Genomic DNA, 56767 nt, shown 5'->3' with positions numbered 1-56767 from the left:
CGCTGTAACCACGGCTAAGGTCTCGGCTGCTTCCCGTGAGGGCACGACGACGGCTGGCGAGAATCAGGGCCGGGGGTTCGAATTCCATGACCCCATGCTGGGATGGGTTGGACCTTCGCAGCTATGCGGGAGTGGCAGCATGTGGAAAACGAGCTCAACAATCCCCGCTGCATGGGCTATTCCCCCGAACATGCGGCGGGGAAATGTCCACCTGCTGGGGAGCGCGCGGGGTGAACACTCACACGGGGAAAAACCGGTGAGTATTTACCCGGTGTTCAGCTAACCTGTGGCGCGCGTCCTACCGGGTGTCAGGGGTGTCTGTTCTACTAGATGGATGACAACGCTGACTGAAGCCTCAGTCGCCGGCAACGATGACCGGCGAGACAACCAGAACAACATTGAGGGCCAGAACGGCCGGAAGCTCATGGTGGCCCTGGACGTGGACGGCACGCTCGTGGACCACGACGGCCACATGTCGCCGGGTGTCCGGGAAGCGGCACAGGCCGTGGTGGGTGTGGGACACGAGGTGATGATTGCCACCGGCCGGTCCCTGAACGCCGCCCTGCCCATCATCGAGAAGATTGGCATCGAGCACGGGTACGCGGTCTGCTGCAATGGCGGCGTGACCCTGCGCCTCCACCCCGACCTCGAGAACGGCTACGAGGTCATCCACAAGGCCACCTTCGACCCCGCCCCCGCGCTCCGCGCCCTCCGCGAACGCCTTCCGTCCGCCAAATACGCGCTTGAGGATGCTGACGGCAACTTCCTCTCCACCGAGCGGTTCCAGGATGCCAGCTTCGGGGTGGAAGCCGTTGGCGTGGATTTCCACACCATGCTCGAAGCCACGGCAGTGCGCGTCGTCGTCTTCAGCACGGAAAACACGCCGGAGGAGTTCAACGAGGCGATTGAGCACATCGGCTTGGCCGGGGTGACGTACTCCGTCGGCTGGACGGCGTGGCTGGACATCGCCGCGGCCGGCGTGACCAAGGCCAGCGCCCTGGAGAACCTCCGTCTCCAGCTCGGCATCGACCCGGACCTCACCGTTGCCATTGGCGACGGCCGGAACGACATCGAGATGCTTACATGGGCCGGCAGGGGCGTGGCCATGGGCCAGGCACCCGAGGAGGTCATCGCCGTCGCAGACGAGGTCACCAAGTCCGTGTTCGACGACGGCGCCGCCCACGTGCTGCGCAGCCTCCTGTAGGGCGCCCCAAGACGCCCTCCACTGCCGCGATTCCGGTCCCGGCCTGCAGCCAAGGCAGAATAGGAACCATGACCCTTACGACGTTCGCCCTCGTCCGCCACGGCCAGACTGACTGGAACGCCGAACGCCGGCTGCAGGGAGCCACTGACATCCCCCTGAACGACGTCGGCCGCGGCCAGGCGCGTGACGCCGTCGCCGTCCTCGCCCCCTACCAGTGGGACGCCATCGTCTCCTCGCCGCTGAGCCGTGCAGCGGAAACGGCGGACCTGATCGCCGAAGGCCTGGGCCTGGCCGTGGCCCGGCGCGTTCCGGAACTGACCGAGCGCAGCTTCGGCCCGGCCGAGGGCATGCAGGCAGGGCCCGAACTTGAGGCCCTGCGCGTTCCGGGCGGCTTCAAGGGCGCCGAGAGCGAGGACGAGGCCGCAACCCGCGGCCTGGCCGCGCTGGAAGCCCTCGCCGAAGAGTTCCGCGGCCAGCGCCTCCTGGTGGTCACGCACGGCACCCTGCTGCGCGTCACCCTGAGCCGCGCCACCGGGCAGACCCTGGCGAGCGTCAACAACGCCGTGCTCAACCTGGCGCACCACCACGCCATCGAGGGCTGGCAGCTTGAATACTTCAACGGCGAGCCTGTGCTGGCGGCCACCCCAAGCTAGAAACAAGTTCGACGGCGGACGGCGGCTTCGCCGGGTCAGCGCACCTCGAGGATCAGTCCCAGCAGCCTGGCCGCCGCGGGCCGGGCTGCGTGCTCCTCGTTCCACTGCGCCCGTGCCACCGCCTTGCTGACGGCCTGGGTGGTGATTCCCAGCTCCTGCGCCACGGCCTTCTGCTGGCCCCGTACGCCGGGCGTGAGCAGGTCGAGCACCCGCCACTCGGCGCCGGACCTGTCGCGAACAATATGGCCGAGCAGCCGGAGTACCGCCTCGGCGTCGTGCGCCACGTCCGCCCACGGCCCCTCTACCGCCACGGGAACCCGCTCCTTGCTGCTGCGCAGCCGGTCCACCGCCCGGCGCGCATAGACGAGGCCGTGTCCCGAGGCGTCCTTGATCTGGTTGGGCAGCGGCTCGCTCACCGGTCCCACGCCGATTCCCACGTACCATAAGCCGCTGCGCAGGGCGATCAGTGCTGCATCCACCGCCTGGTGCGGGCACTCGACGATGCCCTGCACTTCATCCTCCACGGAGCGGTCAAAGTCCAGGCGCGCCGGAATATGCCGCAGGTCCTTGAGGAGCTGCGGAACCCGGTCCCCATCGCGCCGGCTGTCCGTTTGATTTATAGTCAGCGTGAACATTCTGGGTACACACTACCCGGTGGTAGGAAGCCCGGAACTTCCGTGTTACGACTGGTCAAGCCGCACGACGGACCGGATCCTGCCACCAACAGTTGCCTCGGCCCGGCCCATCTGTTGCGATGGAGTGACGGCTGCCGGAAGGCGGCAGACGCGACGTGAGGATGGCTATGACCGGCAGCATGGGGCAGGAAGAGACAGGGCAGGAAGAACTCGAACTCGTGGACCGGTGGTGGCGGGCCGCCAACTACCTTTCCGTTGGCCAGATCTACCTCCGCTCCAACCCGCTGCTGCGTGAACCGCTCACAGCCGAGCACACCAAATCCAGGCTGCTGGGGCACTGGGGGACCACCCCGGGACTGAACTTCGTCTACGCTCACCTGAACCGCGTTATCCGCCGGGACTCCACCGAGATGCTCTTCGTGGCGGGACCCGGCCACGGCGGCCCCGCCGTCGTCGCCAATGCCTGGTTGGAAGGCACGTACTCCGAAATCTACGCCCACGTGGGCAACGACGCCGAGGGCATGGCGGAGCTCTTCCGCCAGTTCTCCTACCCGGGCGGCATCCCCAGCCACGCCGCCCCGGAGAGCCCCGGATCCATCAGCGAGGGTGGTGAACTGGGCTACTCGCTGGCCCACGCCTACGGCTCGGTGTTCGACAACCCCCAACTGGTCACCGCCGTCGTGATCGGCGACGGCGAGGCCGAAACCGGGCCGCTGGCCGCCAGCTGGCACTCCCACAACTTCCTGGACCCGGCAGCCGACGGCGCCGTGCTGCCCATCCTGCACCTCAACGGCTACAAGATCGCCAACCCCACCGTCCTGGCACGGATGCCGGAGCAGCAGCTGGAACAGCTGCTGCGCGGCTACGGTCACGAGCCGTACTTCGTCACTGTGGACCACCCCGATGCCTTTGAAAAAGCGCACCGCGACTTCGCCGAAGCGCTCGACCGGTGCATGGCGGACATCCGCGCAATCCAGGACGCCTACCGGGTCCCCGCCGAAAATTCCGAAAACCGGGATGCCGCGGACCAGGGAGCGCCGCGCTGGCCCATGATCGTGCTGCGCTCGCCCAAGGGCTGGACCGGGCCGCGCAGCGTTGACGGGAAGCAGGTGGAGGGCACGTGGCGCAGCCACCAGGTCCCGCTCTCGGAGGTGCGGACCAACGGGGACCACCTGAGGCAGCTCGAGGAGTGGCTGAAGTCCTACCGCCCCGAAGACCTGTTCGACGGCGACGGGCGGCTCCGGCCCGATGTCGCCGAGGGGGCGCCAACCGGAAACTTCCGGATGAGCGCGACGCCGCACGCCAACGGCGGCCTGCTCCGGCGTGCACTGAAGTTGCCCCAGTACCGGGACCACGCCGTGGAGGTCGCAGCCCCCGGCACGGAACGGGTCAGTCCGATGATCACCCTGGGCTCATGGATGCGGGACGTCATTTCCCTGAACATGGAAAACTTCCGGCTCTTTGGCCCGGACGAGACGGCGTCGAACCGGCTGCAGAACGTCTACGAGGTCACGGACAAGGTGTGGCAGTACCGGATCGACGACGCCGACGAGCACCTTGCGCGGTCCGGCCGGGTCATGGAGGTCCTGAGTGAGCACCTGTGCCAGGGCTGGCTCGAGGGCTATCTGCTGACCGGCCGGCATGGGGTTTTCAGCTGCTACGAGGCGTTCATCCACATTGTGGACTCCATGTTCAACCAGCACGCCAAGTGGTTGAAGGTGCACCGCAAGCTGCCGTGGCGCCAGCCGGTGGCGTCGCTGAACTACCTGCTGTCCTCGCACGTCTGGCAGCAGGACCACAACGGGTTCTCGCACCAGGATCCCGGGTTCATCGACCACGCGGTGAACAAGAAGGCCGAGGTCATCCGGGTCTACCTGCCGGCCGACGCCAACACCTTGCTGTCCGTCATGGAGCACTGCCTGGCGTCCACGGACTACGTGAATATCGTGGTCAGCGGCAAGCAGCCCTCGCCCACCTGGCTGGGGCCGGCAGATGCGGCCAACCACTGCCGCCGTGGCCTGGGAATCTGGCGGTTCGCGGGGTCGGAGGTGCCGGGCGAGGAGCCCGACGTCGTCCTTGCCTGCGCCGGCGACGTCCCCACCGTGGAAACCGTGGCAGCGGCGGAACTCCTCCGCGAAGGTGCCCCCGGACTGAAGGTCCGCGTGGTCAACGTGATGGACCTGATGCGCCTGCAGGACTCGAGCGAGCACCCGCACGGGCTCCCGGCCCGCGACTTTGACGGGATCTTCACCGCTGACAAGCCGATCATCTTCGCGTACCACGGCTATCCGGCGCTGATTCACCGGCTCACGTACCGCCGCGCCAACCAGGAAGGCCTGCACGTGCGCGGCTACAAGGAGGAGGGGACCACCACCACGCCGTTCGACATGGCCATGCTCAACGGCATCGACCGGTTCCAGCTCGCCATCGACGCGATCGACCGCGTTCCGGGGCTGGCGGAGAAGCACTCGCTCCTCCGGCAGGACCTGCAGGACCGGCGCATGAGGGCGTGGGAGTACACCCGCACCCACGGCGAGGACCCGGAGGAGATCAGGAACTGGAAGCTTGGGAGCTTGGGAGCTGACCAGATTTAGTCCACCAGCTCTTCCAGAGCGCACGATGGCAGGTGGATCCACCCCTCACTGCGTGCGGCTGCTGTGTCTTCGCGGCTGGGCAGGAGCGTACGACGGCGGGCCACGGCGCGGGCTGTGAGGGAGGCGACGACGGCGTCAAACAGGTCGTCCGATCCGGCAAGTCTGTCCGCGTGCCCGGCCAGGTCCAGCCAGGGCGCCTGGCTTCGCAAGGCGTCCAGCAACACGCCGAGCCGTTCCGATTCGGGAACGCCGCGTCCTTTGTAGCCGCGCCCGTTGAGTCCCCAGATCTTCAGCGAAGCTGCGGGGTAGACCTCCGCCAGCCGGCCGGAGCCGTCCCTTGCCTGCGGCCCGTGGAGCGCCGCGATCTTTGCCTGGATCACGGCGCAGCGCATGGCGGGATGGGCCAGCCGGTCCGCGGAGACGCTCAGCGGGATGAGCCCTGTGCGGGCGGTGACGAACCGGTCCGTATCGCGGTAGGCAAGGAGGCGCCGGCCCGCTATGCCGTCGTGCGCAAGGACCGGACCGGCGTCGAAGGCTGCGTGCCCGGTGAGGAACGGTACCAGCGCCTCCGGCCAGCCCACGGGACAGTCGATGCCGGCCATGTCGGAGCCGCCGAACAGGTCCACGATCCCCTGGTCGTCCACATCGAGCGCCAGGTGCACCAGCTTTGCTGCACCACCGACCCACTCGATGACTGCCACCGCAGTCTTCTTGGTGGCCGCAGCCAGGTCCACGCCGAGCGTCTTCACGTGAACTCCTGAGTCAGGCCGCGTGGTAGGTGAGGGCCCCCGGAATGCCGCCCGCTTCACCCAGCGCATCGCCGCGGGCGAAGCCTGCCCAGAGGGCCCGCAACTGCCTGCCCACCGCGTCCACCTCGTCCCAGCCAGCACCGGCGATCAGGCCCACGCCGTCCCACGTGGTGCGCGTGCCGAAAAGCAGCGGAAGGTCAATGGTGTGGGCAGCACCGAAGATGTTGCCCGGGGCGTGCCAGTGCAGGATGTAGCGGTGCGCCCGTCCGCCTGCGCGTGCATGGCGGCGGGCGAACTTGCGCGCCGCCCTGCCGTACACGGTTTCGGTGACCACCCGGTCCACAGCGCGCACCGCCGCAGCTCCCACCACGGGAACGCCTTCCACCCGCATCAGCAGCGGGTTCCGTGGCAGGAACAGCCGTGCTTCCTCCGAGGTATGTCCAATCAGCACGTCGATTCCCGGGGCTGAACGGTTCCACGCGGCCTCGATGTCCTTTTCTTCGGGCAGCGGCTCGTGCCCGTACTGGGTTCCGAAGGGCATCGCCGCCAGCATCCCGAACCTGCGGGCCACCTGGGCAACGTGCGCTTCCCGCTCCACCACTTCCATGGCTGAAGTGTCCTCAGTGACAGCGTCGGCCGCGATGCCCATGGCGTGGTTCATCTTCGCCCGGCCCCGGGCGATGCCCAGCGGTGCGCTCTGGATGATGGCCCGTTGAAAGAGGGACGGCGCTTCCGGCGTGGCCATGAGGTGGGCGATCGCATCACCGCCGGCGGACTGGCCGAACGCGGTCACCCGGCCGGGGTCGCCGCCGAAGGCGGCGATATTCCGCCGCACCCACCTGAGCGCTTCCAGCTGGTCCAGCAAACCAAGGTTTCCGGGCCGGCCGCTGTGCGTGGCCAGGAACCCGAACAGTCCCAGCCGGTAGGTCACGGAAACCACCACCACGCGGTTCTCGGCCACCAGCACGGCAGGATCGAAGATCGCCAGGTCGCCCGAACCGGTGGTGTAGGAGCCGCCGTGGATCCACACCATGACGGGCAGGCGCTCATCGGCGGCAACATTCCCGGGCATGGTGATGGACAGGTTCTGGCAGTCCTCGCTGCCGGGAAGTTCACCGTAGCGGGTGCCCAGTACGTCGTCGAGGAAGGGGACCGGGCCCTGCGGGCACGCCGGTGCCAGTGAGGTGGCGGAGAAGGTTTCCGTCCAGTCCGGGGCCGGGACGGGCGGCTGGAACCTGGCGGCGGTGGCATAGGGGATGCCGGTTGCGCGGAGGACGTTTCCATCCCGCCAACCGAGCACCGGGCCGCACGGGGGATGGAAGGTAGCCTCGGAAATCACAGGTCCACGATTCCACATGTTCAAGATGGCGGGGCAACAGAAATCCCCGCCTCCTGGACTATTCCCCCTTGCACGATGCGGGGATCTGTCCAGCAGACGGGGATTTGTGGGGATTAGTGGCCGGTGGGCACGTAGCGCTTGATGGAGGCTTCCAGCTCTGCCTCGGCGGCGGCGCGGTCGCCCCAGCCCTCGGCCTTGACCCACTTGCCCGGCTCCAGGTCCTTGTAGCGGGTGAAGAAGTGCTCGATTTCCTTGATCAGGAACTCGTTGACGTCGCTGACTTCCTGGATGTGGTCGAAGCGGGCGTCCACGGGGACGCACAGGATCTTGGCATCTCCGCCGCCGTCGTCGGTCATGTTGAAGACGCCGATGGGGCGGGACTCGACGATGACGCCCGGGTGCAGGTCGAAGTCCTGCAGGAGCACCAGTGCGTCCAGGGGATCGCCGTCCTCGCCGAGGGTGTTTTCGAAGTACCCGTAGTGGGTGGGGTACTGCATGGCGGTGAAGAGGACGCGGTCCAGGCGGACGCGGCCGGTCTCGTGGTCAACTTCGTACTTGACGCGCGATCCCTTGGGGATCTCGATGGTCACGTCGTGCTTCATGGAATGCTCCTCGGCGATTGCAGGGGGTGCGCGGCACACTTGACGGGCCCACAAAAAGGAGTGTCCGTGCCGCCGACTACAATTGAGGATATAGCGAGAGGCCCTGGAATCAGGAACTTGTGGGGAAATTTCAGGACTTGAGGACCAGCACCAGCATGACCAAAACAACCGGCACGGATCCGTGGCCTGACCGCATCCGCCGGAATGTCAAAAGCGGCGGGGAGGGTGTCCGCCGCACCTGGCCGCTGGCCGTGCTCACCGCGCTCCTGGCGGTCCTGGCCATCCCCGCCGTAATGCTCGTGGCCCCCGGATTCCTTGGCCCGGAACCGCCCGCCCCGGCGCCCGCCGCGCCGGAATGGCAGCAGGCCCCGTCAACTCTTTCCCCGCGCCAAGGACTTGCCGCTTTGGACGCATCCGCAGCGGTTCCGTCCCGGGAAGCGCTCACCGCCCAGGTGGATCCCCTGTTGAAGGCCGACGGCGGCGGCACTTTCACGGGCATCGTCCAGGATGCGCTCACGGGCCAGGTCCTCTTCGACAGGGGCGGCTCCGAAGGCCGCGTGCCGGCGTCGAACATGAAGCTCCTGACGGCGATGGCCGCGCTGCGCACCCTGGGCCCGGACCATCGATTCAGCACAACCGTTACTGCCGGTCCGGCCGCGGGCCAGGTAGTTCTCACGGGCGGCGGGGACGTCCTGCTGGGCCCGGGGGAATCCGACGTCGAAGGGGTGCTGGGCCATGCCGGCCTGGCCACCCTGGCGGCCCGGACGGTCGAAGGGCTGCAGGCACGTGGAACAATCGGCGAGGTCAAGGTCCTGGTGGACGATTCCCTCTTTACCGGGCCAGCCCTCAACCCTGCCTGGCAAGAGGGCGATGTTGCCGCCGGCGAGGTGGCGCCGCTCTACCCGCTGGCGCTCAATTCGGCACGCTTCGATCCTGCCGTCACCACCGGGCCGCGCCCGCAGGACTCGGCCATCACGGCCGCGGAGGTGTTTGCGGCCCGGCTGCGGGAAGCGGGTGCGGCCGCGGGACTCACTGTGGCGGCCGGCGTCGAACGTTCACCGGGGGCAGGCCAAGGTGGGGCTGGTGCGGACCCTGCGGTCCTGGCGGAAGTGGAATCAGCCACGGTGGCCCAGCAGGTTGACCTGATGCTGCAGGAATCGGACAACTACCTGGCGGAGGCACTGGGCCGGCTTGCTGCCCTTGCCGCCGGCCTGCCCGGCAGCAACGACGGCGCCACGGCGGCTGTCCGCGCGCAGGTGGCAGAGGCCGGAATCCCCGCGGAATCCATGAAGCTCGTTGATGTGTGCGGGCTCGCGATGGGCAACCAGGTCTCCGCCCGCCAGTTCGCCGAGGTGGTGCGCACCATGACGGCCGGCACTGACGGCAGGCTCCGGGAAGCGCTGGACGGGTTCCCCGTGGCGGGGCTGACCGGCACCCTGGACACGCGGTACGGGGAAGGCACCACGGCGGGCGGCGCGGGGCTGGTGCGGGCCAAGACCGGCACCCTGAACACGGTCCTGGCGCTGAGCGGCTATGTAGTGGATGCGGACGGCCGGCTGCTGGTGTTCTCCTTCATCGGCAACGGGCTCACCCCCGGAGCCGCCGGCAATAAAGTAGCGCTGGACAGGGCGGCCACGGCCCTCGCCGCCTGCGGCTGCCGCTAGGATTCGCGGCGCGCCCGTTCTGTGGCCGCAAGCCGTGGTAAGGCTGTGTAAGTTACCGGACCCCTCTGGTTCGCCGGTCAGCGAACTTAAGGACGATCCCCGGCCTGCTGTGTTCTGATGGGACCTATGGAGTCCATTGCACGCGAGTCCGCATCGACCTTGCCCTCATCGGACGGCTCAGAAGCCCTGTCCACGAACGGGCAGTCCACTAGTGCGCAGCCCAACGCTGCCCAGCCAGTCACTGCCCAATCCCTGATCAACTGGGATCTCGCGGCCTCGGCTGCGGCGCGGCTTGCTCCCGCCGGGCCGGTCCTGGACCAGGCGGAAATCGGGGAAGCCGTGGACAGCCTGCGCCGGCTTGCCGACGCTTCGGTGTCCCACGTCCACGAAATCACCGGGCTCGAAGCGGCCAGGGACCTGCGGGACTCCACGGTGCTGGTGGTGGACAGGGCATCCTGGGCGAAGGCAAACACCCAGAGCTTCGCGGTGATGCTGAAGCCCGCCATGGAGAAGATGCTTGAAAACCGCCGCGGCTCCCTGAGCCCTGCGGCCGCCAGCGTCAGCGGTGCCATCACCGGAAGCCAGTTGGGCGCCGTCCTGGCCTTCCTGTCCAGCAAGGTGCTGGGCCAGTACGATCCCTTCGCCGCCATGGCCGAAGGGTCGGTTGCGCCATCGGGCGGCAGGCTCCTGCTGGTTGCGCCCAATATCGTGTCCGTGGAGCGCGAACTTAATGTCACGCCGGAGGATTTCCGCCTGTGGGTGTGCCTGCACGAGCAGACCCACCGCGTGCAGTTCGCCGCTGCCCCGTGGCTGCGGCACCACATGCTGCAGCAGATCGACGAACTCAGCGGGCACCTGCTCGGCAACGTCGACTCGCTGATGGAGCGGGCCACCGCGGCCGCCCGGTCGCTGAAGGACCGCTCGGCCAACGGTAATACGCCGGGCCGCGGCGCCATCCTGGACCTGCTGCAGGACCCGGAGGAAAAGGCCGCCATCTCGCACCTCACTGCCGTGATGAGCCTGCTGGAGGGGCATGCGAATGTGGTGATGGACGCCGTCGACGCCAGCATCGTGCCGTCCGTGAAGACCATCCGGCAGCGGTTCAACGACCGCGGCAAGGACCGCGGCGTGATCGAGAAGTTCATCCGCAACCTCCTGGGCCTCGATGCCAAGATGCGCCAGTACTCCGACGGCGCCCGGTTTGTCCGCGCCGTGGTGGATGTTGCCGGGATGGAAGGGTTCAACCGGGTCTGGGAGTCTGTGGACCACCTGCCCACCGAGCCTGAAATCCACGACGCCAAGCTGTGGCTTGAGCGGATGGGACTGTAATTGCCTGACGCTGCGCCTGACGTTGTACCTGCAGCCGCCGCTGCTGCAAACGTCCCCAGCGGACGACGCCGGCCAGGCAGGCTCGCGCCCGTCGTCGGCACTGCGCGCAAAATGTTGGGCGACGCTCTTGCCCAGGCCGGCTACCCCGGGCACCTCCTGGTGGCCTGCAGCGGCGGGCCGGACTCCCTGGCGCTCGCCGCCGTCGCAGCCTATTTCGCCCGCCGCGGGCATGTTGACGGCCACCCCGTGACGGTGGGTGCGGTGGTGGTTGACCACCAGCTGCAGGAGGGTTCGGGCCACGTGGCCGCACGCACCGCGGCGGCGCTCAAGGACCTGGGGCTGTCCCCGGTGGAGATCCGCACCGTGACGGTGGCAGGCGCGGGCATGGGCCCGGAGGCTGCAGCCCGGGAAGCGCGGCACGAAGCTTTGGAAGCGGCGGCTGCCGGCCAGGGCGCGGACGCGATCCTGCTCGGGCACACGCTCGATGACCAGGCCGAACAGGTCCTGCTGGGGCTTGCCCGCGGCTCCGGAACCCGTTCCCTTGCAGGCATGCGGCCGGCCCGCCAGGGCCAGGGAAACAGCATCCTGCTCCGGCCTTTCCTGAACCTCCGGCGGGCGGACACCGAAGAAATCTGCGCCGTGGAGGAACTGGAGCCGTGGCACGATCCCACCAACACCGACCCGTCCTTTGCCAGGTCCCGCACCCGGGTTGAAGTCCTCCCGCACCTTGAGGAGAAGCTGGGCCCCGGCGTCGCCGAATCCCTCGCCCGTACGGCCGCCATCCTGCAGCTCGACGCCGACTACCTCGAGAACGTGGCGGAAAGCACTTACCTTTCCCTGGCGGAACGGAACGGACAGGACGTGGCTTTGCCGGAGGAGTCGTTGCGTGCTTTGGCCCCCGCCATCCGCTTCCGCGTGATCGCCAAGGCAGCGGCCGACGTCGGCGGGCAGCAGCCCAGCTACCAGCGGCTCGTTGCGGCGGAGGCGCTGCTGCGGCGGCAGGGTTCCGCGGGTCCCGTCCAGCTTCCGGGCGGGGTGGGCGTGTACCGGTTGTCGCTCGCTGAACTCGAAAGCGCAACGGATGCTGCACCTGCACTGCCGGACGGTCCGGAGCCCGGATCCGTTCCCCGTGGAGGGCCGCGCTGTGGGAAGCTAGTGTTCCGGCATCAAAAACCGCCCACAAAATAGTCGCACCCCGCATCTACACAGGAGCCATTGGTGGATTCAAACGACGTCCAGGCAGACCTCAAGCACGTTCTCTACACCAAGGAACAGATCCAGCAGCGGATCACCGAACTCGCAGCCCAGATCGACAAGGACTACGAGGGACGCGAAATCCTCATCGTGGGTGTGCTCAAGGGCGCCGTCATGGTCATGGCTGACCTGGCTCGGGCGCTGCACAGCCACATCTCCATGGACTGGATGGCTGTCTCCTCCTACGGCTCCGGCACGCAGTCCTCCGGCGTGGTGCGCATCCTCAAGGACCTCGATACGGACCTGATGGGCAAGGACGTGCTGATCGTCGAGGACATTATCGATTCAGGCCTAACCCTCTCCTGGCTGAAGACCAACCTGGAATCGCGCGGCACCGCGTCCGTGGAAATCTGCACCGCATTCCGCAAGCCCACCGCCGCCAAGGTGGAAATCGACGTCAAGTACGTGGGCTTCGACATCCCCAACGAGTTCGTGGTGGGCTACGGCCTGGACTATGCCGAGAAGTACCGCAACCTGGACTTCGTGGGCACGCTGGCCCCGCACGTTTACGAGTAAGCCATGGAACTCGGCGCGTTCTCGGTAGGCCTCGCCGTGGAGGACCTTGCGGCGTCCATGGAGTTCTACGCGAAACTGGGCTTTGCGCAATACGCCGGGGATCCGGCCCAGAACTGGGTGATCATGAAGAACGGCCACGCCAACATCGGGCTGTTCCAGGGGATGCTCGAGAAAAACGTGCTGATCTTCAACCCGGGCTGGAACCAGGACGCCGAAGCGCTCGGCTCGTTCACGGATGTCCGTGAACTCCAGCGGCAGCTGAAGGCCCAAGGCGTCAGGTTCGACGCCGAGGCGGACGAGGCAACGGCGGGCCCCGCAAGCGCGATCCTGGCAGACCCGGACGGCAACCCCGTTTACCTGGACCAGCAGGTGTAGGTGCCGGTGTGCACCCGGCAGTCCCCGGGCCGGCCCTTGTGCCCGTACGCCCATAGGGAACTTTTGCTTTTCACCATGCGTGATCTACTCCGGACGGTGTATAGCTAGAAGCTGACGCAGCACCATCACGCGCGCAGACTACTCGCCGTGCAGCACTACCAGAAGGGACGGGGCCAGCCCCCGAACAGATGAAAGCTAAGAACTTTTTCAAGGGCCCGGGCATCTGGATCGTCGTCGTGGTCGGTCTGCTCCTGGTGGCTTTTGCGACGCTGGCTCCCGGCGGTGCGGCACGGATCGACACCGACAAGGGCCTTGAACTGCTGGCCGGCGACCAGGTGGAGCAGGCAAAGATCTTCGACGGCGAAAACCGCGTTGACCTGACCCTCAGGGACAACCTGAACCTGGACGGCCAGGACAAGGGCAAGAGCGTCCAGTTCTTCTTCGTGGACGCCCGCGCCGAGGACGTAGTCAAGGCTGTCACCGATGCCCGTCCGGCCCAGGGCTACACGGACCAGCCCATCGAGAGCAACTGGTTCTCCGGCCTGCTGTCCCTCCTGATCCCCGTCATCCTCCTTGGCGCGCTCTTCTGGTTCCTTATGACCCGCATGCAGGGCGGCGGCTCCAAGATCATGCAGTTCGGCAAGTCCAAGGCCAAGATGGTCAGCAAGGACATGCCGCAGGTGACCTTCGCGGACGTCGCCGGCTCGGACGAGGCAGTCGAGGAACTGCAGGAAATCAAGGAATTCCTGCAGGAACCCGCCAAGTTCCAGGCCGTCGGCGCCAAGATCCCCAAGGGCGTGCTGCTGTACGGCCCTCCGGGTACCGGTAAGACCCTCCTGGCCCGCGCCGTCGCCGGCGAGGCAGGCGTTCCCTTCTTCTCCATCTCCGGTTCCGACTTCGTGGAAATGTTCGTCGGTGTTGGTGCCTCCCGCGTCCGCGACCTCTTCGAGCAGGCTAAGGCCAACTCCCCGGCGATCATCTTCGTCGACGAGATCGACGCCGTGGGCCGCCACCGCGGTGCCGGCATCGGCGGCGGCAACGATGAACGCGAACAGACCCTTAACCAGCTGCTGGTTGAGATGGACGGCTTCGACGTCAAGACCAACGTGATCCTGATCGCTGCCACCAACCGTCCCGACGTGCTGGACCCCGCCCTGCTCCGCCCGGGCCGCTTCGACCGCCAGATCGGCGTTGAGGCCCCGGACCTGATCGGCCGCGACCAGATCCTGCAGGTGCATTCCAAGGGCAAGCCGATGGCCCCTGGTGTCGACCTCAAGGCAGTTGCCAAGAAGACCCCCGGCTACACGGGTGCGGACCTGGCCAACGTGCTCAATGAGGCCGCCCTGCTCACGGCCCGCTCCAACGCCAACCTGATCGATGACCGTGCGCTGGACGAGGCTATCGACCGCGTCATGGCCGGTCCGCAGAAGCGCAGCCGCGTGATGAAGGAACACGAGCGCAAGATCACCGCCTACCACGAAGGCGGCCACGCGCTGGTGGCGGCCGCGCTGCGCAACTCCGCACCGGTCACCAAGATCACCATCCTTCCCCGCGGACGAGCATTGGGCTACACCATGGTGGTGCCGGAGAACGACAAGTACTCCATAACCCGCAACGAACTCCTGGACCAGATGGCCTACGCCATGGGCGGCCGTGTTGCCGAGGAGATCGTGTTCCACGATCCGTCCACCGGCGCATCGAACGACATTGAAAAAGCTACCGGCACTGCCCGCAAGATGGTCACCGAATACGGCATGAGCGAGCGCGTGGGTGCCGTCCGCCTGGGACAGGGCGGCGGCGAGCCGTTCCTGGGCCGCGACGCTGGGCACGAGCGCAATTACTCGGACCAGATTGCGTACGTGGTGGACGAGGAAGTGCGCCGCCTGATCGACCAGGCCCATGACGAGGCTTACGCCATCCTCACCGAGAACCGCGACGTCCTTGACCGCCTTGCCCTCGAGCTGCTGGAACGCGAAACGCTGAACCAGGCCGAGATCGCAGACATCTTCCGCGATGTCCGCAAGCGCGACTTCCGCGAGGTGTGGCTCTCCAAGGAGACGCGGCCGGTGCAGATGGCCGGTCCCGTGGAATCGCCACGTGAACGGGCCGAACGCGAGGCGCAGGAGGAAGCCAAGCAGGCCCGCCTGGATGAGCCGCTGGACGCCCAGCCCCCGCATCCGCAGGGCGTTCCGGAAGACGCTCCGTTTCGGGGCGGCGTCCCCGAATCGGGGCCTGACGCCCTTCGCGGCTAAGCTTTCTTCGTGACTTCCTTCGACGACGACGACGTTCCCACCTCCGCCGGCACCCTGGCGGAGGACCGTTCCTCCCATTCCAAGCACCAGAAAGTGGACCGGCCAAGGATTGAGGCGGCTGTCCGCGAAATCCTGCTGGCCATCGGCGAGGACCCCGACCGCGGCGGCCTGATTGACACCCCGAAACGGGTGGCCAAGGCCTACGCGGAAGTGTTCGCGGGGCTGCACCACGACCCCGCGGACGTCCTGTCCACCACCTTCGACCTGGACCACGAGGAACTGGTCCTGGTCAAGGACATCCCCTTCTACTCCACCTGCGAGCACCACCTGGTGCCGTTCCACGGGACGGCCCACGTGGGTTACATCCCCTCGCATGACGGAAAAGTCACCGGGTTGAGCAAGCTGGCCCGGCTCGTGGATATCTACGCCCGCCGCCCCCAGGTTCAGGAGCGGCTCACTACTGAGATCGTCGAAGCGCTGGTCCGCCACCTCAATCCGCGTGGTGCCATCGTTGTTGTCGAATGCGAACACATGTGCATGTCAATGCGCGGTATCCGCAAGCCCGGAGCGAAGACCGTCACCAGCGCGGTCCGCGGGCAGCTTCATGACCCGGCCACCCGTGCCGAGGCCATGAGCCTCATCCTCGGAAGGTAACCAAACAGACCATGGACTCACTAGCTGCAGCCCCGGGAACCGGGCCCGCAACATCACCGCTGCCCATCCTGCGTAAACCGCGCCCGGCAGCGCGCTTCGAAGACCTCCCCACCGGCCGCACCCTTGTCATGGGAATTCTGAATGTCACGCCCGATTCCTTCAGCGACGGCGGCAAGCATGCCAGCGCGGACAGTGCCATCGCAGCTGGCCTGCGCATGTTCTACGCCGGAGCGGACATCATCGACGTCGGGGGCGAATCCACCCGCCCGGGCGCTGAGGACGTCAGCCCGGACGAAGAGCAGCGCCGTGTCATTCCCGTCGTTGAGTCCCTGGTCAAGGCGGGGGCGCTGGTCAGCATCGACACCACCCACGCCTCCACTGCCGCTGCCGCAGTTGCCGCCGGAGCAGCGATCATCAACGACATCTCCGGCCTCAGCATTGAACCGGAAATGGCCGAACTCGTGGCCGCTTCCAAGGTCCCGTACATCCTCACGCACCGCCGCGGCGACGCCCGCACCATGAATTCCCTTGCGGAATATGCGGATGTGGCCGGTGAAGTGGTGGCCGAACTCGCCGGCGTTCGGGACAAGCTTTATGCCGCGGGTGTCAGCCAGGACCAGATCATCATCGATCCCGGCCTGGGCTTCGCGAAGAACGATGCCCAGAACTGGGAACTCCTGCAGAACCTGGACCAGCTGGACAGCCTGGGCCACAAGGTCCTGGTGGGTGCGTCCCGCAAGCGGTTCCTGGGAACCCTGCTGACCGTGGCCGGCAAGTCCGCTTCTCCCGAGGAGCGCGACGCCGCCACCGCCGCGATCACGGCGATCTGCGCCTACCGCGGTGCCTGGGCGGTCCGCGTGCACGACGTCGGCGCCAGCCTGGACGCCGTCAAGGTCGCCGCCCGCGTGGCGGCAGCATCCACAACGACGTAAGGGCCGGGGGACCCATGGACAGGATTACGCTGACCGGTGTGACCGCCGTCGGCCATCACGGCGTTTTCGATTTTGAACGCCGCGAGGGCCAGCCCTTTGTGGTGGACGCGGTGCTGTACCTGGACTTCGCGAAGGCGGCGGAATCCGACGACGTCAGCGACACCGCGCACTACGGCGAGGTTGCGCAGCGTATTACCGAATGGGTCTCAGGTGAACCGCTGAACCTGATCGAAGCCCTGGCTGTAAGGATTGCCGACAGCCTGCTGGAGGAATTCCCGCTCCGGGCGGTGGACATCACCGTGCACAAGCCGCAGGCGCCCATCGAGGTGCCCTTCGGCGATGTGGCAGTCTCTGTCCACCGCGAAAAGCCCGTGCACCGGGAACAGCCGGCCCGGAGGGAACGGCCCCTGCACGGGGAGAGGCCCGTGGAGGGGGATACGGCGTGAATGCCGGCTATGCCAAGGTGGTGCTGGCCCTTGGCAGCAACCTGGGGGAGCGGAACGACACCCTGTCAGAAGCGGTGGGTGACCTCGTTGACCCGCCGGAAGTGCGGCTCCTGGACGTGTCCCCGATCGTCCAGACCAAGGCAGTGGGCGGCCCGCCCGGCCAGCCCGACTTCCTGAACATGGTCATTACGGTGGAAACCAGCCTTTCCCCGCTCGAACTGCTGGCACACTGCCATGCCGTGGAGAACAAGCACCACCGGGTACGGGAGGTGCGCTGGGGGCCGCGGACGCTCGACGTCGACATCATCACCTACGGGGACCTCCGCAGCGACGACCCCGTGCTCACGCTGCCGCATCCCCGCGCCGCCAGCCGGGCCTTCGTCCTCTACCCCTGGTCCCTGATTGAACCCGCCGCAACACTGGAGGGTGAACGCATCAGTGCGTTGGCTGCCCGTGCCGACGACTTCGACGACCTGGCGCCGTTCGACGGCTTTGGGGATTTCGACGGGATGCCCACGGCCGGGGCGGTGGAGGAACGATGAAGCCCATCAGCCCGCTGCGCCTCCTGGTAATCGGCGTCATCCTGGCCGTTGCCGGATGGTCTGCCACGGTGGTCACCAGCCGGTACAGCTTGGCCACTCCGGTCCTGCCTGCCACCGCACTCGCCACCATGGGTGTGATCGTGGCCATCACCCTGATCCTGGGCATTCGAGTTTTGCGGTGGCGCAACAGTCTGAGGGACAGCACGAAGAAGAAGACTGTGCTGGATCCGCTCCTGGCCGCCCGCACCCTGGTCCTCGCCCAGGCCTGCGCCTACGCCGGCACCGTACTCCTGGGCTGGCACGTGGGTATTTTCCTGGACCAGCTGCGCATCTGGAGCCTCCGCAGCGACCAGGGCATCACCTGGCTGGCCCTGGCCATGGCCGGCGGCGGGCTGGTGATGATCGTGGTGGGCCTGCTGGTGGAGCGCTTCTGCCGGATCCCGCCGGAGGACGGCGACACCAAGGGCGTGGACGGCAAGCCCGGCCGCGCGGTCCGCGGGGAAGCCACGGGGGAAGGCGAATATGCATACCGAGGCAATTGATCCGCCGGGCATCGACTGGCAGCGGGTATCGCCCAAGTACGTCACAGTCCGCCTGGTGGAGTGGGCCCTGGGCAATGTGGTGGCGGTGCTGCTGCTGTCCCTGCCCCTGGTGTTGGTTCTCCAGGGCTGGTGGATCTGGCCACCGCTGTGGCTGGCCATTGCCGTTCCAGCCGTGATGCTGGTGGTGGCCATCTGGCGGCTGGTGCTGATTCCGCGCCAGGTCCGGGCCATTGGCTATGCCGAACGGGATGACGACCTCCTGATCCGCACCGGGATCTTCTTCCAGCGCACCCTGGCCGTTCCGTACGGCCGGATGCAGTACGTGGATATCGGGGTGGGGCCGGTGGAACGCGGGCTTGGCCTGTGCACGCTCAAGCTGCACACCGCTTCGCCCGGAACCAACGCCAGGATCCCGGGCCTGCCGGCAGCTGAAGGTGCCCGGCTCCGTGAACAGCTGGCAGCCCGGGGCGAAGCCAGGCTGGCAGGGCTGTGACCGCTGACGGGCGGATCCCCGGCCCGGGTGAGCCGGCAAACGCGCCCCTGCCTGCCGCGTTTCCGCCGCCCGCTCCAGGCCATCCGGCGTCCGACGGCGAGTGGCTGCGCGTGCACCCCGCCTCGCCGTTCGTCCGCGGCTGGGTGGCGCTGGCCGCGATAGGTTTCTTCTTCGGCCGCGACATTTTTGAGCGGTCCCTCCAGGGCCGGCCGGTGTTCGAGGAAGAGCTGGCGGGCCGGGCGCCCTTCCTGCTGGCCGGCGGCGGGACCTTGCTGCTGCTCACCGTGCTGGGTTTCGTCCTGACCTGGTACTTCACCAAGTACCAGATATCCGCCGGCTACGTCAGGGTCAACACCGGCTTCCTGTTCCGCCAGCAGCGGCAGGCGAGGCTGGACCGGGTGCAGGCCATTGATATCGTCCAGCCGCTGCTTGCCCGGATCTTCGGGCTGGCCGAACTCAGGTTCGAGGTGGCGGACGCCGGGGAGTCCGCGGTGCGCCTGGCCTACCTGAAGATCGACGATGCCCGGCAGCTCCGCGCCACCATCCTCGCCCGGGCTGCCGGTGTGGACCCCGGCCCGGAAGGGACTGGCGAGGCCGCGCCCGAGGCGCCGGAACTCCCGGTACTTGCGGTGCCGCCGTCGCGCCTTGCCGGTTCGCTGCTGCTCAGCGAGCAGAGCTTTTTCGTGGCCTTGGGCGCTGTGGCGTCCGTGGTCCTGTCCGCCGTGACGGACAACCAGGGGTTCTACCTGTACCTGATCCCGGCGGCTCTGGGCCTCGCGGCGAGCTACTGGAACCTGTTCAACAAGGGCTACAACTTCACTGCCGCCATCTCGCCGGACGGTATCCGGCTGCGGTACGGGCTGCTGGACACGCAGGCGCAGACGCTCCCGCCCGGCCGGATCCAAGCCCTCAAGATCACCCAGCCACCGCTGTGGCGCCCCTTCGGCTGGTACCGGATGCAGGTCAACGTTGCCGGCTACGGCCTGGTGGAGAACGCGGGGGAGGGCACTTCCCGCACCACGCTGCTGCCCGTGGGGAAGCTCGACGACGTCATGAGCATGCTCGCACTGGTGCTGCCCGATCCCGGAACGGACCAGCCGGCTGCAGTCTTTGGAGCCGGCCTCACCGGACTGGGTTCCGACGGCGGCTTCGTCACCACTCCGCGGCGCGCCCGGCTTCTTGCCCCTTTGGGCTGGCGCCGGAACGGGTTCAGGGCCACCGGCACTGCCCTGCTCATCCGGTCCGGACGGTGGTGGCGGGAACTTGTGGTGGTGCCGCACCAGCGAACCCAGTCCATGGCGCTGCACCAGGGACCGCTGGCCCGCCGGTTCCGTGTTGCCGACCTGGTCCTGCACACCACGGCCGGTCCGGTCACGCCCCGGCTTGCCCAGGCGGACAGCCACCAGGCGCTCGCGTTGTTCGACGCCCAGTCAGCCCGGGCCAGGCTCGCCAGGAAGCGGCAGACCACAGAACAATGGCTTCGGCAGGTGGCCCCGGCGGGGATGGAGCCGGCACCGGCTCTAGTTGATCCAGCACCGGCGGCAGTTGAGCCGTCGCCGCTGGTTCAGCCTGCGGAAGCCCCTGCCCACGATCAACAGGAAGGCCGCCAGCATGGCTAAGCCCGGACGCCTGGGCGTCGGAATTATTGGTGCAGGGAAAGTGGGGGCGGTCCTTGGCGCCGCCTTGCGCGCTGCCGAACACGCGGTCGTCGGGGTGTCTGCGGTGTCTGACGCAAGCCGTGAGCGGGCCGAATCGCTGCTTCCCGGTGTCCCGGTCCTGCAGGTGCAGGAAATAGTGGAGCGCGCCGAACTGGTCCTGCTCGCGGTGCCGGATGATGCCCTGCCGGATCTCGTGGACGGGCTGGCCACCCTGGGTGCATGGCAGCCGGGCCAACTGGTGGCACACACGTCGGGCCGGTTCGGCGTGGGCGTCCTGCATCCCGTGCGCGCCGCGGGTGCGGTTCCGCTGGCGCTCCATCCGGCCATGACCTTCACCGGGATGAGCCTTGACCTCACCCGGCTGCTTGACTGCACCTTCGGGGTCACGGCGGACGCCGCCATGCTACCGATCGCCCAGGCGCTGGTGGTGGAGATGGGGGCAGAGCCGGTGGCCATCGCCGAGGCAGACCGCACCCTCTACCATGCAGCCCTGGCGCACGGGTCAAACCACCTGGTTACCCTGGTGGCGCAGGCTTCCCAGCTACTGGGCGAGGTGGGCGTCGAGCAGCCTGAGCGCATGCTCGGCCCGCTGCTGCGCGCCACCCTGGAGAACGCACTGGCCTCGGGTGAGTCAGCCCTGACCGGACCGGTGGCGCGGGGCGACGTCGGAACGGTGCGGGCGCACGCGGAGGCTCTTCGGGAGTACGACGGCGGCGGGCAGGGAGATGTGCTGGAGGCCTACCTTTCGATGGCCCGGGCCACGGCGCGGCGGTCCGAAGGGCGTGGACTGTTGAAGCCTGATCAGCTGGAAGGGCTGCGACGCGCCCTGGAACAGGGGGAGGACTGACCTTGCCCATCAAGCTCGTGGCCACAGTGGCGGAACTGCACGCGGAAAGCGCCCGGCTCCTGGACGACAAGCAGGGAGTATCCCAGGCCCTGGTGCCCACCATGGGCGCGCTTCACGAGGGCCATGCCGCATTGGCGCGTGCCGCCGTCGCGCAGAACGACGTGGTGGTTGCCACTATCTTCGTCAACCCGCTGCAATTTGGCGATGCAGTGGACCTGGACCGTTACCCGCGGACGCTGGACGCTGATCTTGCACTGCTTGACGCCGAGGGTGTGGACCTGGCTTTCGCGCCTTCGGTGGAGGAGGTTTATCCCGGCGGGGAGCCGCTGGTGCGGATCACGTCCGGACGGCTGGGGGAGAAGTGGGAGGGCGCCTCCCGTCCCGGGCACTTCGACGGCGCCCTCACCGTGGTGGCCAAGCTGCTGCACTACGGCATCCCTGCCGCGGGGCTGCCCGCTTCCGGTCCGGCAGCAGCCGATGCTGCCGGGAACCGGCTGCCGGCCTACCGCGCCTACTTCGGGCAGAAGGATGCCCAGCAGCTGGCACTGGTGCGGCGCATGGTGTCTGACCTGAACTTCCCCGTGGAGATTGTGGGGGTTCCCACCGTCCGGTCCGCCGACGGACTCGCGCTGTCCAGCCGTAACCGTTTCCTGTCCGACGACGAGCGGGAGGCAGCGCTGGTGCTGTCCCGGGCGCTGCGGCTGCTGGAGGAAAGGGCCGCCGCACGGGAACCGCTGGACCTGGAGTCGGCCGTGGACCTGGTGAAGTCCCAGCCGCTGGTGGAGCTGGACTACTTCGACGTGGTGGATCCTGCCACCCTTGAGCCTCTTGCCGAGAACTGCCGCGAGACCCCGTTCCGTGGCGAGGGGCTGGCACTCATCGCCGCCAGGGTGGGTCCGGTACGGCTGATCGACAACGTGCCGCTGAATTCGTGACCGGCACCCCTGAACTCATGACCCGGCGCAGGGGCCATTCCGCCGGCTACAGTCCCGGGTGCTCGCGGTTGGTCATGAGCTGTTCGAGGAGTGCACGCTCAGGGCGGCCAGGGTTCCGGGCCACGCACCGTCGGAGCCTCGCGCGGGAGAGCTCTTCGCCGGGGTCCTTGCTGCAGAGCAGTTCATCAATGATTTCCTGTGCCTGCCACCGGAGGGATTCGATGGCGAACTGCCTGACCTCGGCAGGGGTATCACTGGCCATCCAGGGGTCGGGGTCCGAAGGCACGCTCTGGAACAACCGCTCTGCTGACATCGGGGCCTCCTTGCACCAATCCGAAGTGGCCGGTGTGGCTGGCCTCCACGGTGTCCTTAGCACTGCGTGTAGGAAAAACACTACAGCGGGAAAGACCGGTCTGTCTTCCCCGCGATAGACTGGAATTGCGATGAATCCCGAAGCAGAGTTCACACCGCCTGCCGCTCCTTTGGCGGCAGATGCGGCCATCACTCCTGCCGGTTCTGTGGAGAGGATCCTGGCCGTCGCGTATGAGCTCTTCTCCAGGCGGGGTGTCCGGGATGTGGGGGTCAACGAGCTGATCGACAAGTCCGGCGTGGCCAAGGCGACGTTTTACCGGCACTTCCCGTCAAAGGATTCCCTGGTCCTGGCCTTCCTTGAGCAGCGTGACAAACAGTGGACCGTCAACGCCATCGTTTCGGAGGCCCGCCGCCGCGGCAGCACTCCCGAAGAGCAGTTGCTGGCCATCTTCGACGTGTTTGGGGACTGGTTCCTCCGGGAAGATTTTGAGGCCTGCTCCTTCATCAACGTCCTGCTGGAGATGGGTCCCGCCCATCCGCTGGGCCAGGCCAGTATCGACTACCTGGCCAAGATCCGGGGCCATGTGCAGGTGCTCGCGGAGGAGGGCGGGCTGGTCCGTCCGGAGGAATTCGCCCGGTCCTGGCACATCCTCATGAAGGGCTCCATCATTTCCGCCACCGAGGGTGACATGAAAGCCAACAAGCGCGCGCAGCAGATGGCGGGCTGGCTGATTGAGCACCACCGGCCCGGTTCCTGATTCGCTGTCCGTCGTTCCGCAGGTTTGCGTGGCTTCAGCCGTAGCTGGGTTCTTCGGGCGCGGTCAGGTGTGAAGCAAGGTTGGGACGCCCGAAGCCCGACGGTTAGGGTCCAGCCGCTGAGGGTTAGGTCCTTTTCTGGGTCCGGTGGGAGGACGACGGGCATGGCGTAGAAGTCGTCCCACACGGGGTCGTAGGGTGCGATGTCGTCGGCATCGATGAGGTTGTCGTCATCTGGCTCTTCACATGGGGGATCCAGCTGGTGCGGCGCGGTGTTCAGTTCCTGAACCAGGACGTTGTCTGGCCAGATGGTTGGTTCCCGGTCGGGTTGTTCGGCGGCGTAGTGGCGGCCGGTGGGTGATTTCCAGCCGGGTGGTTCGGCTTCCGTTGCTTGGGTGGGTGTCCATCCGGTGTTGTGTTTGAGGCGGTGGTGTTTTGGGCAGAGTTGTGCCAGGTTGCTGATGCCGGTTTTGCCGCCGTGTTGCCAGGCGGTGAGGTGGTCGGCTTCGTTGTCCAGGGCGTTGTTGTTGCAGCCGGGGAAGGTGCATTTGCCGTCCCGGAGCCGGAGGGCGTGTCTCATTGCTTTGGTGATGCGGTAGCTGGTGCGGCCTATTTCCAGCGGGGCTCCGTCGCGCGGGTCGATGAGGACGCGGGTGAAGGAGTCAGCGCCGTCGGTGAGGAGTTTGCGGGCTATGGACGCGGGTATGGGGCCGTAGCCGTCGAGGATGGCCGGTTCGTCCGTTTGGCCGAACAGGGCGAACACGGGGACGGTGACCAGGACGTCGGCGCGGGGTGTGGGGACTTTCCCGGCTTCGGGGCTGGTTGCGCCAGGGACCGCGGTGTTGGTGCTGGTTCCCGCTTGGTCGGTGCTGTTGTCCTGGTCGCCGGGGTTATTGGTTGCGTCGATGTGATCGTTGGTTCCGAAGCGAGTGTCGTCGGGGATGCCGAGGTCCGCAGTGGGTTCGTCGGACCCGACGAGGGTGGCGAGCCCGAGAAATTCATCAGGGAACTGTTCCCCCGCAACGCGTTGAACCTCATCGCCGGTGTCGGGGTGGCCGCTGCCGTCGCCGGTTGCAGTGGTGCTGCTGCCGGGTTGGCTGCTGCGTTGTCCACCGGCGCCCTCCGTGTCCCCGCTGCGCGCGAGGGTGCTGCCGATGGGCGTGCTGCCGGCTACGGCGTCTGTGGTGGTAGTTATGGCTTGGGCGGGGGTGAGGAGGTGGCGAGTGAACTCGTCAGCTCTGATCTGGGTGAGGGTCCGGGTTTCGTTGGGGCCTTGCAGGCCGCGGGCGATGGCCGTGGTTTTGTTCCAGGCCGCCAACGCGGTGTCGGCGGGGAGGTAGGCGGAGATCCAGGCCATGCCGTCCCGGTCAGGGGTGAATTCGACCCGCCGGTCAACCGCGGATTTGGCGTGGCGTTTTTCGATGGAGTTGGGGTGGTGGCGTTCGCGCCAGGCCCGCACCTTCGACCTCAACCGTGAAGGAACCAGCTGCCCAGCCGGACAGCCCCGGGCAGGATTCGGCGCATCAGGGTCCAGGAAGTGGTCCGCTAACGCCACAGCGCTGGCGTGGTCCAGGTTCTCGGTTTCGTCGGCGATGATCCTGGCGCCCTGCCAAGACAACGCCCCGGAAGACAGATTGCCGTAGACCGAGGGGAGGGAGCAGACCCGCCGGGCCTGGGTGAGGAACGCCCCGGCGGCCCCGGAGCTGATGGTCAGGATCCCGGCGATTTCTTCCACTGCCGATATTTCCGTGTAGGTGCGGTCGTGGGTGGAGGCGTCGAGTGGGGTCGTGGCCTGCTGCAAGTCGAGGCACTGGGCGGCGTCGCGGGCCTTGAGCGCGGCAACCTGCGCCTCGAGCTTGGATTCCAGGCCCAGTCGTTCCAGGCGGAGCTCATAGGCGCGCTGCAAGACGTCTGTCTCTTCATCTACGGAATTTTGCAGCTGCGCGTCTTCAAGGAACAAGGCGTCGAGGGCTGTGACAGAGGCATGAATGGCCGCCATCACCGCTGCCGTGCCTGCGCCGTTTCCCATACCTGAATCATCGCGGGAGGGTACGACATTCTCTGTGCACGCCCGCCCCAGGAGGGAGGCCAAGCCCAGCCAGCCCACCGCCGTAGTTCCCGCTACCCCAGCTGAAGCGTAATAGTCAGCTTGCTTATTACTTTCGGGCTTCCTAGGCTGGTAGCTGTCAGGCAAACAACTCTCGTGGCGGAACTTGGCGCGCCAAAAGCGGGCCTGGGCCGCCTCAAATGAGGAGGAACAATGTCAGAACACAACATTGCAGGCAAGAAGGTTGCATTCCTGTTGACGGACGGCGTGGAGCAGGTTGAACTGACCAGCCCCTGGCAGGCCGTGAAGGACGCCGGCGGACAGCCCACACTCGTGGCCCTCAAGAGCGGCAAGCTGCAGGGCTTCAAGGGCACGGAAAAGGGCGACACCTTTGACGTGGACCTCACTGTTGCCGAGGCTAACGCCTCCGACTTCGACGCCCTGGTCCTGCCGGGCGGCGTGGTCAACGCGGACCACCTCCGCGTGGACAAGGATGCGCAGAGCTTTACCCGGAGCTTCTTTGAGCAACACAAGCCCGTTGCCTCCATCTGCCACGGGCCATGGATGCTCATCGACGCCGGCGTGGTGCGCGGCCGTAACGTCACGTCCTACCACACGCTGGAAACAGACCTGAAGAACGCCGGGGCCAACTGGACTGACCAGGAAGTGGTGGTTGACCAGGGCCTGGTGACGAGCCGCAACCCGGGCGACCTTCCGGCATTCAACAGCAAGCTGGTGGAGGAAGTCTCCGAAGGCCAGCACGCAGGCCAGACGGCCTGACACCTTCTGTTCCCTCAGGGTTTGAAAAAGATCCCGCGCGGAGGAATTACTCCAGCCGGTAGAGTGTTGGCATCTGCAGCGGCCAGGTCCGCGCATCACACTCATTAATCTCCCTGAGGGAACACTCATGTCTACCGAAGTCTCGCCGAACGCCAGCGGCCAGTCCGTCCAATCCGAAGGAATACAGCCCGCCGCGCCGGAGAAGATGTCCCGGGAGTCCGTGACCATCATCAGCACGCTGCTGGTGGCCACGTTCGTGGTCATCCTCAACGAGACCATCATGAACGTCGCCCTCCAGCGGCTCATGGTCGACCTGCAGGTGGATGCCCCCACCGTCCAATGGCTCTCCACTGGGTTCATGCTGACCATGGCAGTGGTCATTCCCACCACCGGCTTCATCCTCCAGAGCCTGTCCACCCGCAAGGTTTTCATGCTTGCCATGGGGCTCTTCGCCGGCGGCACCGCCCTCGCGGCCGTGGCACCCGGATTCGAGATCCTGCTGCTCGCCCGCATTATCCAGGCGGGCGGCACGGCGATCATGCTGCCGCTGCTGATGACCACCATCCTCACGCTGGTGCCGCTGGCGAAGCGCGGCGCAGTTATGGGCAACGTCAGCATCGCCATCTCGGTGGCGCCGGCCATGGGGCCCACTGTTTCAGGCCTGATCCTGGAGCACTTCACCTGGCGCTTCATGTTCGTGTTCGTCCTGCCCGTGGCCCTGGCCGCGCTGGCAATCGGTGCCAAATACCTCACCAACGTTGGCGAAGCCGAGCGGACCAAGCTGGACTTCCTTTCCGTCCTGCTGACCGTTCCCGCGTTCGGCGGACTGGTCTACGGCCTGAGCCAGATCGGCGGCGGCCACGGCGGGCAGGCCGGTCCGGGCGCGGGTGCCATCGCGGCACTGGTGATTGGCGTCGCCAGCCTGGCAGTCTTCGTCCTGCGGCAGGTTCGACTGCAAAAGGCCGAGGCCCCACTGCTGGACCTCCGTGCGTTCAACTTCCGGATGTTCACCGTCTCGGTGCTGCTGATGGTGGTGGCCATGATGGCGTTGTTCGGCGGCGTCATCCTGCTGCCGCTTTACCTTCAGGAAATCCGCGGCCTGGGATCCCTCGAAACGGGCCTCGCGCTGCTCCCGGGCGGCCTCGCGATGGGCCTGCTGGGCCCGGTCATCGGCCGGCTCTTCGACAAGGTGGGCCCGCTGCCGCTCACCGTCACCGGTTCCATCCTGATGGTTCTCACCTTGTGGCAGTTTTCAATGCTCGACGCCGGCACGGCAGTCTGGTGGATTGTCACCCTGCATGTGGGGCTGAGTTTCGGGCTGGCACTGCTGTTCACTCCCGCGTTCACCACCGGCCTGAACCCGCTCCCGCCGCACCTGTACTCGCACGGTTCTGCGATCATGAGCACCACGCAGCAGGTGGCCGGTGCGGCCGGGACGGCGCTGCTGGTATCCATCTTCGCGGTGGTGTCGGCGACGTCGGGCCTCGTCGCCGGGATGAGCGCCGCCTTCCTGACGGCAACCGTCATAGCCTTTGCCGCCGTCGTGCTTTCGGCGATGATGCGCAAGACGGAAGGCGTAACCGCAGGACACGGCGCAGGGCACTGACTGGCAAGCAAATGAAATAGCCCTTGCACCCCTCGGGGGTGCAAGGGCTTTTTTGCTTTGTTACCCGGCGTAGAACTCCGCCAGCTCCTTGACGAGGACGTCCGGTGCCTTGATGGCGCCGTCGTGTCCATACCCGGGAAGGATGGTGTAGCTGGAACCGGAGAGGACGTCGTGGATCTGGCCGCACGCCACTCCGAAGTAGGCCGGGCTCTTCTCGCCCACCACGATCAGGGTTTCCAGCGGCAACGCCAGGAAAGGTTCGGCCGGCATGTCCGCGGCGATGATCGCCTTGATTTCGCGGACGCCGGTGCGCATCAGTTCGCGCTGCTGCTTGCCCTCGGATGTGCCGGCGGTCAGTTTGTTGGCCAAGGTCAGCATGGACAGCGGCATCCTGGACGAGAACGGCCCGCCTTCTTCGAGCCCGCGCTGGATCACGGCGAGGGCGCGGTCGTCATCACCGGCGGCAGCCGCGGCCTCATATTCAGCGATCCACTCCGCCTTGACGGAATGGTTGACGGAGACGGCGGGGTCGTACACGGCGAGCCGCTCCACCGGCAGGGTCCGCGCCGCGTGAAGGGCCACGGCGCCGCCGAAGCTGTGGCCGAAGACATCCGTGCTGGACGTGTGTTTCATGACGGTGTCCAGGTCGCGGATGTCCACATCCAGCGTGTAATCCTCCGGCTGGGGCGACGACGATCCCCGGCCGCGGCGGTTGAATGTGTGCACCGGGCGGCCCAGGGCTGCGCTGAGCTTCTGTGCGAACTTGGTGTAGTCGGCCGCGGTGACCATGGAGGGCGGGATGACTACTACGCCCGAACCGGCGGAAGCAAGTTCCGCGCCGGTGGAGAAGAGCTCCAGAGTGCCGCCGTCGGGGGTCCTGATGTTCTCACGCGTCATGGTCCGAGCCTAGCCGAGCAAGCTGGGCGTCAGCATCACGCCGCCCGGATGCTGCTCAGGAGAAACGCGCGGTGCCTTGTGAGTTTTTGTCCAGATACGGTGAGTTCCAAGCCGTCGAAGTCGCCATATCTGGACAAAAACTACGGGGGTGGGCTCACCCTTTGAAGTACGCCGAGATGTCCGCCACCAGTTCGTTGACCGCCGCCGGGATCGAGCCGTGGAAACCTTTGGGGGAGAGCTCGTAGGTGCTCCCCGGAACGGCAGCGTGCAGCCGCTCCGCCGTGACCTTGTAGTAGCTGGGGCTCTTGCCGCCCGCCATGAAATGGGTATTGGCGGGCAGCACGCTGAAGTCCCTGGCATGGTCGGCCTCCTTGTAGGCGGCCCGCAGTTCGCCCACGCCGCTGGGCATCACCTCACGGAACATCCTGTTGACCTTGGTCCGTGAGAGCAACGCCATCAGCCCGGCAAGGACGGGTTCCGGGATACGGGCCAGGGCCGACCCCGGGGATGTCGCCTTCTTCATGTGCGCCAGGGCGTGGCCCACCCTGCCGTTGTTGACCGCGTCCTCAAACCCGTCCAGCCAGGCGGTATCGATGCTGCCGTCGATGTTCACGGCTGCGTCGTACACGGCGAGCTTGTCCGGGACATGCGGGCTTCCGGTGAACTCCTGGACCGCGTTCAAGGCCACGGAGCCACCCAGGCTGTGGCCCAGGATGTTCCTGGCACCCGTGGCCTCAAGGACCGAGCGGACGTCGGCGATCTCGGTGCCCATGCTGTAATCGGCCGGCTGTTCGGAGGAACGGCCGCGTCCCCGGCGGTCGTACACGTCCACTGCCCAGCCCTCACCCAGGCCCTTGGCGAGGGCGATGGAGAACGGCCGGTAGATCAGGGCCGTCAGGAACGCTCCACCGATCAGCACCACCCGGCGTTCCCCCGGGGCACCCACCGTGCCGTAGCTGTACAAGGCCAGGCGGCCGCCGTCGTGTGTTGGAAGGAACCGTTCTTTCACCCGCCCCATCCTAGGCGGGAGCGGGCGCGCGAAGTCCCGGTAAACTTGATGACTGTGACTTCCCAAAACACCCCCGCCCCCAAGAACGCCCCCGAGCCCCTCGACGCCAGCGAGCAGATGCGGATCCGCATGGAGAAGCGCGCCAAACTGATCGAGCGCGGCACGGAGGCCTATCCGGTGGGAGTGGAGCGGACGCATTCGCTCGCCGAGATCCGGGAAAAGTACGCCCACCTCGAGGCGGACGACACCACCGGAGACATCGTTGGCGTCACCGGCCGCGTGGTGTTCATCCGCAACACCGGCAAGCTTTGCTTCGCAACCCTCCAGGAGGGTGGCACCGACGGCAAGGGAACCCGCCTCCAGGCCATGCTCAGCCTGGCCAGCATCGGGGAGGAAGCGCTCGCCGACTGGAAGGCCCTGGTGGACCTTGGTGACCACGTGTTCATCAAGGGCGAGGTCATCTCCTCCCGCCGCGGCGAGCTCTCCATCATGGCCGACTCCTGGGCCATGGCCTCCAAGGCGCTGCGCCCGCTGCCGGTGCTGCACGCCGAACTGAATGAGGAAACCCGTGTCCGGCAGCGCTACGTGGACCTGATGGTCCGCGACGAAGCGCGCGAGATGGTGTACACCCGCGCTGCCATCACCCGCTCCATCCGCGAAACGCTGTTCCGCCACAACTACGTGGAAGTCGAAACCCCCATCCTTAACCTGGTCCACGGCGGCGCACTGGCCCGTCCGTTCGAGACGCACATGAACGCGTTCGACCAGAAGATGACCCTGCGAATCGCCACCGAACTGTACCTGAAGCGGGCCGTGGTGGGCGGCATCGACCGCGTCTACGACATGGGCCGCGTGTTCCGGAACGAGGGCGTGGACTCCACCCACAGCCCCGAATTCACCACCCTTGAGTGCTATGAGGCGTGGGCTGACCAGTTCGTCATGGCGGAGCGCATCAAGGAGATCATCCTGGACGCCGCTGACGCCGTGGGCGCCGGCCGCACCATCCAGACCGAGGCCGGCGAGATCAACCTCGACGGCGAGTGGGCCTGGCTTGCCGTTTACCCGGGGCTGTCCGACGCCGTCGGGCAGGAAGTCACTCCGGACACCCCGCTTGAGGTGCTTCGCGAAGTGGCGGAAAAGCACGAGGTCAAGGTGGACCCCAAGTGGGACGCCGAAAAGCTGGCCGTGGAGCTCTTCGGCGAAATCGTGGAACCCACCCTGCTGAACCCCACGTTTGTCTACGACTACCCGCCCTCCGCCCAGCCGCTGGCACGCCCGCACCGCAAGGACGGCCGGCTCATCGAAGCCTGGGACCTGATCATCGGCGGCATGGAACGCGGCACGGCCTTCTCCGAACTGATCGACCCCGTCATCCAGCGCGAGCGGCTCACGGAGCAGTCCCGCCACGCCGCCGCCGGCGATGACGAGGCCATGCAGCTGGACGAGGACTTCCTGCGGGCGCTGGAGTACGGCGCACCGCCCATGGGCGGCATCGGGCTGGGCATTGACCGCCTGGTGATGCTGTTCACCGGCGCAGGCATCCGGGAGACCATCCTCTTCCCCCTGCTAAAGCCCGAAGGCCAGTAGGAATGGAATATGTAGCCGTCCTCTTGCCCTCCGTAGTGGTGGGCCTCCTTTTCTGGTTTGCCATGAAGGCGATTTTCAATGCCGACAAATCAGAGCGGCAGGCGGAAGCCCGTGCCCAGGCCGAGGCCGACGCGCGGGCGGCAGAGTCCGCCGAACGCCGGCAGACCGACGAGCCGCCGTCCGGCCAGCCGAACCCCGAAGCCAAATAAAAACCCCTAATCTTCTGCGGTTATCCCCATGGAACCATTAGGCGCTTTGACGCGTTGCCATAAAGAGAGTCATACTTTTTAGGGAAACATCCTGCTTTTCTGAAAAACCACCCTTTCCAAGAGGAAGACGTTAAATGGCACAGAAAGTAAACATCATCCTCGTTGATGATCTGGATGGGGGATCCGCAGACGAGAATGTGAAGTTCGGCCTTGACGGGACGAACTACGAGATTGACCTTTCGGCGGCCAATGCCGCTGAACTCCGGTCTTCGCTGGAGCGCTTTATAGCTGCTGCACGGAAGGCATCGGGAGGCCGCACCGCCGCCCGCACGCCCAAGGCTCCGGCCGGCGGCCGCAGCAATGATTCAGCCCAGATTAGGCAGTGGGCCCGGGATAACGGGTACACCGTAAACAGCCGGGGCCGAATTCAGGCGGAAATCCAGGAAGCCTACCAAAAGGCAAATTCCTAGCAGCAGCCAGGATCTGGTTAAACCCTGCTTCCCCTCACCGGGAAGCAGGGTTTTTTCTGTTTCCGCGCACAAAAAAGAGGAGGGGTCCGGTGGCGCCCTCGGTGCAATTTACCGGTGCAGCCTGCATAGGGATGCTGCAGTACTTTTAAAAGTTCGGCGCCACCTTCGCCAACGGGCTCTTTAACAGGAGGCGGAGGCCCGTTTTCCGGCCTGTCCCCGGTGGCCGGGATGGGCCGGGAGGGAACGCCTGCGGGATATTCCCGAACTGTGCGGGTTTCCCCTGTGGCGAACACGCTCCACAAGTCCGGGCCCGCCACGTAGCATCAAAGTACGTCGTAGCTAGGAGTGTGGCGAAATGTTTGAGCGATTTACGGACCGTGCCCGTCGCGTAGTTGTGCTTGCCCAAGAAGAGGCACGCATGCTGAACCACAATTACATCGGTACCGAACACATCCTCTTGGGTCTGATCCATGAGGGTGAGGGCGTTGCCGCCAAAGCTCTTGAGTCCTTGAGCATTTCGCTCGACGGCGTCCGCGAGCAGGTGCAGGAGATCATCGGGCAGGGCCAGCAGGCGCCGTCCGGGCACATCCCCTTCACTCCCCGTGCCAAGAAGGTACTGGAGCTCTCGCTGCGCGAGGCACTCCAGCTGGGCCATAACTACATCGGCACCGAGCACATCCTGCTCGGCCTCATCCGCGAGGGTGAGGGCGTTGCCGCCCAGGTGCTGGTGAAGCTGGGTGCCGACCTCAACCGCGTGCGCCAGCAGGTCATCCAGCTCCTCTCCGGCTACCAGGGCAAGGAAAGCACCGGCGCCGGCGTCGGGTCGGGCCAGCCCGAAGGTGCTCCCGCCGGTTCCGTTGTCCTGGACCAGTTCGGCCGCAACCTGACCCAGGCTGCCCGCGAGAACAAGCTGGACCCGGTAATCGGTCGCGAGCAGGAGATGGAACGCGTCATGCAGGTCCTCTCCCGCCGCACCAAGAACAACCCCGTGCTCATCGGCGAACCCGGGGTCGGCAAGACCGCCGTCGTCGAAGGCCTTGCCCAGGCGATTGTCCGCGGCGACGTCCCGGAGACCATCAAGGACAAGCAGCTGTACACCCTGGACCTCGGTTCCCTGGTGGCAGGCTCCCGTTACCGTGGTGACTTCGAAGAGCGCCTGAAGAAGGTCCTCAAGGAGATCCGCACCCGCGGCGACATCATCCTGTTCATCGACGAAATCCACACCCTGGTTGGTGCCGGTGCCGCCGAAGGCGCCATCGATGCTGCGTCCATCCTGAAGCCCATGCTGGCCCGCGGTGAGCTGCAGACCATCGGTGCCACCACGCTGGACGAGTACCGCAAGCACATCGAGAAGGACGCCGCGCTGGAGCGCCGCTTCCAGCCGATCCAGGTCAAGGAACCCTCCGTGGCGCACGCCATCGAGATCCTCAAGGGCCTGCGTGACCGCTACGAGGCACACCACCGCGTCACCATCACCGACGGCGCCCTGGCCTCTGCCGCCAGCCTCGCCGAACGCTACATCTCGGACCGCTTCCTCCCGGACAAGGCGATCGACCTGATCGACGAGGCAGGCGCACGGCTGCGCATCCGCCGCATGACCGCTCCGCCGGAGCTTAAGGCCATGGACGAGCGCATCGCCAAGCTGAAGATGGAGAAGGAATCCGCCATCGACGCGCAGGACTTCGAAGGCGCAGCTTCGCTCCGCGACAAGGAGCAAAAGATGATCGCCGAGCGTTCCGAGAAGGAACGCCACTGGAAGTCCGGCGGCATGGATGACATCTCCGAGGTGGACGAGGACCTCATCGCAGAGGTGCTGGCCAACTCCACGGGCATCCCCGTCTTCAAGCTGACCGAGGAAGAGTCCTCGCGCCTGCTGAAGATGGAAGAGGAACTGCACAAGCGCGTCGTCGGCCAGGACGAGGCCATCAAGGCACTGTCCCAGGCCATCCGCCGCACCCGTGCAGGGCTCAAGGACCCCAAGCGCCCCGGTGGCTCGTTCATCTTCGCCGGCCCCACCGGCGTCGGCAAGACCGAGCTGGCCAAGGCACTCGCGGAGTTCCTGTTCGGTGAAGAGGACGCCCTCATCACGCTGGATATGTCCGAGTACTCGGAGAAGCACACCGTCTCGCGGCTGTTCGGTGCCCCTCCGGGCTACGTCGGCTACGAAGAGGGCGGGCAGCTGACCGAGAAGGTCCGCCGCCGTCCGTTCTCCGTGGTGCTGTTCGACGAAGTTGAGAAGGCCCACGCTGACCTCTTCAACTCGCTCCTGCAGATCCTGGAAGACGGCCGCCTGACCGACTCCCAGGGCCGGGTGGTGGACTTCAAGAACACCGTGATCATCATGACCACCAACCTGGGTACCCGGGACATCTCCAAGAGCGTTGCCACCGGCTTCCAGTCCGGCACCGACACGCAGACCGGCTACAACCGGATGCGTGCCCGCGTGACCGAGGAACTCAAGCAGCACTTCCGCCCCGAGTTCCTGAACCGCGTGGATGACGTAGTGGTGTTCCCGCAGCTCACCCAGGACGAGATCATCGAGATCGTGGACATGTTCGTCACCCGCCTGGAGAAGCGCCTCAAGGACAAGGACATGGGCATCGAGCTCACCAAGGCCGCCAAGGTGCTCCTGGCAACCCGTGGCTACGACCCCGCAATGGGTGCCCGGCCGCTGCGCCGCACCATCCAGCGCGAGATCGAGGACCAGCTCTCCGAGAAGATCCTCTTCGGCGACATCCACGCCGGCGACATCGTGGTGGTGGACGTGGAAGGCGAAGGCGACGACGCCAAGTTCACGTTCGCCGGCAACGCCAAGCCGCGCATCCCGGAGATCGCTCCGAGCGTCTAACTCCATCTCCACAAAAGCCCCGCCGCTCCGAAAGGAGCCGGCGGGGCTTTTGCATCCCTCCCGCACGGCATGGCGAAACGGCCCCCGGTACTGTGATGCGGGGCACAAAACGTGTTGAATCTGAGGCATGGCTATTTTGAACCCGGCGATCCCGGGCGATCAACCACAGACCCCTTTCCACGACCTCGACCACTACCTGTCCATCCCCCGGGTCAGCGGGCTTACCCTGAGCCCCGACGGATCCCGCCTTGTCACAACCGTCAGCACCCTGAACGGCAAAGGCACCGAGTTCGCCACTGCGCTGTGGGAGCTGGATCCGGCCGGTCACCGGCACGCGCGGCGCATCACCCGCAGCGCCAAGGGCGAGGCCGGCGCCGCCTTCGCCGCGAACGGCGACGTCTACTTCACCTCCGCGCGGCCCGACCCGGACAGCCCGGATGAGGATCCTGTCAATGCCCTCTGGCTGCTTCCTGCCGACGGCGGTGAAGCGCGGGTGGTCCTCAACCGGCCCGGCGGCGTCGCCGGGGTGTTGACGGCCAGGGACGCGGACGCCGCCTTCGTGACCGCCGAGGTCCTGGCCGGCTCCGCCGACGAGGAAGACGACGCCCGGCGCCGCAAAGCCCGCAAGGACAACAAGGTCTCGGCCATCCTGCACAGTGAATATCCCGTGAGGTTCTGGGATGCCGACCTTGGGCCCGGGCAGCCGCGGATCTTCGCCGTCGAACCGGGAGAGGACAGCGGGCCGGGCAAGCCGACTACGGTGGATGCGTCCGCACCGCTGGCCCTGCGGAACCTGACACCCGGCGCCGGGAACCGGCTGCGGGAGGCGGAGACGGTTGCCAGCCCGGACGGCAGGACAATCTACACGAGCATGACCAAGCCACTCGCCCGCGCGGACAGCCGGTCCGTCCTGGTGGCCGTGGACGTGGCGTCCGGCGGCATGACTGTGGTTCTGGATCATGAAGGCATGAGCTACTTTCCCGGCCCCGTCAGCCCCGACGGCAGGACGCTGGTGGTGGTCAGCGAGAGCGACTCCACGCCGCGCCGGGCGCCGGAGGTCAAGCTTCACCTGCTGGACGTCTCGAACCCCGCCGATGGGGCCGCGGACCTGCGGCCCTTGGCCCACGACTGGGACCGCTGGGCCAAGCCGGCTGCCTGGCTGCCGGACGGTTCAGCCATCCTGGCCACGGCAGACGACGACGGCGCGTCGCCCCTTTTCCGGATCAGCCTTCCGGCGTCTGCCGCTGAAGTGAGCGTCTCCCGGGTGACGCAGGACGCGGCGGCCTATACCGACGTCGTGGTTTCACCGGACGGGCGCGCTGCCTACGCGTTGCGCAGCTCCTATGCCTTTCCTCCCGAAGCGGTACGCATCGAGCTGGCAACAGGGGAAACCACGCGGCTGCCGGCACCCGCGGAAAGGCCCGCGTGTCCGGGAAGCCTGCAGCGCATCGCGGCCACGGCCCGGGACGGGTCGCGGGTCCCCGCCTACCTTGCCCTGCCGGAGGAAGCCTCGGCCGGCAGCCCGGCCCCGCTGCTCCTCTGGATCCACGGCGGGCCGCTGGCATCGTGGAACGCGTGGACGTGGCGCTGGAACCCGTGGCTCCTAACCGCCCGCGGCTATGCGGTGCTGCTGCCGGACCCCGCCCTGTCCACCGGCTACGGCCAGGCCTACATCCAGCGGGGATGGGGCGCCTGGGGGAAAGCACCCTTTACTGATCTCATGGTCGTGACGGACGCCGCCGTCGAGCGGCCGGACATTGACGCCTCACGGACGGCTGCCATGGGCGGCTCCTTCGGCGGCTACATGGCCAACTGGGTGGCCGGCCAAACGGACAGGTTCGACGCCATCGTCACCCATGCCAGCCTGTGGGCCCTGGACCAGTTCGGCCCCACCACGGACGCCTCCCAGTACTGGCTGAAGGAAATGACGGAAGAGATGGCATTGGAGAACTCTCCGCACCTCCATGTAGAGAAAATCAGCACGCCCATGCTGGTCATCCACGGGGACAAGGACTACCGGGTGCCCATCGGGGAAGGCCTGAGGCTTTGGTACGAGCTGCTCTCCAAATCCCAGCTGGCCGCCGACGCCGACGGCCAGACCGCCCACCGGTTCCTGTATTTCCCTGATGAGAACCACTGGGTCCTCCAGCCGCAGCACGCCAAAGTCTGGTACCAGGTTGTGGAATCGTTCCTGGCCAAAAACGTCCTGGGCAAGGAGGTTGCGCTCCCGCCGGAGCTGGGACTTTAGCCACAGTGTGCCGCGCGTTCCTCTGGCCAGGGCGCGCGGCCGCCGGCGTCATTTGCCGCTTGCTGCTCCTTCGTCGCTTTGACGCAAGCTACACAAATGGCCCCGGCGCGCGCTTGTACTTCATGTCCCGTTGGCAACGCCCCGGGACACCTAGGTCGTCGTGAGCATCTATTTACCGACGGGACGCTTTCGGCCGTATTTGACGTGGAAGTAGGCGTAGCAGGCCGCTACGAATGGGACTCCGAAGTAGAGGGCCGTGGCTTGGGTGGGGTCGAAGCCGATGCCGATCAGCGAGATCACACACAGCAGGAACGCGGTGATGGGCAGCAGCGGGAACAGCGGCGCCCTGTACCCGAGGTCAGCGTGCCGGCCTCCTGCGCGCAGGAATGCCCGGCGGTGGAAAAAGTGTGACGCCGTGATGGACATCCACACGCCCACTGTCGCGAAACCGGCAATGGACACCAGGACCAGGTACACCGTGGTGGGTGCCATCACGCTGCTGACCAGCGAGGCAAGGCCGCCCAGCATGCTGACGCACAGGGCGAGCATCGGGATGCCCCTCTTGGTCAGCCTGCCCAGCGCTTTCGGTGCATGTCCCTCGTCAGCGAGTGAGAAGAGCATGCGGGCGCAGGAGAACAGGCCGCAGTTGCCCGCCGACAGAAGCGCCGTGATGATGACGAAGTTCATGATGTCGGCGGCGTAGGGGATGCCCAGCTGCGAGAAGACGACGACGAAGGGGCTGACCTCGAGCGACGTCTCCTCGTACGGGACGGTGCAGGCGATCACGGTGATCGCGCCAACGAAGAAGATCAGGAGCCGGATCACGGTGGTCCGCATCGCCTTTGGGATGTTGACGGCGGGATTGGCTGTTTCTCCGGCGGCCACGCCAATAAGCTCCGACCCGGAAAAAGCGTAGAAGACCGCAAGCGTGGTTATCAATACGCCGGTAATTCCGTTGGGGAACAGGCCCTGGGGTGTGTTGAGGTTCTCGCCCAGCAACGGGTAGCCGTCCTCGGCCAGCGGATGGAAGCCGAGCAGAGCCGCGCCGCCCAGGACGATCAGTCCGATTACTGCGGCGACCTTGATCAGGGCAAACCAGAACTCAGATTCGCCAAAGACGCGGGAGGAAACGGCGTTCAACGTGAACAGGACGGCGGCGAAAACCAGGCACCAGACCCACACATCAACCTGCGGAAACCAGCGCTGCATCAACAACCCGGCGGCGGTGAACTCCGAGCCAAGCGCTACCGCCCAGCACAACCAGTAAAGCCACGCCGTAGCAAACCCGGTGGCCGGGCCGATGGCCCTGGCGGCGTAGATATGGAAGGCGCCGGACACCGGGTAGGCCACGGCCAGTTCACCCAGGCACGCCATCACCATGTAAACGACGGCGGCCCCGATGAGATAAGCGATAATCGCGCCGAGCGGGCCGGCCTGGGCGATGGTGTAGCCGGAGCTGAGGAAAAGCCCGGAGCCGATGACACCTCCCATCGCAATCATCACGAGGTGCCGGGCCTCCATGGAGCGCCGAAGTCCCCGCTGTCCTTCTTCCTCGGTAATGCTGTCTGACAGGGTTGGGGAGCCTAAAGCCATTTTTCCTCCGGGACGGGCGACGTTGCCCATAGGGTGACGGGGGTAACAGTCGAAACACTGCTGGGTGGCGCTTCACCTGCGCAAACGCAGCCGGCCCGCATCTTGGAAGTCTGCGGAGTCGCCCCGGTTTTGCGCGTCCGAGCATAAGCATTGCTGTTACTACCCCTGATTATGAAGCTCCTGATCTGTGGCTCTGGCGTGAGGGCAGGTTCCAGGCTGCGGGACTGACTTAGCGCCGCCCTTGAGCGCGGGCGAACTAGGATTGGCCTGTGACCGACTCCTTCCATATCCGCCCTGCCCGTACGAGTGATGTGTCCGCCATCAAGAAGCTGGTGGCGCCGCTGGCAGACCAGCGGATCCTGATGGCAAAGGAAACGGTGGCCTACTACGAAAGCCTCCAGGAGTTCAGGATCGCGGAGTCCAGCGAAGGCGAGGTCATCGGCTGCGGGGCGTTGCATGTCATGTGGGAGGACCTGGCTGAAGTGCGCACGCTGGCCGCCTCCGAGGACTGGCGCGGCAGGGGAGTGGGTCACGTGCTCGTGGAGAGCCTGCTCGACGAAGCCCGCGCCCTGGGCGTGGCCCGGGTCTTCTGCCTCACCTTTGAGGTGGACTTCTTCAAGCGGCACGGTTTCGAAGTCATGGCGGACCAGTCCGCCGTGGATCCCGAGGTCTACTCGGAGCTCCTGCGATCCCACGACGAGGGCGTCGCCGAGTTCCTGGACCTGGCGCGGGTCAAGCCCAACACCCTCGGTAACACCCGCATGATCCGCTTCCTTTAGGAGGCATGTCCCGGCCGTTTCCATACGGCCAAAACCGAACTGCAGCTCCTTGTCCGCGGGCTGGTTTATGCCCCCGGCGACGCTTCCTTTGAATCGGAAACCGCCGCCTTCAATCTGGCCACCCGGCATACGCCGGACCTGGTCCTGGCCGCAGTCGACGCCGACGACGTCGCGGCTGCGGTCAAGTGGGCTTCCGCCCGTGACATGTCCCTTTCCGTGCAGTCCACCGGACATGGCGCCGCCACTGCCATCACCGGAGGGCTCCTGATCAGCATCCGCCACATGCTTGAGTTGTCCATCGACCCCGATGAGCACACGGCCCGAGTCGGTGCAGGCGTGCGCTGGCGCGATGTCCTCCGTGCTGCCGCCCCGTTCGGCCTACGGGCCTGCACGGCTCCACCACCGACGTCGGGGTGGTGGGCTACACCCTCGGCGGCGGACTGCCGCTTCTGGGCCGAAAGTACGGCTTTGCGTCCGACCATGCCATCGCCTTCGACCTGGTCACCCCTGACGGCAGGCTGCGGCGCGTTGATGCCCGCAGCGAGCCGCGGCTGTTCTCGCTTCTCCGGGGCGGCAAGGGCAACTTCGGCATAGTGACCGCCATGGAGTTCACCCTATTCCCGGCCGGAGAACTTTATGCGGGCGGCATTTTCTACGCTGGCGCCCACGCCAGGGAAGTCCTGGCCGGTTTCCGCGGCAGGACGCAGGGCCTGCCTCCGGAGGCGTCCGCCTCGCTGGCATTCCTGCGGTTGCCCGAGCTGGAAGAAGTGCCGGGCTTCCTGCGCGGACAGTTCGTCATGCACCTGCGGTTCGCGTGGCAGGGGGAAGAGGAAGAGGGAGCGGCCGTCCTTGCCAATGACCGCCGCTCGATGTACTGCCGCCCCCGGCCTTGGTTTTACTCGATTTGATGGATAAACTGAGCGGGCCGGGATGGGCGCCCGGCAAAGGGACAGTCATTGGGGGCTGTCCCTTTGCCGCATTCGCCTCCCACCAGCGGAAACCTACCGTTCCGGCGTGCCCCGGTAGTAGGGTCGAAAAGACACCCTTCAGCAGCACAGCCGGGAGCCGCCGTGAAGAAACTCATCAACGACCCCAAGTCTGTGGTTGACGAATCCGTCCAGGGCTTTGGCCTGGCCCACGCAGACCTTGTCGCGGTTAGCACGGATCCCACGTTCATCAGGCGCCTGGACGCTCCGGTCAGCGGAAAAGTGGCCATCGTGTCCGGCGGGGGAAGCGGCCACGAGCCCCTGCATGCCGGGTTCGTGGGGAAAGGGATGCTCGACGCCGCCGTACCGGGAGCGGTGTTCACCTCGCCCACGCCGGACCAGATCCTGCCCGCAACCCTCGCTGTGGACTCGGGCGCCGGCGTCGTGCATATCGTAAAGAACTACACCGGGGACGTCCTCAACTTCGAGACGGCGGCGGAACTTGCGGAGGCGGAAGGCATCAGCATCCGCACCGTCCTGGTCAACGACGACGTTGCTGTTGAGGACTCCCTGTACACCGCAGGACGACGCGGTGTGGGCGGGACTGTGCTGGTGGAAAAAATCGCCGGTGCGGCCGCCGAACGCGGCTACGGCCTGGACGCGGTGGCAGCGATAGCCTCGCGCGTCAATGCCAATGTCCGCAGCATGGGGGTTGCCCTCTCCGCCTGCACTGTCCCCCACGCCGGTACGTCCAGCTTCAACCTGGGCGAGGACGAGGTGGAAATCGGCATTGGAATCCATGGCGAGCCGGGCCGCCACCGCATCCCGCTGGAAAGCGCGGACGGCATTACGGACAGGCTGCTGGAACCAATCCTTTCGGACCTCGGTATCAGCGGGGGCGACAGGGTACTGCTCTTTGTCAACGGAATGGGCGGCACCCCGCTGAGTGAGCTGTACATCGTCTACCGCCGTGCCGCGCAGGTCCTCGCGGACAGGGGTGCCGGGGTTGAGCGCTCGCTGGTGGGCAACTACATCACGGCCCTGGAGATGCAGGGCTGTTCCATCTCCGTCCTCCGACTGGACGACGAACTGACGGAACTGTGGGATGCGCCCGTCCATACCGCAGCCCTCCGGTGGGGTGCGTAGCCGTGGTGCTGGACGTCAACTGGGCAGTGAAATGGCTGACCTTGTGCGCGCAGGCGATGGCCGAACACCGGGTTGAGCTGATCGAACTGGACCGGGCGATCGGTGATTCCGATCATGGCGAGAACATGGACCGTGGCTTCCAGGCGGTCCTGGACAAGCTGGCGGAAGCACCGCCGGAGACCCCGGGTGCGGCGCTGAAGCTCGCGGCAATGACGCTCATGTCCAAGGTGGGCGGGGCCGCCGGACCGCTTTACGGCACCGCTTTCCTTAGGGCCGCCGGAACCATGGGGGATGCCGCGGAAATCGATCCCGCCGGCTGGGCCGCGGCGGTCAGCGCCGCTCGGGACGGGATCGTGGTCCGCGGGAAGGCGGAGCCCGGGGACAAGACCATGGTGGATGCCTGGGCGCCCGCCGCCGCGGCCGCGAAGGCTGCCGCGGACACCGGCAGCCCGGACGTCCTGAGCGTGCTGGTTGCCGCCGCCGAGGCAGCCGAGGCCGGGGCCGTGGCTACTGATCCGCTGGTGGCGCGCAAGGGCCGCGCCAGTTACCTGGGTGAGCGGAGCGCGGGCCACCGGGACCCCGGGGCGGCATCCACCGCGTTGATCCTCCGGGCTGCGGTGGGGGCTGCTGCGTGACGGTCAGCATTGTGGTGGTGTCCCATAGCGAAAAGATTGCCGACGGCGCCGCGGAGCTGGCCGCCCAGATGGCACCCGACGTGCTGGTTTTGACAGCCGGGGGCACCGCCGACGGCAGGATCGGCACCAGCCTGGAAAAAGTGCTTGCCGCCCTGGACAACGCCGCCGGAGGTGACGGTACCGTGATCCTCACGGATCTTGGTTCGGCGGTGATGACAGCGGAGTCCGCCCTGGAGTTCGCCGAGGATCCGGCCGGCGTGTTGCTGGCCGATGCCCCGCTGGTGGAGGGCCTGGTGGCCGCGTCCGTGGCCGCGCAGGGCGGGGCGGACGTGCAGGCGGTGAAGCGTGCGGCGGAAGCTGTCCGTGGACCCTCGCAAAATTCCGGACCGCCGCCCCAGCGGGAGATCTTGGAGGGGCCTGTCACCGGGCAGGGCCCGGACTTCACCGGTGACTTCGAGCTCATCAACCAGGCAGGCATGCATGCCCGGCCCGCCGCAAAGATCGCCGGCGGGCTGTCCGCCCTGGACGCCGAAGTCACCGTCAACGGCGTAGACGGCGCATCCATGACGGCGCTCATGACGCTGGCAGCAGGCAAGGGATCCGTCCTGCATGTGGAGGCCCGCGGAGTGGATGCCGAACGGGCGGTGAACTACGTGGGCGGGCTGGTGCAGGCGGGCTTTGGCGAGCCGTAAGGCCCTTCCGGCCGAAATCCCTGCCACGCGGTGTGTTCCGAAAGGCTACACCTGCCCGTGCGAATAAGCTCGATGGCATGGAACGGCAGGATCCCGAAGGCAGCTACCCGGCAATCGAAGTGCTGGACGGGCAGACGTCAGTGGAGGAACTGCTCGCGGACCTGGGTTTCGAATGGCGCGTCGAGCCTTCGGATCCGGGAAGGGCAGGGGAGCCCTTCAGCCAGCCGGCGCTTTTCTAGTCAAGGGCACGCTACCTCAGCTGCGCTCGCGAAGGCCTGTCCCGTCCAGGATCACGGAGGCGGAAATGAATTTTCCGCACTGCACTCCGAACGGATAGTCGGCCTTCGGCCGGAACTCCAGGGTATGCACGGGCAGCGGTGCCCCGTCAGCCGCGTGGCCGGAGGACGTCACTGTCATCAATGCTTCCGTCAGGGTGTCCAGCATGAGCATCCCCACCTTGGTCCCGTCCGGGGAGGCAGTGGCCGAACAGACGCCTTCCGGAGTGCAGCCCTGGTCGATAGAGGCGCTGCCAGGCTGGAGTTCGACGTCGGCCTCCTTGCAGCTGCCGTCCTGGCAGGCTTTCACATGGAGGGCATCGACGTGGCGTGCGTAGTCCGCGGCGACCGTAACCGAGACCACCGTGGCCTGGGCTATTGCCGGGCACGCAACTGCGCCGGGTCCGCAGCCGGAGGCGAGCCCCGCCGTCGTCACCAAAACCAAAAGCAGTCCCTGCCTGCGCATACTTCAGGGTAGGACGGCGCGGGGCCGGATGGGCCCGGAGGCGGCGAGTAGTACCGGCATTGTTATGGCCCGGATGCTGCTGACACCCAAAAGGAGACTGAGGAAGGCGTCAGTCGAGCGGGAAGATGCCGATGAACCAGAACAGTGCCAGTGCAAAGACGGCGAAAAACGGGATAAGGCAGCCGAGCGTGGTCCAGGGCGCCGAGGAGACCTGCAAGGATTCATTGGGATTGTCCGGGTTGTAGGCCACTTCGATAAGGGATCCGGGCACGGGCTCCGCCGCCCGGGAAATCTCTGACTTGCCCATGTACAGCGTGCCGGAGGAATCGCTGAACTGGTAGGTGGGGAAGAACCGCCGGCTGCGGCTTGAGCCGCCCCCGCCGCTGGTCCAGCCGGGAACGCTGCCGGTAACAGTTGCCTGGGCCTTGGGCCAGCGTGCCATGAGCTGTTCCTGCCGACGGGTTTTCCGTGCGGCGTGGACCATGGCAAAGACAGCTGCGGCGACGAAGAGCGCCCAGACAACGTACAAGATGATTCGCAAGGCATCCCCCGGTTCCGGTCACCAGAAAGTATGCCATCCCGTGCATAGTTCGGCCGAGCGCCGCCGGCGGGCGTCAGGCAGGCAACCGGTATCCGCCGTCATGCAGTTCAGCCAGCCCGTCCGCCAGCAGCCCCGCCAGTGACCGCTCCAGCTGTTCCGGGGGCGGGTTCAGCCGGTGCAGCGCGGCCAGCGGCACGCCGATACCCTCCGGTGCGTAGCCCAGGTCCGCAGGGGCATGGTGGAACATCTCGGCCGGCACGGGCGCATCGGCCAGGCGCAGCACCGCCACCACGGCTCCCCGGACCTGGCGGTCGGTGCCGTGCCATGCCTGGCCCTTGGGAACATACGACGGCGGGGGCTCGCCGGCCGCGAGCCAGGCACAGGAGTCCTTCACCGGGCACACTGGACATTTGGGCACCCGGGCAGTGCAGACCAGGGCGCCCAGTTCCATGACTGCCGCGTTCCAGCGCACGGACGTGGCTTCGTCGTCGGGCAGGAGCTCGGCGGCCAGGCGCATCTCCGCAGCGGTCAGGGCGGGGGCAGGCAGCGCGGACCCCGTCACCAGGCGTGCGTGTACCCGGCGGATGTTGGTGTCCACCACGGTTTCGCGGCGGCCGTAGGCGAAAGCCGCGACGGCGGCGGCCGTGTAGCTTCCCACCCCGGGGAGTGCGAGCAGTTCCGGGTAGGTGTCCGGGACCTTGCCGGCATGCTCCCGGACTATCGCCGCGGCGGCGGCGTGCAGCCGCAGCGCACGGCGGGGATATCCGAGCCTGCCCCACGCGCGTACGGCTTCACCGGCCGGTTCGCCCGCCAGTCCGGCGGGAGTGGGCCAGCGTTCAAGCCACTCGTGCCAGACAGGCAAAACCCGGACCACTGGCGTTTGCTGCAGCATGATTTCACTGACCAGGATGCCCCAGGGGGAGCAGGAGTGGCTGCGCCAGGGAAGGTCGCGTGCGGTTTCGGCGAACCAGCCGGTGATGCTGGCGTGAAGCTGCTGGAGCCCGCCCGCGGTGCCTGGCACGGCGTCGGGGGCTGCTGGAGCGGAAGTCTTGGTGTCGATTCCAACACTGTAGTGGATGCGTTTTGCAGGCCCGAAACCGGATGTGACCGACAGCGTTGGCTGCCCGGCGGCGTGGTGGCGGGGCAGAACCCGGGCGGTTCCCTAGCCTAGAAGAATGGGCAAGCAGGGCACTTCATCAGCACGCGGCAAGGCTTCGGCATCCGGATCCAGCAGCGTCCGGAAGCCCAGCCCTGCCGTGTACCGCCGGCGGCGGCTGGTGGTTGGCGGTGCGCTGCTGATGGTCCTGGCTCTCGTGGTGGGCGGGTTAGCCCTGGCCGGGGCCTTAGGTGGGGCTTCCGAGCAGGCCTCGTCCACGGATCCGGCAAGCGGTTCCGCTTCCGCCGCTCCCTCCGCCTCCCCGTCCGTGTCTGCGTCAGCCTCCGCCGCCCCCACGCCGACCGCCTCCGCAACGCCAACGTGCAACCAGAACCTCGTAACGGTCTCCGCGTCCACGGACAAGGCTGCCTACGGGCCCGACGAAAACCCGCTGCTGACCCTAAAGGTGACGAACGGGGGAGAGGTGCCGTGCCAGGTGAACATCGGAACCTCGCAGATGGAGTTCCTGGTGACCAGCGGCCCGGACAGGGTCTTCTCTTCCAGGGACTGCCAGGCGGCCAGCGAGGACCTGGTGAAGGTGATCGCTCCGGGAGCCAGCGAAACCGCCAACTTCCCATGGCCCCGGAACCGGAGCGTTGAGGGGTGCCAGACGGTGGACGCCAAGCCAGGTGCCGGCGGGGCGTACTACATCTTCACCGCCAAGCTGGGTTCCAAGGCAAGCCCGAAAGCCGTCTTCCAGCTGAACTGACTTTCCGCGGGGTCTTTACAGGAAGCGGTCCAGCAGGCTGGCCTCTGCCATCCGGCTGAGGCCTTCCCGGACCGTGCGTGCGCGCTGGTCGCCGATGCCGTCGACGGTCATGAGGTCGTCAATGGTGGCCGCCATCAGGAACTGCAGCCCGCCGAAGTGGTCCACCAGGCGGTCGGCAACAGCCTTGGGAACCGCCTTCAGGCCGGACAACAGCCGGTAGCCGCGGGGCTGGACCACGGCGTCGAGGTTCGCCTCCCCGCCGGCGAACCCCACGATGCCCGAAATCTTGCCGAGGTCAATCAGTTCGGTGGGACCGAGATTAACCAGCGCGCTGACGGCCTTTTCGATGTCCTCGGGCGAGGCGTCCGGGCTGGCGTAGTCGCGGATGATGACGTCGCTGCCCGGGCCCCGGCCCACTGTCAGCTCATCGAGCTGGAGTGACAGGAGCCGGCCGTCTTCGCCCAGCTCCAGGACGTACTGGGAGATTTCCTCGGAGATCCGGCGGACCATTTCCTGCCGTTGCAGGGTAACCGCCACGTCCCTGACAGTTACCATCGCCTCAATCTCCAGAGCCGACAGCGAACTGGTCACCTGGTCAAGGCGGGACCGGTAGCGTTCAAGGGTTGCAAGGGCCTGGTTGGCGCGGGCCAGGACCTTCTCCGAGCCCTCGAGCACATGCCGCAGGCCGTTTACGTACAGCGCGATGATCTGCATGGACTGGCTGACGGAGATGACCGGGACTCCGGTCTGGATGGCAACACGTTCGGCGGTGCGGTGCCGGGTGCCGGACTCCTGGGTCTCAATGCTGGAATCGGGCACCAGCTGGACGGCCGCACGCAGGATGTTCCCGGCGTCCCGGTCACAGATGATGGCGCCGTCCATCTTGGCGAGCTCACGGAGCCGGGTGGGCGAAAACTCGATGCCAATATCGAATCCGCCGGAGCAAATGGAGTCGACCGTCCGGTCCGAGCCCAGGACGATCAGCGCGCCGGTCCGGCCGCGGAGGATGCGCTCCAGTCCGTCACGAAGGGGAGTTCCGGGTGCCACTCTGCCCAGAGTCGCCCTAAGTGATTCCTCGGGGCTCCGCGCCATAGATATTCCCTTCAAAGGTGCGGACCGCCGCCCGCAAGATGCCGGCTTTTTACACTTGCCGGCAGGATAAAAAGTGCTCATTTTCCCGCAAGCTCAATGATAGGGGCAAGAACTCCAACTTCCGCACGGGCAAGCCCCAAAGTGCCCCATTAAGGGGGTTCCTGAAAGTACCGCCGAACCGGCCTGTCCTGCAGCCCGGTGATGGCCACTTTGCCCCTGGTTAGCCCGGGACCCGGGGAAGCGCCTGGCCGCCAGGTCCCAGGGAAGTGATGGTCCTGGTGGTGCTGTCCCAGTGCCTGGCGGCGGTGCACTGGGCCTCCATTCGCAGCTCAAGCAGGTCCAGCGCCGTCGCTACGAGATGCCCGGGAACCTGGCGGGCGAGGGTGACATGCGGCGTCCAGGCATCTGGCCGGGTGAGCGGCAATGCGCCTGCCGCCCGATCATGGAGGGCCCGGTGCAGGTCAAGGAGTGCCGCCGTTACCACAACCGAGCGGGCAAGGACATACCTGCCGGCCCCCGAAGCGAAAACCTGGACTCAGGAGAACCCGATGCCCAGCGGCAGTCCCTGCCAGAGGTCATCGGCGTTGTCCGGCACCGTCAGGTCCTGGCCGGCGGCAAGGGTGATATGCGGGCTGTTGCTGGCGGACGTATGGCCCGCCTGGCTGGGAACGCCGGCAGCGGCGAGCCTTGCCCAGTCGGCCCTGATGAGGGAATCGGAAGAGGCGTCCAGGACCAGCTCGATGCTGCGCATGAACAAATCATGCCGTTACCGCAGCTTCATCCGGGAAAGGGCTGGCGTGCGCGCTCCCGGAGCATGCGCTCCAGATCCCTGCTGACGGCGGCCAGCGACGCCGCCCGCAGCGCCTTCAGCTCCACCGCCGTCTGGGTGCCGCGGCCCGCAGAGCTTGCATTACGGTCCTGGTCCCGCGCGGAGTCCGGACCGGTGGTGATGGGATCGAAAAACAGCTTGCCCTGCGTCGTCATGGTGCCAACCTAACCGCCTGCCGTTTCCCGGTTTTGAACGGTTGGTTTCACGGGCGTTAAGCGGGCACGGAGCCGGTTTGCGGTGCTGCGATAAACTTGTACCTTGGCTGTCCGCCGGCCCGCCTACCGGCCCCGCGGCCCGCCGTTCCGTTAAGTGCAGTGCCTGGAGCGCAGTGCTTCGAAAGGCGCCGCCAGCGCCTGGGCAATCCCAACCGCAGCGAAAGTAGCACCGTGTCCCAAGATGTCCTGACCCCCGCCCGGATCTCCGCGATTCACAAAGAGGCCGGCCGCCGCAGGACCTTTGCTGTCATCTCGCACCCCGACGCCGGCAAGTCCACGCTCACGGAAGCGCTCGCCCTGCACGCCAAGGTCATCGGGACCGCCGGCGCCTCCAGCGGCAAGGCGAACCGCAAGGAAACGGTCTCCGACTGGATGCAGATGGAAAAGGACCGCGGCATCTCCATCAGTTCCGCCGCCCTACAGTTCTCCTACCGGGACACGGTCATCAACCTGCTGGACACCCCCGGCCACGCCGACTTCTCGGAGGACACCTACCGCGTGCTCGCCGCCGTCGACTGCGCCGTGATGCTCGTGGACGCAGCCAAGGGCCTGGAAACCCAGACCATGAAGCTGTTCGAAGTCTGCAAGCAGCGCAACCTGCCCATCATCACGGTCATCAACAAGTGGGACAGGCCCGGCCTGGATGCGCTGGCCTTGATGGACGAGATCACCGAACGCACCGGCCTGCAGCCCATGCCCCTGACCTGGGCTGTCGGCATCTCTGGCGACTTCCGCGGTGTCTGGGATCTCCGCAACGACCGCTTTGCCCGCTTCCAGCGCAACAACGCCGGCGCGCAGATCGCCATCACCGAATACTTCACCCCGGAGGAAGCCGCGGAAAGCCAGGGCAGCAACTGGTCCGACGCCGTGGACGAGGCCGGCCTGGTGATCGAATCGAACCTGGAATTCGACGTCGACGCCTTCCACGCCGGCAAGGCAACCCCCATCCTGTTCAGCTCCGCCGCCCTCAACTTCGGCGTCAAGGAACTGCTGGACGCACTGGTGGACTTCGCCCCGCCGGCGGCGCCGCGCCCCGATGTGGACGGCAGCCCCCGCCCCGTCGAATCGCCGTTCTCCGGGTTTGTGTTCAAGGTGCAGGCCGGCATGAACAAGGCCCACCGCGACCACGTTGCCTTCATCCGCGTCTGCTCCGGTGTCTTCGAGCGCGGCATGGTGGTCACCCAGACCCGCACCGGCAAGTCCTTTGCCACCAAGTACGCCCAGCAGGTGTTCGGGCGGGAACGCGAAGTCATTGACGAGGCGTACCCGGGCGACGTGGTGGGACTGGTAAACGCTTCATCCCTGCGCGTTGGCGACAGCTTGTACCTCGAGGAGCCGGTGGAGTATCCGGCCATCCCGCTGTTCGCCCCGGAACACTTCCAGGTGGCGCGTTCGAAGGACCCCAGCAAGTTCAAGCAGTTCCGCCGCGGCATCGAGCAGCTCGAGCACGAGGGCGTCATCCAGGTGCTCCGTTCCGACGTCCGTGGCGACCAGGCGCCGGTGCTTGCCGCCGTCGGACCCATGCAGTTCGAGGTGGTGGAGGACCGCATGGCGCACGACTTCAGCGCCCCCATGCGCCTGGAACGCCTGCCCTACTCGCTGGCCAGGATTTCGACGGCGGAGGCCATGCCGGCGCTGGCCAACGTGCCGGGCGCCGAGGTGCTGCTGCGGTCCGACGGCGAATACCTCGCCCTGTTCAACGACGTCTGGGCGCTGCGGCGGATCGAAAAGAACCACCCGGACCTCATCCTGGTGCCCATCGGCACGCACAACCCCGCGAAGTAAGGCACCATGACATTGAATCCATCACCTGTCCGCGCCGTTGTGACCGGCGCCGGTACCGTCAACCCGCTCGGATCCTCGGTTGCCGAAACCTGGGCCGCCCTGGTAGCCGGAAAATCAGGCATTGCCGCGCTGGACGCAGAGTGGGCGGAGCAGCTTCCGGTGAAGATCGCCGGCCAGGCCCCAGCTGACCTTTCCGGCCACCTCAGCACCCGCGAGATCAAACGGATGGACCGTTGCGGCCAGCTGGCGCTCATCGCAGCGCGCGAAGCGTGGGCCCAGGCCGGCGCCCCTGAAGTGGACCCCGAACGCTTCGCCGTGGTGATCGGCTCCGCTTACGGCGGCCTGGGGTCCACCCTTGAACAGGACCGGACCCTGGCCGAGTCCGGCCCCCGCAAGGTGTCGCCCCACACACTGACCCGGCTCATGGTGAACGGCCCGGCGGCCTGGGTGTCCATCGACCTCGGCGCCCGCGGCGGCGCCCGCACGCCGGTCAGCGCCTGTGCCTCCGGGGCTGAGGCGATTGTGCAGGCGGCGGAGATGATCCGCTCCGGTGCGGCCGACGTCGTGATTGCCGGCGGCGTGGACGCGTCCGTCAACGACCTCGTGATCACCGGTTTTTCGCAGATCCGCGCTTTGTCCACCCGCTCCGATGAGCCGGCGCGCGCCTCCCGCCCGTTCGACGGCGGCCGGGACGGTTTTGTGCTGGCCGAGGGCGCCGGTGTGGTGGTGCTGGAGAGCGAGGACCACGCGCGAGCCCGCGGAGCGGCGGTGCTGGGTGCGGTGGCCGGCGGAGCCGTCACCTCCGACGCCAACGACATTGTGGCAGCGGACCCTGCCATGCAGCGGCGCGTGATGCAGAAGGCCCTGGAATCGGCCGGAATGCAGCCCGCGGACATCGGCTTCGTCCACGCCCACGCAACATCCACGCCCGTGGGGGACCGGCTGGAAGGCCAGGCCATCAACGCGATCTTTGGCGCGGACGTGCCGGTGACCTCCACCAAGGGGCACACCGGCCACCTGCTGGGCGGCGCCGGCGCGCTGGCCGCCGTCGTGGTCCTGGAGGCGCTGCGCACGGGCCAGCTTCCGGGGACCCTCAACGTCGAAGAGCTGGACCCGGAAGTGGACCTTAACGTCGTCACCGACGACGTCCACACCCTCCGGGCAGGATATTCCCCGGCCGGGCTGGTGAACGCCTTCGGCTTTGGCGGGCACAGCGTCGCCCTGGTCATCACCGGCCGGTAGGCGCCGCCCGGAAACCTCCGCTGGAAATGCTGGAGCGGTGCCGGGAACGCCGTATCGCTACAACGCTCCGGCACCGCTCGGGCAATCCGGATGTAAAGGGGCGTCAGGCCCGACTGGGAACCGGAGCCGCCAGCACGGGCTCCTCGTCCGGGGCAACCTCCCCGCCGTCAGTGCGCCTTTCCTTGAGGAAGTAGACCATGCCGGCAGCGATGGTGGATGCGGCGGCCAGGGCGAACAGGCCGGGGATGACGCTGCCGGTCTGTTCCTTGATGATGCCGAAGCCGAAGGGGGCAACGAAGCCGCCCAGGTTGCCCAGCGAGTTGATGATGGCGATCGCGGGGGCAAGCACCAGCGGGTGCAGCCCGGACTGTGGGATGGTCCAGAACAGGGGCGAAGCGCTCTTGAAGCCCATGGCCGCGATGGCGAGGAACACCAGGGCCATGACCGGCGAAGCCACGGCGGCCGCGAAGGTGCCAACGGCGGCCACCAGGAGCGCCACCACCAGCAGAGGACGCTTGGACTTTGCCTTGTCCTGCAGCTTGGCGGCAAAGTACATCGCAAACACGGCGCAGACCCACGGGATGGAGGAAAGGAATCCGACGGTGAGGTCCGTGGTCCCGGGAATCTGCTTGATGATGCTGGGAAGCCAGAAAGTGTTGGCGTAGATGGAAAGCTGCACCGAGAAGTAGATGCCGCACAGCAGCAGGATCTGCGGGTTCAGGAGCATCTTCCAGCGGTTGGCCTTGCCGGCGTGGGCCTGGGAGTGCTGTGCATCCTCAGCGGCGATTGCCTCTGACAGTGCATCCTTCTCGGCTGTGGACAGCCACTTGGCGTCCTTGATTTTGGCATCCAGGACAAAGAACACTGCGAAGCCCACCACGACGGACAGTGCGCCTTCGAAGCCGAAAAGCCACTGCCAGCCCCGCAGGCCAAGAGCCCCGTGGAGGCTCAGCAGCATCCCGGCGATGGGGCCCGAAATTGCCGCGGCGATGGAGGACCCGGCGATGAAGATGGCCGTGGCCTTGCCACGCTGGCCGGCCGGGACCCAGCGGGCGAAGTAGAAGATGACGGCGGGGAAGAACCCGGCCTCGGCGGCGCCCAGCAGGAAGCGCAGGACGTAGAACATGGTTTCGTTCTGCACGAAAGCCATGAGGAAAGAAACAGTGCCCCAGCTGATCATGATCCGGGTCAGCCACACTTTGGCGCCGTACTTTTCCATCATGACGTTGCTGGGGAGTTCGAAGATGGCATAGGCGATGAAGAACAGCCCGGCGCCGAAACCGTAGGCGGCAGCGCCGATTCCAACATCAGCCTGGAGGTGGTCCTGGGCGTAGCCGATGTTGGAGCGGTTCAGCTGGTTGCAGACCAGCATGACCAGCATGATGGGCAGCACGCGCTTGAAGAATTTTTTCGTGGCCGAGGCCACGTCCGTGACGGCATTGTCCACAGACATCATCGAATGTTTCCTTTGGGGGTTGGGTAACGCAGGGCGGCTGCGGGGCGATGGGATGTGGGGCCCGCCACAGCGACTCCACTACTTTAGGTTCCCGATGTGATGCGCGTCCAACACGCAATCCGCATCGCTTCATGCCCTGTCGGCATGGTCGCCCCGGAAGAGGCGACACCGGGACGCCCCTGCCGCGGCGGCGCGGGAGGGGAGCGCCAAATTCGGGTCAGTCTGTTTCTGGTCCCTGGCAAAGTGGCACTCGTCATCGCAGTCGGCGCCTACGGGTGCCGGGTCGTTGCCGGCGAGGGGACGCGGCTGCGCGGCAAATGCAGCCGCGCTTGCATGTGTGCGTTCGAGGAGGGCCGTTTGGGCATTCATGGGGGCTCCAAGGTGGAATTCCGCACGGCCGGCCTCTGTTGCGGGGAGGTTCCGGCCGTGCGGAAGTTGATGCCGGCGTACTGCCGGGAAGGCGCAGTGGATTGCGGCTTACCTGACCAGGCAGGGCCGCTTCGGGTCGAAGGACCAGCCTTCGATGTAGTACTGCATGCCGATGCTGTCATCGCGGGCGTCCAGGCCGTGCTCGAGGTACAGCTGGTGCGCCTTGTCCAGGGCATCCCGGTCCAGCTCAATGCCCAGCCCCGGGGCGTCAGGCACCTCGATGGCGCCGCCCTTGATCTGCAGCGGTTCCCTGGTGAGGCCCTGGCCGTCCTGCCAGATCCAGTGCGTGTCCAGCGCGGTGATTTCGCCCGGGGCAGCAGCGCCGGTGTGCGTGAACATGGCCAGCGAGATGTCGAAGTGGTTGTTCGAGTGCGAGCCCCAGGTGAGTCCGAACTCGTTGCACAGCTGTGCCACCTGGACCGAGCCATGCATGGTCCAAAAGTGCGGGTCCGCCAGCGGGATGTCCACGGCGTTGCTGCGGATGGCATGGGACATTTCCCGCCAGTCGGTGGCGATCATGTTGGTGGCCGTCTTCAGGCCTGTGGCCCGGCGGAACTCCGCCATCACCTCGCGGCCGGAGAACCGGCCTTCGGCGCCGCAGGGGTCCTCGGCGTAGGCCACGACGCCCTGCATGCGCTTGCCCAGGCGGATGGCGTCCTCGAGGAGCCAGCCGCCGTTCGGGTCCAGGGTGACCCGGGCTTCCGGGAAGCGTTTGGCGAGGGCCGTGACCACGTCCACTTCTTCGTCGCCGGACAACACGCCGCCCTTGAGCTTGAAGTCGCTGAAGCCGTAACGCTCCTGCGCGGCCTCGGCCAGGGCGACGACGGCGTCCGGAGTCATGGCCTCCTGGCGGCGGAGCTTTTCCCACCGGTCGGCGGGCGCGTCCTCCACCAGGTAGGGCAGGTCCGTGCGTGCGTGGTCGCCGACGAAGAACAGGTAGCCGAGCATCGGCACGGACGTGCGCTGCTGGCCATCGCCGAGCAGTTCCGCCACCGGCACGCCGAGGTACTGGCCGTGCAGGTCCAGCAGGGCTGATTCGACGGCGGTGACGGCGTGGACCGTGGTGCGCAGGTCGAAGGTCTGCAGGCCGCGCCCGCCGGCGTCCCGGTCTGCGAACTCAGCCGCCACCTCACGCAGGAGCGAGCGGTAGCGTGCCACCGGCTTCCCGTTGATGAGGGCACCGGCTTCCTCGATTGTGGTGCGGATTTTCTCGCCGCCGGGAACCTCGCCCAGGCCGGTGCGCCCGTCCGAATCGGTGATGATCACAACGTTGCGCGTAAAGAAAGGGCCGTGGGCGCCGCTGAGGTTCATCAGCATGCTGTCGTAGCCCGCAACCGGTACTACCTCGACTCCGGCGATGGTGGGCTGGCGGCTCATGCGCTGACCTCTGCTTTCTCTGCGGCGGGAACCACGTCGCCGTTGATGCGGCGGTTGAGGTGCCAGGGGTTGGCGTCCCGGAGGGCCTCGGGGAGCAGTCCCTGGGGGATGTTCTGGTAGGCGACCGGGCGGAGGAACCGGTTGATGGCGAGGGTGCCCACGGAGGTGGTGCGGGTGTCGGAGGTGGCGGGGAACGGGCCGCCATGGACCATCGCGTGGCCTACCTCGACGCCGGTGGGCCAGCCGTTGACGATGATGCGGCCCACCTTCTGTTCCAGGACGGGGATCAGGGGTGCCGCCATCGGGTAGTCCGCTTCGGTAAGGTGCAGGGATGCGGTGAGCTGGCCCTCGATGCGGCCGGCGGCCTGCAGCAGGTCCTGGACGTTCTTGTACCGGATGACCAGGGACGCGGCGCCGAAGATCTCCTCGTGCAGGACGTGGTTGCTGATGAACTGGTCCACGCCGGTGCCGAAGATGGCGGGTGCGGGGGCGTTCTGCGTCGGGCCAGGGGTGCCCTGGCCAAGGAGTTCGACGCCGTCGGCCTTGCCGAGCGCTTCGGTTCCGGCGTTCCAGGACCCCGCGATGCCCTCGGTAAGCATGGTCTGCCCCGAGCAGGCTGCCACGGCGCGTGCGACGGCGGCGGCGAGTTTGTCGCCTGCCTCGCCTTCGGGGGCGAACAGCAGGCCGGGGGAAGTGCAGAGCTGGCCGGAGCTGCCGGTGACGGCGGTGACGTAGGCGGCGGCGAGGGCGTCGACGTCACCTGCGAGGGCGCCGTCGAACACGAAGACCGGGTTTAGGGAGGACATCTCGGCGTAGACCGGAATGGGCTCGGGCCGGGCGGCGGCGGTCTTCATGAGCGCGACGCCGGCAGCCTGGGAGCCGGTAAACCCGACGGCCTTGATGGCGGGATCGGAAACGAGGGCCTGGCCGATGCTGGCGCCGGGGCCGTAGATCACGGAGAACACGCCCGGGTGCAGGCCGAAGTCCTTGACGGCCTTCGTGACTGCCTGGCCGACAAGTTCGCTGGTGCCGGGGTGGGCGTTGTGCGCTTTGAAGACCACGGGACAGCCTGCGGCCAGGGCCGACGCGGTGTCGCCGCCGGCGGTGGAGAAGGCCAACGGGAAGTTGCTGGCGCCGAAGACGGCGACCGGCCCGAGCGGGATCTGGCGCTGGCGGATGTCGGGGCGGGGGAGAGGGGTGCGGTCCGGGATGGCGGGGTCAATGCGGACGCCGCGGAAGTCGCCCTGGCGGACGACGTTCGCGAACAGGCGCAGCTGGCCGGTAGTGCGGGCGCGTTCGCCCTGGAGCCGGGCCGCGGGCAGCCCGGTTTCCTGGCCGGCGCGGATGATCAGTTCGTCGCCGATGGCTTCGATGTTGTCAGCGATGGCGTCCAGGAACGCGGCGTGCGTTTCCGGGTCAAGGGTGCTGAAGGACGGGTAGGCCTCCTTCGCGGCGGTGGTGGCGGACTTGAGCTGCTCTTCGGTCAACAGTGTGTACGCGGGCTCCAGCGCCTCGTTGGTGGCGGGGTTGAAGCCGAAGGTTGTCTTGCCGTCGCCGACGACGGTCTGTCCGGCGATCAGGGAGTGTCCGGTGAGGGTCACGTGGGTTCCTCCTGTGTAGCGGTGTAGCAGGGACGGTCAGGAAACGCGTGCGATGAGGGCTTTGAGGTCTGCCAGGTCCTTCTCGGCCATGTTCTGCAGCGGGGGACGGACGGGGCCTGCGGAGCGGCCGATGGCGCCCAGGCCGCCCTTGACGATTGAGACGGCGTAGCCCTTCACGCGGTCACGGATGTCCAGGTAGGGGATCACGAAGTCGTTGAGCTTCTGGTTGACGGCCGCACGGTCGTTGTTGCGGACATCCTGGTAAAAGTCCAGTGCGAACTGCGGGACGAAGTTGTACATGGCGCTGGAGTAGGTGCTCATGCCCAGCTGCAGCAGCGGAAGGGCGAAGGTCTCTGCGGTGGGAAGGCCGCCGAGGTAGAACAGCCGGTCGCCGAGCTTGGCGTAGACGCGGGCGTCGTGTTCCAGGTCACCCACGCCGTCCTTGAAGCCGATCAGGTTCTCGTGGCGGTCCGCCAGGGTGGCCACGGTGGTGTCCTTGTAGATGGCGTTGGCGCGGTTGTAGATGATGACGCCAAGGGAGGTGGAGCTGCAGACGGCGCTGACGTGGTCGATGAGTCCGCCCTGGTCCGCTTCGGTCAGGTATGGCGGGAGCAGCAGGATGCCTTCGGCGCCCGCAGCTTCGGCAGCCTGGGCGTTCTCGATGGCCTGGGCGGTGGAGCCGCCTGCGGAGGCCAGCACGGGAACCTGTCCGCCCACCTCGTCAACGGCGGCACTGACCACGCGGGCGGATTCCGCCGGGGTCAGGGAGAACCCTTCGCCAGTGCCGCCTGCTGCGAAGAGGCCCGCAACGGGGAAGCTGGCCTGCCAGGCGAGGTGCT

55 protein-coding genes and 2 pseudogenes (2 of these 57 cut by a window edge) are annotated in these 56767 nt (G+C 66.7%); 36 read left to right on the top strand and 21 right to left on the bottom strand.

Annotated features, from left to right (window positions below; genetic code table 11):
* Positions 1-88 carry the 5' portion of a hypothetical protein gene (locus AC5RT3_RS12405; RefSeq protein WP_494124312.1) on the bottom strand. Its footprint begins 971 nt before the window's first position, so 88 of the gene's 1059 nt are visible here — the first part of the coding sequence; it begins with the start codon at positions 86-88; its stop codon lies off the left edge, out of view.
* A 246-nt stretch (positions 89-334) separates the two neighbouring features.
* On the opposite strand from AC5RT3_RS12405, the gene AC5RT3_RS12400 reads away from it, so the two are divergent.
* Together AC5RT3_RS12400 and AC5RT3_RS12395 are read left to right on the top strand one after the other, a co-directional pair.
* On the top strand, positions 335-1204 hold the full coding sequence (locus AC5RT3_RS12400) for an HAD family hydrolase (RefSeq protein ID WP_494052538.1): 870 nt from the start codon (positions 335-337) through the stop codon (positions 1202-1204).
* Between the two features lie 68 nt (positions 1205-1272).
* Positions 1273-1857, top strand: a complete 585-nt coding sequence (locus AC5RT3_RS12395) for a histidine phosphatase family protein (protein ID WP_494052539.1) — start codon at positions 1273-1275, stop codon at positions 1855-1857.
* 35 nt (positions 1858-1892) lie between these two features.
* On the opposite strand, the gene AC5RT3_RS12390 is transcribed toward AC5RT3_RS12395, so the two are convergent.
* Positions 1893-2492 carry a hypothetical protein gene (locus AC5RT3_RS12390; protein WP_494052540.1) on the bottom strand — a complete coding sequence of 200 codons (600 nt, stop codon included), beginning with the start codon at positions 2490-2492 and terminating at the stop codon, positions 1893-1895.
* Positions 2493-2659: 167 nt separating this feature from the next.
* On the opposite strand from AC5RT3_RS12390, the gene AC5RT3_RS12385 reads away from it, so the two are divergent.
* Entirely contained in the window at positions 2660-5086 is a 2427-nt protein-coding gene (locus AC5RT3_RS12385) for a phosphoketolase family protein (RefSeq protein WP_494124311.1), read from the top strand.
* Here AC5RT3_RS12385 and AC5RT3_RS12380 read toward each other — a convergent pair.
* From AC5RT3_RS12380 to AC5RT3_RS12370, 3 genes are all read right to left on the bottom strand, one after another.
* A complete protein-coding gene (locus AC5RT3_RS12380; protein WP_494052542.1) occupies positions 5083-5835 on the bottom strand; it encodes a DUF429 domain-containing protein in 753 nt (250 codons plus the stop codon). The two genes, AC5RT3_RS12385 and AC5RT3_RS12380, sit on opposite strands and share 4 nt — an antisense overlap.
* 13 nt (positions 5836-5848) lie before the next feature.
* On the bottom strand, positions 5849-7174 hold the full coding sequence (locus tag AC5RT3_RS12375; protein WP_494052543.1) for a carboxylesterase family protein: 1326 nt from the start codon (positions 7172-7174) through the stop codon (positions 5849-5851).
* Positions 7175-7287: 113 nt separating this feature from the next.
* Positions 7288-7776, bottom strand: a complete 489-nt coding sequence (locus tag AC5RT3_RS12370) for an inorganic diphosphatase (protein ID WP_013599443.1) — start codon at positions 7774-7776, stop codon at positions 7288-7290.
* A 155-nt stretch (positions 7777-7931) separates the two neighbouring features.
* Here AC5RT3_RS12370 and dacB point away from each other — a divergent pair, with 155 nt between their 5' ends.
* From dacB to AC5RT3_RS12295, 15 genes are all read left to right on the top strand, one after another.
* Entirely contained in the window at positions 7932-9440 is a 1509-nt protein-coding gene (gene dacB / locus AC5RT3_RS12365) for a D-alanyl-D-alanine carboxypeptidase/D-alanyl-D-alanine endopeptidase (RefSeq protein ID WP_494052544.1), read from the top strand.
* 126 nt (positions 9441-9566) lie between these two features.
* On the top strand, positions 9567-10769 hold the full coding sequence (locus AC5RT3_RS12360; protein WP_494052545.1) for a zinc-dependent metalloprotease: 1203 nt from the start codon (positions 9567-9569) through the stop codon (positions 10767-10769).
* 111 nt (positions 10770-10880) lie between these two features.
* Positions 10881-11957: a tRNA lysidine(34) synthetase TilS gene (gene tilS, locus AC5RT3_RS12355; protein ID WP_494124320.1), complete on the top strand. Its 1077-nt coding sequence runs from the start codon at positions 10881-10883 to the stop codon at positions 11955-11957.
* Positions 11958-11987: 30 nt separating this feature from the next.
* Positions 11988-12539 (top strand): hypoxanthine phosphoribosyltransferase, encoded by a 552-nt coding sequence (hpt, locus tag AC5RT3_RS12350; protein WP_009358389.1) that lies wholly within the window; start codon positions 11988-11990, stop codon positions 12537-12539.
* A gap of 3 nt (positions 12540-12542) precedes the next feature.
* Positions 12543-12914 (top strand): VOC family protein, encoded by a 372-nt coding sequence (locus tag AC5RT3_RS12345; RefSeq protein ID WP_494124310.1) that lies wholly within the window; start codon positions 12543-12545, stop codon positions 12912-12914.
* 188 nt (positions 12915-13102) lie between these two features.
* Positions 13103-15166, top strand: coding sequence for an ATP-dependent zinc metalloprotease FtsH (gene ftsH, locus AC5RT3_RS12340; RefSeq protein WP_494052547.1), 2064 nt, complete (start codon positions 13103-13105; stop codon positions 15164-15166).
* Between the two features lie 9 nt (positions 15167-15175).
* Positions 15176-15820 (top strand): GTP cyclohydrolase I FolE, encoded by a 645-nt coding sequence (gene folE, locus AC5RT3_RS12335; RefSeq protein ID WP_494052548.1) that lies wholly within the window; start codon positions 15176-15178, stop codon positions 15818-15820.
* 11 nt (positions 15821-15831) lie between these two features.
* A complete protein-coding gene (gene folP / locus AC5RT3_RS12330) occupies positions 15832-16752 on the top strand; it encodes a dihydropteroate synthase (RefSeq protein ID WP_494124309.1) in 921 nt (306 codons plus the stop codon).
* A 14-nt stretch (positions 16753-16766) separates the two neighbouring features.
* A complete protein-coding gene (gene folB / locus AC5RT3_RS12325) occupies positions 16767-17198 on the top strand; it encodes a dihydroneopterin aldolase (RefSeq protein ID WP_494011884.1) in 432 nt (143 codons plus the stop codon).
* Entirely contained in the window at positions 17195-17740 is a 546-nt protein-coding gene (gene folK / locus AC5RT3_RS12320; protein ID WP_494124308.1) for a 2-amino-4-hydroxy-6-hydroxymethyldihydropteridine diphosphokinase, read from the top strand. Before folB ends, folK begins: the two co-directional genes overlap by 4 nt.
* Complete coding sequence (locus AC5RT3_RS12315) at positions 17737-18282, top strand: DUF3180 domain-containing protein (protein ID WP_494011882.1); 546 nt, start codon at positions 17737-17739, stop codon at positions 18280-18282. Before folK ends, AC5RT3_RS12315 begins: the two co-directional genes overlap by 4 nt.
* On the top strand, positions 18263-18775 hold the full coding sequence (locus AC5RT3_RS12310; protein WP_494011881.1) for a PH domain-containing protein: 513 nt from the start codon (positions 18263-18265) through the stop codon (positions 18773-18775). The genes AC5RT3_RS12315 and AC5RT3_RS12310 overlap by 20 nt, the downstream gene beginning before the upstream one ends.
* Positions 18772-20394, top strand: coding sequence for a PH domain-containing protein (locus tag AC5RT3_RS12305; RefSeq protein WP_494011880.1), 1623 nt, complete (start codon positions 18772-18774; stop codon positions 20392-20394). The genes AC5RT3_RS12310 and AC5RT3_RS12305 overlap by 4 nt, the downstream gene beginning before the upstream one ends.
* Positions 20387-21280 carry a Rossmann-like and DUF2520 domain-containing protein gene (locus AC5RT3_RS12300; protein ID WP_494011879.1) on the top strand — a complete coding sequence of 298 codons (894 nt, stop codon included), beginning with the start codon at positions 20387-20389 and terminating at the stop codon, positions 21278-21280. Before AC5RT3_RS12305 ends, AC5RT3_RS12300 begins: the two co-directional genes overlap by 8 nt.
* Before the next feature lie 2 nt (positions 21281-21282).
* Positions 21283-22215 (top strand): 4-phosphopantoate--beta-alanine ligase, encoded by a 933-nt coding sequence (locus AC5RT3_RS12295; RefSeq protein ID WP_494011878.1) that lies wholly within the window; start codon positions 21283-21285, stop codon positions 22213-22215.
* Positions 22216-22261: 46 nt separating this feature from the next.
* Here AC5RT3_RS12295 and AC5RT3_RS12290 read toward each other — a convergent pair whose 3' ends face one another.
* Positions 22262-22528, bottom strand: a complete 267-nt coding sequence (locus AC5RT3_RS12290; RefSeq protein ID WP_494011877.1) for a hypothetical protein — start codon at positions 22526-22528, stop codon at positions 22262-22264.
* 130 nt (positions 22529-22658) lie between these two features.
* On the opposite strand from AC5RT3_RS12290, the gene AC5RT3_RS12285 reads away from it, so the two are divergent.
* Positions 22659-23285, top strand: a complete 627-nt coding sequence (locus AC5RT3_RS12285; RefSeq protein ID WP_494124307.1) for a TetR/AcrR family transcriptional regulator — start codon at positions 22659-22661, stop codon at positions 23283-23285.
* A 137-nt stretch (positions 23286-23422) separates the two neighbouring features.
* Here the strand turns inward: AC5RT3_RS12285 and AC5RT3_RS12280 are convergent.
* Positions 23423-25312 (bottom strand): annotated as a pseudogene (locus tag AC5RT3_RS12280) (HNH endonuclease signature motif containing protein); the annotation flags it as partial.
* A 231-nt stretch (positions 25313-25543) separates the two neighbouring features.
* On the opposite strand from AC5RT3_RS12280, the gene AC5RT3_RS12275 reads away from it, so the two are divergent.
* Complete coding sequence (locus tag AC5RT3_RS12275) at positions 25544-26110, top strand: type 1 glutamine amidotransferase domain-containing protein (RefSeq protein ID WP_494011874.1); 567 nt, start codon at positions 25544-25546, stop codon at positions 26108-26110.
* Positions 26111-26237: 127 nt separating this feature from the next.
* A complete protein-coding gene (locus AC5RT3_RS12270) occupies positions 26238-27716 on the top strand; it encodes a DHA2 family efflux MFS transporter permease subunit (RefSeq protein ID WP_494011873.1) in 1479 nt (492 codons plus the stop codon).
* 60 nt (positions 27717-27776) lie between these two features.
* Here the strand turns inward: AC5RT3_RS12270 and AC5RT3_RS12265 are convergent, their stop codons facing one another.
* A complete protein-coding gene (locus AC5RT3_RS12265; protein ID WP_494011872.1) occupies positions 27777-28613 on the bottom strand; it encodes an alpha/beta fold hydrolase in 837 nt (278 codons plus the stop codon).
* 154 nt (positions 28614-28767) lie between these two features.
* Entirely contained in the window at positions 28768-29622 is an 855-nt protein-coding gene (locus AC5RT3_RS12260) for an alpha/beta fold hydrolase (RefSeq protein ID WP_494124306.1), read from the bottom strand.
* A 48-nt stretch (positions 29623-29670) separates the two neighbouring features.
* On the opposite strand from AC5RT3_RS12260, the gene lysS reads away from it, so the two are divergent.
* The 5 genes from lysS to AC5RT3_RS12235 all read left to right on the top strand — a co-directional run bounded on the left by lysS (position 29671) and on the right by AC5RT3_RS12235 (position 36984).
* Positions 29671-31209, top strand: a complete 1539-nt coding sequence (lysS, locus tag AC5RT3_RS12255; RefSeq protein ID WP_494124305.1) for a lysine--tRNA ligase — start codon at positions 29671-29673, stop codon at positions 31207-31209.
* Between the two features lie 2 nt (positions 31210-31211).
* A complete protein-coding gene (locus AC5RT3_RS12250; protein WP_494011869.1) occupies positions 31212-31418 on the top strand; it encodes a hypothetical protein in 207 nt (68 codons plus the stop codon).
* A gap of 134 nt (positions 31419-31552) precedes the next feature.
* Positions 31553-31888, top strand: a complete 336-nt coding sequence (locus tag AC5RT3_RS12245) for a histone-like nucleoid-structuring protein Lsr2 (protein WP_494011868.1) — start codon at positions 31553-31555, stop codon at positions 31886-31888.
* Positions 31889-32243: 355 nt separating this feature from the next.
* Entirely contained in the window at positions 32244-34736 is a 2493-nt protein-coding gene (locus AC5RT3_RS12240) for an ATP-dependent Clp protease ATP-binding subunit (protein ID WP_494011867.1), read from the top strand.
* A 127-nt stretch (positions 34737-34863) separates the two neighbouring features.
* Entirely contained in the window at positions 34864-36984 is a 2121-nt protein-coding gene (locus AC5RT3_RS12235) for a S9 family peptidase (RefSeq protein WP_494124304.1), read from the top strand.
* A gap of 168 nt (positions 36985-37152) precedes the next feature.
* On the opposite strand, the gene AC5RT3_RS12230 is transcribed toward AC5RT3_RS12235, so the two are convergent.
* Positions 37153-38577: an amino acid permease gene (locus AC5RT3_RS12230; protein WP_494124303.1), complete on the bottom strand. Its 1425-nt coding sequence runs from the start codon at positions 38575-38577 to the stop codon at positions 37153-37155.
* 269 nt (positions 38578-38846) lie between these two features.
* Here AC5RT3_RS12230 and AC5RT3_RS12225 point away from each other — a divergent pair, with 269 nt between their 5' ends.
* The 7 genes and pseudogenes from AC5RT3_RS12225 to AC5RT3_RS12195 all read left to right on the top strand — a co-directional run bounded on the left by AC5RT3_RS12225 (position 38847) and on the right by AC5RT3_RS12195 (position 42994).
* A complete protein-coding gene (locus AC5RT3_RS12225) occupies positions 38847-39356 on the top strand; it encodes an amino-acid N-acetyltransferase (protein ID WP_494011864.1) in 510 nt (169 codons plus the stop codon).
* A gap of 39 nt (positions 39357-39395) precedes the next feature.
* A pseudogene (locus AC5RT3_RS12220) lies at positions 39396-39686 on the top strand (FAD-binding protein); the annotation flags it as partial.
* A gap of 86 nt (positions 39687-39772) precedes the next feature.
* Positions 39773-40264: a hypothetical protein gene (locus AC5RT3_RS12215; RefSeq protein WP_494124302.1), complete on the top strand. Its 492-nt coding sequence runs from the start codon at positions 39773-39775 to the stop codon at positions 40262-40264.
* A 162-nt stretch (positions 40265-40426) separates the two neighbouring features.
* Entirely contained in the window at positions 40427-41428 is a 1002-nt protein-coding gene (gene dhaK / locus AC5RT3_RS12210; protein WP_494124301.1) for a dihydroxyacetone kinase subunit DhaK, read from the top strand.
* A gap of 2 nt (positions 41429-41430) precedes the next feature.
* On the top strand, positions 41431-42063 hold the full coding sequence (dhaL, locus tag AC5RT3_RS12205; protein WP_494124300.1) for a dihydroxyacetone kinase subunit DhaL: 633 nt from the start codon (positions 41431-41433) through the stop codon (positions 42061-42063).
* Positions 42060-42755, top strand: coding sequence for a dihydroxyacetone kinase phosphoryl donor subunit DhaM (gene dhaM / locus AC5RT3_RS12200; protein ID WP_494124299.1), 696 nt, complete (start codon positions 42060-42062; stop codon positions 42753-42755). Before dhaL ends, dhaM begins: the two co-directional genes overlap by 4 nt.
* 77 nt (positions 42756-42832) lie before the next feature.
* Positions 42833-42994, top strand: a complete 162-nt coding sequence (locus AC5RT3_RS12195) for a hypothetical protein (RefSeq protein ID WP_494011861.1) — start codon at positions 42833-42835, stop codon at positions 42992-42994.
* Positions 42995-43010: 16 nt separating this feature from the next.
* Here AC5RT3_RS12195 and AC5RT3_RS12190 read toward each other — a convergent pair whose 3' ends face one another.
* The 3 genes from AC5RT3_RS12190 to AC5RT3_RS12180 form a co-directional block, all read right to left on the bottom strand.
* Positions 43011-43496 (bottom strand): hypothetical protein, encoded by a 486-nt coding sequence (locus AC5RT3_RS12190; protein WP_494011860.1) that lies wholly within the window; start codon positions 43494-43496, stop codon positions 43011-43013.
* A 109-nt stretch (positions 43497-43605) separates the two neighbouring features.
* Positions 43606-44037: a DUF3592 domain-containing protein gene (locus AC5RT3_RS12185; RefSeq protein ID WP_494124298.1), complete on the bottom strand. Its 432-nt coding sequence runs from the start codon at positions 44035-44037 to the stop codon at positions 43606-43608.
* Positions 44038-44110: 73 nt separating this feature from the next.
* Positions 44111-44929 carry an A/G-specific adenine glycosylase gene (locus AC5RT3_RS12180; protein ID WP_494124319.1) on the bottom strand — a complete coding sequence of 273 codons (819 nt, stop codon included), beginning with the start codon at positions 44927-44929 and terminating at the stop codon, positions 44111-44113.
* A 283-nt stretch (positions 44930-45212) separates the two neighbouring features.
* Here AC5RT3_RS12180 and AC5RT3_RS12175 point away from each other — a divergent pair, with 283 nt between their 5' ends.
* Positions 45213-45902, top strand: coding sequence for a hypothetical protein (locus tag AC5RT3_RS12175; protein ID WP_494124297.1), 690 nt, complete (start codon positions 45213-45215; stop codon positions 45900-45902).
* A 15-nt stretch (positions 45903-45917) separates the two neighbouring features.
* On the opposite strand, the gene disA is transcribed toward AC5RT3_RS12175, so the two are convergent.
* The 4 genes from disA to AC5RT3_RS12155 form a co-directional block, all read right to left on the bottom strand.
* Positions 45918-46994: a DNA integrity scanning diadenylate cyclase DisA gene (disA, locus tag AC5RT3_RS12170; RefSeq protein ID WP_009357808.1), complete on the bottom strand. Its 1077-nt coding sequence runs from the start codon at positions 46992-46994 to the stop codon at positions 45918-45920.
* Positions 46995-47214: 220 nt separating this feature from the next.
* Entirely contained in the window at positions 47215-47418 is a 204-nt protein-coding gene (locus AC5RT3_RS12165) for a hypothetical protein (protein ID WP_494011856.1), read from the bottom strand.
* A gap of 111 nt (positions 47419-47529) precedes the next feature.
* Entirely contained in the window at positions 47530-47745 is a 216-nt protein-coding gene (locus AC5RT3_RS12160; protein ID WP_494011855.1) for a hypothetical protein, read from the bottom strand.
* 26 nt (positions 47746-47771) lie between these two features.
* Positions 47772-47978 (bottom strand): hypothetical protein, encoded by a 207-nt coding sequence (locus tag AC5RT3_RS12155; protein WP_494011854.1) that lies wholly within the window; start codon positions 47976-47978, stop codon positions 47772-47774.
* A gap of 231 nt (positions 47979-48209) precedes the next feature.
* Between AC5RT3_RS12155 and AC5RT3_RS12150 the strand changes: the two genes are divergently transcribed.
* Positions 48210-49823 (top strand): peptide chain release factor 3, encoded by a 1614-nt coding sequence (locus tag AC5RT3_RS12150; RefSeq protein ID WP_494124296.1) that lies wholly within the window; start codon positions 48210-48212, stop codon positions 49821-49823.
* Positions 49824-49829: 6 nt separating this feature from the next.
* A complete protein-coding gene (locus AC5RT3_RS12145; RefSeq protein WP_494011852.1) occupies positions 49830-51065 on the top strand; it encodes a beta-ketoacyl-[acyl-carrier-protein] synthase family protein in 1236 nt (411 codons plus the stop codon).
* Positions 51066-51168: 103 nt separating this feature from the next.
* On the opposite strand, the gene AC5RT3_RS12140 is transcribed toward AC5RT3_RS12145, so the two are convergent.
* The 4 genes from AC5RT3_RS12140 to kdgD form a co-directional block, all read right to left on the bottom strand.
* Positions 51169-52521 carry an MFS transporter gene (locus tag AC5RT3_RS12140; RefSeq protein ID WP_494124295.1) on the bottom strand — a complete coding sequence of 451 codons (1353 nt, stop codon included), beginning with the start codon at positions 52519-52521 and terminating at the stop codon, positions 51169-51171.
* Positions 52522-52998: 477 nt separating this feature from the next.
* On the bottom strand, positions 52999-54327 hold the full coding sequence (locus AC5RT3_RS12135) for an enolase C-terminal domain-like protein (protein ID WP_494011850.1): 1329 nt from the start codon (positions 54325-54327) through the stop codon (positions 52999-53001).
* Positions 54324-55928, bottom strand: a complete 1605-nt coding sequence (locus AC5RT3_RS12130; protein WP_494124294.1) for an aldehyde dehydrogenase (NADP(+)) — start codon at positions 55926-55928, stop codon at positions 54324-54326. Before AC5RT3_RS12130 ends, AC5RT3_RS12135 begins: the two co-directional genes overlap by 4 nt.
* Positions 55929-55964: 36 nt before the next feature.
* Positions 55965-56767, bottom strand: partial view of a 5-dehydro-4-deoxyglucarate dehydratase gene (gene kdgD, locus AC5RT3_RS12125; RefSeq protein WP_494011848.1) — the 3' portion only. It continues 112 nt past the right edge of the window; 803 of the gene's 915 nt are visible here — the last part of the coding sequence; its start codon lies beyond the right edge, outside the window — the gene reads right to left on this strand; it ends in the stop codon at positions 55965-55967.

The sequence above is a fragment of the Arthrobacter sp. Y3221159 genome, from assembly GCF_059089885.1.
The sequence above is the reverse complement of the archived record's forward strand: the minus strand, read 5'-3'. Positions and strand labels throughout refer to the sequence as shown.

What these genes read in the sequence shown, in the direction of transcription:
- AC5RT3_RS12400 (WP_494052538.1), top strand. Translation starts at nt 335, where the DNA reads ATGACAACGCTGACTGAAGCCTCAGTCGCCGGCAACGATGACCGGCGA.
- AC5RT3_RS12395 (WP_494052539.1), top strand. Translation starts at nt 1,273, where the DNA reads ATGACCCTTACGACGTTCGCCCTCGTCCGCCACGGCCAGACTGACTGG.
- AC5RT3_RS12390 (WP_494052540.1), bottom strand. Translation starts at nt 2,492, where the DNA reads ATGTTCACGCTGACTATAAATCAAACGGACAGCCGGCGCGATGGGGAC.
- AC5RT3_RS12385 (WP_494124311.1), top strand. Translation starts at nt 2,660, where the DNA reads ATGACCGGCAGCATGGGGCAGGAAGAGACAGGGCAGGAAGAACTCGAA.
- AC5RT3_RS12370 (WP_013599443.1), bottom strand. Translation starts at nt 7,776, where the DNA reads ATGAAGCACGACGTGACCATCGAGATCCCCAAGGGATCGCGCGTCAAG.
- dacB (WP_494052544.1), top strand. Translation starts at nt 7,932, where the DNA reads ATGACCAAAACAACCGGCACGGATCCGTGGCCTGACCGCATCCGCCGG.
- AC5RT3_RS12360 (WP_494052545.1), top strand. Translation starts at nt 9,567, where the DNA reads ATGGAGTCCATTGCACGCGAGTCCGCATCGACCTTGCCCTCATCGGAC.
- tilS (WP_494124320.1), top strand. Translation starts at nt 10,881, where the DNA reads ATGTTGGGCGACGCTCTTGCCCAGGCCGGCTACCCCGGGCACCTCCTG.
- AC5RT3_RS12345 (WP_494124310.1), top strand. Translation starts at nt 12,543, where the DNA reads ATGGAACTCGGCGCGTTCTCGGTAGGCCTCGCCGTGGAGGACCTTGCG.
- ftsH (WP_494052547.1), top strand. Translation starts at nt 13,103, where the DNA reads ATGAAAGCTAAGAACTTTTTCAAGGGCCCGGGCATCTGGATCGTCGTC.
- folP (WP_494124309.1), top strand. Translation starts at nt 15,832, where the DNA reads ATGGACTCACTAGCTGCAGCCCCGGGAACCGGGCCCGCAACATCACCG.
- folB (WP_494011884.1), top strand. Translation starts at nt 16,767, where the DNA reads ATGGACAGGATTACGCTGACCGGTGTGACCGCCGTCGGCCATCACGGC.
- AC5RT3_RS12315 (WP_494011882.1), top strand. Translation starts at nt 17,737, where the DNA reads ATGAAGCCCATCAGCCCGCTGCGCCTCCTGGTAATCGGCGTCATCCTG.
- AC5RT3_RS12310 (WP_494011881.1), top strand. Translation starts at nt 18,263, where the DNA reads ATGCATACCGAGGCAATTGATCCGCCGGGCATCGACTGGCAGCGGGTA.
- AC5RT3_RS12300 (WP_494011879.1), top strand. Translation starts at nt 20,387, where the DNA reads ATGGCTAAGCCCGGACGCCTGGGCGTCGGAATTATTGGTGCAGGGAAA.
- AC5RT3_RS12290 (WP_494011877.1), bottom strand. Translation starts at nt 22,528, where the DNA reads ATGTCAGCAGAGCGGTTGTTCCAGAGCGTGCCTTCGGACCCCGACCCC.
- AC5RT3_RS12285 (WP_494124307.1), top strand. Translation starts at nt 22,659, where the DNA reads ATGAATCCCGAAGCAGAGTTCACACCGCCTGCCGCTCCTTTGGCGGCA.
- AC5RT3_RS12275 (WP_494011874.1), top strand. Translation starts at nt 25,544, where the DNA reads ATGTCAGAACACAACATTGCAGGCAAGAAGGTTGCATTCCTGTTGACG.
- AC5RT3_RS12270 (WP_494011873.1), top strand. Translation starts at nt 26,238, where the DNA reads ATGTCTACCGAAGTCTCGCCGAACGCCAGCGGCCAGTCCGTCCAATCC.
- AC5RT3_RS12265 (WP_494011872.1), bottom strand. Translation starts at nt 28,613, where the DNA reads ATGACGCGTGAGAACATCAGGACCCCCGACGGCGGCACTCTGGAGCTC.
- lysS (WP_494124305.1), top strand. Translation starts at nt 29,671, where the DNA reads ATGACTGTGACTTCCCAAAACACCCCCGCCCCCAAGAACGCCCCCGAG.
- AC5RT3_RS12250 (WP_494011869.1), top strand. Translation starts at nt 31,212, where the DNA reads ATGGAATATGTAGCCGTCCTCTTGCCCTCCGTAGTGGTGGGCCTCCTT.
- AC5RT3_RS12245 (WP_494011868.1), top strand. Translation starts at nt 31,553, where the DNA reads ATGGCACAGAAAGTAAACATCATCCTCGTTGATGATCTGGATGGGGGA.
- AC5RT3_RS12240 (WP_494011867.1), top strand. Translation starts at nt 32,244, where the DNA reads ATGTTTGAGCGATTTACGGACCGTGCCCGTCGCGTAGTTGTGCTTGCC.
- AC5RT3_RS12235 (WP_494124304.1), top strand. Translation starts at nt 34,864, where the DNA reads ATGGCTATTTTGAACCCGGCGATCCCGGGCGATCAACCACAGACCCCT.
- AC5RT3_RS12230 (WP_494124303.1), bottom strand. Translation starts at nt 38,577, where the DNA reads ATGGCTTTAGGCTCCCCAACCCTGTCAGACAGCATTACCGAGGAAGAA.
- AC5RT3_RS12195 (WP_494011861.1), top strand. Translation starts at nt 42,833, where the DNA reads ATGGAACGGCAGGATCCCGAAGGCAGCTACCCGGCAATCGAAGTGCTG.
- AC5RT3_RS12190 (WP_494011860.1), bottom strand. Translation starts at nt 43,496, where the DNA reads ATGCGCAGGCAGGGACTGCTTTTGGTTTTGGTGACGACGGCGGGGCTC.
- AC5RT3_RS12180 (WP_494124319.1), bottom strand. Translation starts at nt 44,929, where the DNA reads ATGCTGCAGCAAACGCCAGTGGTCCGGGTTTTGCCTGTCTGGCACGAG.
- AC5RT3_RS12175 (WP_494124297.1), top strand. Translation starts at nt 45,213, where the DNA reads ATGGGCAAGCAGGGCACTTCATCAGCACGCGGCAAGGCTTCGGCATCC.
- disA (WP_009357808.1), bottom strand. Translation starts at nt 46,994, where the DNA reads ATGGCGCGGAGCCCCGAGGAATCACTTAGGGCGACTCTGGGCAGAGTG.
- AC5RT3_RS12160 (WP_494011855.1), bottom strand. Translation starts at nt 47,745, where the DNA reads ATGCGCAGCATCGAGCTGGTCCTGGACGCCTCTTCCGATTCCCTCATC.
- AC5RT3_RS12155 (WP_494011854.1), bottom strand. Translation starts at nt 47,978, where the DNA reads ATGACGACGCAGGGCAAGCTGTTTTTCGATCCCATCACCACCGGTCCG.
- AC5RT3_RS12145 (WP_494011852.1), top strand. Translation starts at nt 49,830, where the DNA reads ATGACATTGAATCCATCACCTGTCCGCGCCGTTGTGACCGGCGCCGGT.
- AC5RT3_RS12140 (WP_494124295.1), bottom strand. Translation starts at nt 52,521, where the DNA reads ATGATGTCTGTGGACAATGCCGTCACGGACGTGGCCTCGGCCACGAAA.
- AC5RT3_RS12135 (WP_494011850.1), bottom strand. Translation starts at nt 54,327, where the DNA reads ATGAGCCGCCAGCCCACCATCGCCGGAGTCGAGGTAGTACCGGTTGCG.